The 55,751-nt window shown below is 69.0% G+C and carries 51 protein-coding genes, 1 other RNA gene, 2 pseudogenes and 1 riboswitch (1 of these 55 running past the window's edge); of the genes and pseudogenes, 14 read left to right on the forward strand and 40 right to left on the reverse strand.

The features are described from left to right. Positions 1-81 precede the first annotated feature (81 nt). Positions 82-420, reverse strand: coding sequence for a hypothetical protein (locus tag EAT51_RS02075; protein WP_130515509.1), 339 nt, complete (start codon positions 418-420; stop codon positions 82-84). 357 nt (positions 421-777) lie between these two features. Between EAT51_RS02075 and EAT51_RS02080 the strand changes: the two genes are divergently transcribed. Both EAT51_RS02080 and EAT51_RS02085 read left to right on the forward strand, forming a co-directional pair. Continuing rightward, positions 778-1,326, forward strand: a complete 549-nt coding sequence (locus EAT51_RS02080) for a hypothetical protein (RefSeq protein WP_165422675.1) — start codon at positions 778-780, stop codon at positions 1,324-1,326. 117 nt (positions 1,327-1,443) lie between these two features. Beyond that, entirely contained in the window at positions 1,444-2,028 is a 585-nt protein-coding gene (locus EAT51_RS02085) for a hypothetical protein (RefSeq protein ID WP_130561207.1), read from the forward strand. Here EAT51_RS02085 and EAT51_RS20730 read toward each other — a convergent pair. Beyond that, the gene (locus EAT51_RS20730) at positions 2,025-3,758 is read right to left on the reverse strand and encodes a type 4 pilus major pilin (protein WP_130561208.1); all 1,734 of its coding nucleotides are present in this window, start codon (positions 3,756-3,758) and stop codon (positions 2,025-2,027) included. The genes EAT51_RS02085 and EAT51_RS20730 overlap by 4 nt on opposite strands. Next, positions 3,755-4,105, reverse strand: a complete 351-nt coding sequence (locus EAT51_RS02095) for a conjugal transfer protein TraD (RefSeq protein WP_130561209.1) — start codon at positions 4,103-4,105, stop codon at positions 3,755-3,757. Before EAT51_RS02095 ends, EAT51_RS20730 begins: the two co-directional genes overlap by 4 nt. A 382-nt stretch (positions 4,106-4,487) precedes the next feature. On the opposite strand from EAT51_RS02095, the gene EAT51_RS02100 reads away from it, so the two are divergent. Then, positions 4,488-6,461 (forward strand): MobA/MobL family protein, encoded by a 1,974-nt coding sequence (locus EAT51_RS02100; protein WP_130561210.1) that lies wholly within the window; start codon positions 4,488-4,490, stop codon positions 6,459-6,461. A gap of 95 nt (positions 6,462-6,556) precedes the next feature. Further along, positions 6,557-7,372 carry a restriction endonuclease gene (locus EAT51_RS02105; protein ID WP_165422676.1) on the forward strand — a complete coding sequence of 272 codons (816 nt, stop codon included), beginning with the start codon at positions 6,557-6,559 and terminating at the stop codon, positions 7,370-7,372. Here the strand turns inward: EAT51_RS02105 and EAT51_RS02110 are convergent. After that, positions 7,361-8,245: a DNA-methyltransferase gene (locus tag EAT51_RS02110; RefSeq protein ID WP_228257783.1), complete on the reverse strand. Its 885-nt coding sequence runs from the start codon at positions 8,243-8,245 to the stop codon at positions 7,361-7,363. The genes EAT51_RS02105 and EAT51_RS02110 overlap by 12 nt on opposite strands. A gap of 962 nt (positions 8,246-9,207) precedes the next feature. On the opposite strand from EAT51_RS02110, the gene EAT51_RS02115 reads away from it, so the two are divergent. Both EAT51_RS02115 and EAT51_RS02120 read left to right on the forward strand, forming a co-directional pair. Continuing rightward, positions 9,208-9,396, forward strand: a complete 189-nt coding sequence (locus EAT51_RS02115) for a hypothetical protein (RefSeq protein ID WP_130561213.1) — start codon at positions 9,208-9,210, stop codon at positions 9,394-9,396. A 97-nt stretch (positions 9,397-9,493) separates the two neighbouring features. Next, on the forward strand, positions 9,494-9,700 hold the full coding sequence (locus EAT51_RS02120) for a hypothetical protein (protein ID WP_080581200.1): 207 nt from the start codon (positions 9,494-9,496) through the stop codon (positions 9,698-9,700). A 77-nt stretch (positions 9,701-9,777) separates the two neighbouring features. Here EAT51_RS02120 and EAT51_RS02125 read toward each other — a convergent pair whose 3' ends face one another. Next, complete coding sequence (locus tag EAT51_RS02125; RefSeq protein WP_197584024.1) at positions 9,778-11,169, reverse strand: site-specific integrase; 1,392 nt, start codon at positions 11,167-11,169, stop codon at positions 9,778-9,780. 304 nt (positions 11,170-11,473) lie between these two features. Here EAT51_RS02125 and EAT51_RS02130 point away from each other — a divergent pair, with 304 nt between their 5' ends. Then, a complete protein-coding gene (locus tag EAT51_RS02130) occupies positions 11,474-12,181 on the forward strand; it encodes a M23 family metallopeptidase (RefSeq protein ID WP_205965149.1) in 708 nt (235 codons plus the stop codon). Positions 12,182-12,220: 39 nt separating this feature from the next. On the opposite strand, the gene xerC is transcribed toward EAT51_RS02130, so the two are convergent. The 9 genes from xerC to EAT51_RS02175 form a co-directional block, all read right to left on the reverse strand. After that, a complete protein-coding gene (xerC, locus tag EAT51_RS02135) occupies positions 12,221-13,102 on the reverse strand; it encodes a tyrosine recombinase XerC (protein ID WP_130515505.1) in 882 nt (293 codons plus the stop codon). 9 nt (positions 13,103-13,111) lie between these two features. Beyond that, complete coding sequence (locus EAT51_RS02140) at positions 13,112-13,489, reverse strand: hypothetical protein (protein WP_130515503.1); 378 nt, start codon at positions 13,487-13,489, stop codon at positions 13,112-13,114. A 10-nt stretch (positions 13,490-13,499) separates the two neighbouring features. Continuing rightward, positions 13,500-14,177: a DUF484 family protein gene (locus EAT51_RS02145; RefSeq protein ID WP_130561215.1), complete on the reverse strand. Its 678-nt coding sequence runs from the start codon at positions 14,175-14,177 to the stop codon at positions 13,500-13,502. Beyond that, complete coding sequence (gene dapF / locus EAT51_RS02150) at positions 14,174-15,025, reverse strand: diaminopimelate epimerase (RefSeq protein WP_228257784.1); 852 nt, start codon at positions 15,023-15,025, stop codon at positions 14,174-14,176. The genes EAT51_RS02145 and dapF overlap by 4 nt, the downstream gene beginning before the upstream one ends. Continuing rightward, positions 15,012-15,260, reverse strand: coding sequence for an LPS translocon maturation chaperone LptM (lptM, locus tag EAT51_RS02155; RefSeq protein ID WP_130515497.1), 249 nt, complete (start codon positions 15,258-15,260; stop codon positions 15,012-15,014). Before lptM ends, dapF begins: the two co-directional genes overlap by 14 nt. Positions 15,261-15,324: 64 nt before the next feature. Further along, positions 15,325-15,750, reverse strand: coding sequence for a YbaN family protein (locus tag EAT51_RS02160; RefSeq protein ID WP_228257785.1), 426 nt, complete (start codon positions 15,748-15,750; stop codon positions 15,325-15,327). A 141-nt stretch (positions 15,751-15,891) separates the two neighbouring features. Beyond that, on the reverse strand, positions 15,892-18,021 hold the full coding sequence (locus tag EAT51_RS02165; RefSeq protein ID WP_130561216.1) for a S9 family peptidase: 2,130 nt from the start codon (positions 18,019-18,021) through the stop codon (positions 15,892-15,894). 87 nt (positions 18,022-18,108) lie between these two features. Beyond that, positions 18,109-20,229, reverse strand: a complete 2,121-nt coding sequence (locus EAT51_RS02170; protein WP_425599562.1) for a prolyl oligopeptidase family serine peptidase — start codon at positions 20,227-20,229, stop codon at positions 18,109-18,111. A gap of 53 nt (positions 20,230-20,282) precedes the next feature. Beyond that, on the reverse strand, positions 20,283-20,621 hold the full coding sequence (locus EAT51_RS02175; RefSeq protein ID WP_130561218.1) for a hypothetical protein: 339 nt from the start codon (positions 20,619-20,621) through the stop codon (positions 20,283-20,285). A gap of 115 nt (positions 20,622-20,736) precedes the next feature. Between EAT51_RS02175 and EAT51_RS02180 the strand changes: the two genes are divergently transcribed. After that, complete coding sequence (locus tag EAT51_RS02180; RefSeq protein ID WP_228257786.1) at positions 20,737-21,348, forward strand: lipocalin family protein; 612 nt, start codon at positions 20,737-20,739, stop codon at positions 21,346-21,348. Between the two features lie 213 nt (positions 21,349-21,561). Here the strand turns inward: EAT51_RS02180 and secA are convergent, their stop codons facing one another. Together secA and EAT51_RS02190 are read right to left on the reverse strand one after the other, a co-directional pair. Next, entirely contained in the window at positions 21,562-24,309 is a 2,748-nt protein-coding gene (gene secA / locus EAT51_RS02185; protein WP_130561219.1) for a preprotein translocase subunit SecA, read from the reverse strand. A 168-nt stretch (positions 24,310-24,477) separates the two neighbouring features. After that, a complete protein-coding gene (locus EAT51_RS02190; RefSeq protein WP_130515487.1) occupies positions 24,478-25,431 on the reverse strand; it encodes a M23 family metallopeptidase in 954 nt (317 codons plus the stop codon). Positions 25,432-25,440: 9 nt separating this feature from the next. On the opposite strand from EAT51_RS02190, the gene EAT51_RS02195 reads away from it, so the two are divergent. Then, positions 25,441-25,911 carry a DciA family protein gene (locus EAT51_RS02195; protein ID WP_130515485.1) on the forward strand — a complete coding sequence of 157 codons (471 nt, stop codon included), beginning with the start codon at positions 25,441-25,443 and terminating at the stop codon, positions 25,909-25,911. A 152-nt stretch (positions 25,912-26,063) separates the two neighbouring features. On the opposite strand, the gene lpxC is transcribed toward EAT51_RS02195, so the two are convergent. The 15 genes and pseudogenes from lpxC to mraZ form a co-directional block, all read right to left on the reverse strand. Continuing rightward, a complete protein-coding gene (gene lpxC, locus EAT51_RS02200; RefSeq protein WP_130515483.1) occupies positions 26,064-26,987 on the reverse strand; it encodes a UDP-3-O-acyl-N-acetylglucosamine deacetylase in 924 nt (307 codons plus the stop codon). A gap of 255 nt (positions 26,988-27,242) precedes the next feature. After that, positions 27,243-28,502, reverse strand: coding sequence for a cell division protein FtsZ (gene ftsZ, locus EAT51_RS02205; protein ID WP_130515481.1), 1,260 nt, complete (start codon positions 28,500-28,502; stop codon positions 27,243-27,245). 131 nt (positions 28,503-28,633) lie between these two features. Further along, positions 28,634-29,869: a cell division protein FtsA gene (gene ftsA / locus EAT51_RS02210; RefSeq protein ID WP_130515479.1), complete on the reverse strand. Its 1,236-nt coding sequence runs from the start codon at positions 29,867-29,869 to the stop codon at positions 28,634-28,636. Continuing rightward, on the reverse strand, positions 29,866-30,666 hold the full coding sequence (locus tag EAT51_RS02215) for a cell division protein FtsQ/DivIB (RefSeq protein WP_130515477.1): 801 nt from the start codon (positions 30,664-30,666) through the stop codon (positions 29,866-29,868). The genes ftsA and EAT51_RS02215 overlap by 4 nt, the downstream gene beginning before the upstream one ends. A 115-nt stretch (positions 30,667-30,781) precedes the next feature. Further along, positions 30,782-31,792 (reverse strand): D-alanine--D-alanine ligase, encoded by a 1,011-nt coding sequence (locus EAT51_RS02220; RefSeq protein WP_130515475.1) that lies wholly within the window; start codon positions 31,790-31,792, stop codon positions 30,782-30,784. After that, positions 31,789-33,240, reverse strand: a complete 1,452-nt coding sequence (murC, locus tag EAT51_RS02225) for a UDP-N-acetylmuramate--L-alanine ligase (RefSeq protein ID WP_130515473.1) — start codon at positions 33,238-33,240, stop codon at positions 31,789-31,791. The genes EAT51_RS02220 and murC overlap by 4 nt, the downstream gene beginning before the upstream one ends. Before the next feature lie 2 nt (positions 33,241-33,242). Next, a pseudogene (gene murG / locus EAT51_RS02230) lies at positions 33,243-34,307 on the reverse strand (undecaprenyldiphospho-muramoylpentapeptide beta-N-acetylglucosaminyltransferase); the annotation flags it as partial. Further along, positions 34,307-35,629 carry a putative lipid II flippase FtsW gene (gene ftsW / locus EAT51_RS02235; RefSeq protein ID WP_130515469.1) on the reverse strand — a complete coding sequence of 441 codons (1,323 nt, stop codon included), beginning with the start codon at positions 35,627-35,629 and terminating at the stop codon, positions 34,307-34,309. The pseudogene murG and the gene ftsW, both read right to left, overlap by 1 nt. Continuing rightward, positions 35,629-36,714, reverse strand: coding sequence for a phospho-N-acetylmuramoyl-pentapeptide-transferase (gene mraY / locus EAT51_RS02240; protein ID WP_130515468.1), 1,086 nt, complete (start codon positions 36,712-36,714; stop codon positions 35,629-35,631). Before mraY ends, ftsW begins: the two co-directional genes overlap by 1 nt. Beyond that, a complete protein-coding gene (locus EAT51_RS02245) occupies positions 36,704-38,116 on the reverse strand; it encodes a UDP-N-acetylmuramoyl-tripeptide--D-alanyl-D-alanine ligase (RefSeq protein ID WP_130515466.1) in 1,413 nt (470 codons plus the stop codon). The genes mraY and EAT51_RS02245 overlap by 11 nt, the downstream gene beginning before the upstream one ends. After that, entirely contained in the window at positions 38,113-39,633 is a 1,521-nt protein-coding gene (locus EAT51_RS02250) for a UDP-N-acetylmuramoyl-L-alanyl-D-glutamate--2,6-diaminopimelate ligase (RefSeq protein ID WP_130515464.1), read from the reverse strand. The genes EAT51_RS02245 and EAT51_RS02250 overlap by 4 nt, the downstream gene beginning before the upstream one ends. Continuing rightward, a complete protein-coding gene (locus EAT51_RS02255) occupies positions 39,630-41,516 on the reverse strand; it encodes a peptidoglycan D,D-transpeptidase FtsI family protein (protein ID WP_130515462.1) in 1,887 nt (628 codons plus the stop codon). Before EAT51_RS02255 ends, EAT51_RS02250 begins: the two co-directional genes overlap by 4 nt. Further along, on the reverse strand, positions 41,513-41,776 hold the full coding sequence (gene ftsL, locus EAT51_RS02260) for a cell division protein FtsL (RefSeq protein WP_130515460.1): 264 nt from the start codon (positions 41,774-41,776) through the stop codon (positions 41,513-41,515). The genes EAT51_RS02255 and ftsL overlap by 4 nt, the downstream gene beginning before the upstream one ends. Continuing rightward, positions 41,773-42,711, reverse strand: coding sequence for a 16S rRNA (cytosine(1402)-N(4))-methyltransferase RsmH (gene rsmH / locus EAT51_RS02265; protein WP_130515458.1), 939 nt, complete (start codon positions 42,709-42,711; stop codon positions 41,773-41,775). Before rsmH ends, ftsL begins: the two co-directional genes overlap by 4 nt. 14 nt (positions 42,712-42,725) lie before the next feature. Continuing rightward, entirely contained in the window at positions 42,726-43,172 is a 447-nt protein-coding gene (gene mraZ, locus EAT51_RS02270; RefSeq protein WP_130515456.1) for a division/cell wall cluster transcriptional repressor MraZ, read from the reverse strand. Between the two features lie 328 nt (positions 43,173-43,500). On the opposite strand from mraZ, the gene EAT51_RS02275 reads away from it, so the two are divergent. After that, complete coding sequence (locus EAT51_RS02275) at positions 43,501-44,262, forward strand: NRDE family protein (protein ID WP_130515453.1); 762 nt, start codon at positions 43,501-43,503, stop codon at positions 44,260-44,262. 585 nt (positions 44,263-44,847) lie between these two features. On the opposite strand, the gene rnpB is transcribed toward EAT51_RS02275, so the two are convergent. Further along, positions 44,848-45,212, reverse strand: an RNA gene (rnpB, locus tag EAT51_RS02290) — RNase P RNA component class A. A gap of 116 nt (positions 45,213-45,328) precedes the next feature. After that, a complete protein-coding gene (rsmI, locus tag EAT51_RS02295) occupies positions 45,329-46,147 on the reverse strand; it encodes a 16S rRNA (cytidine(1402)-2'-O)-methyltransferase (RefSeq protein WP_130561221.1) in 819 nt (272 codons plus the stop codon). A gap of 191 nt (positions 46,148-46,338) precedes the next feature. Between rsmI and EAT51_RS02300 the strand changes: the two are divergent. Both EAT51_RS02300 and EAT51_RS02305 read left to right on the forward strand, forming a co-directional pair. Continuing rightward, positions 46,339-47,601 (forward strand): annotated as a pseudogene (locus EAT51_RS02300) (penicillin-binding protein activator); the annotation flags it as partial. Positions 47,602-47,611: 10 nt separating this feature from the next. Further along, complete coding sequence (locus tag EAT51_RS02305) at positions 47,612-47,998, forward strand: YraN family protein (RefSeq protein ID WP_130561223.1); 387 nt, start codon at positions 47,612-47,614, stop codon at positions 47,996-47,998. A 4-nt stretch (positions 47,999-48,002) separates the two neighbouring features. On the opposite strand, the gene EAT51_RS02310 is transcribed toward EAT51_RS02305, so the two are convergent. The 7 genes from EAT51_RS02310 to EAT51_RS02340 form a co-directional block, all read right to left on the reverse strand. Beyond that, entirely contained in the window at positions 48,003-49,583 is a 1,581-nt protein-coding gene (locus EAT51_RS02310; RefSeq protein WP_130561224.1) for a CocE/NonD family hydrolase, read from the reverse strand. A 368-nt stretch (positions 49,584-49,951) separates the two neighbouring features. Continuing rightward, positions 49,952-50,914, reverse strand: a complete 963-nt coding sequence (thiL, locus tag EAT51_RS02315; RefSeq protein ID WP_130561225.1) for a thiamine-phosphate kinase — start codon at positions 50,912-50,914, stop codon at positions 49,952-49,954. After that, positions 50,911-51,324, reverse strand: a complete 414-nt coding sequence (locus EAT51_RS02320) for a DUF2251 domain-containing protein (protein WP_205965150.1) — start codon at positions 51,322-51,324, stop codon at positions 50,911-50,913. The genes thiL and EAT51_RS02320 overlap by 4 nt, the downstream gene beginning before the upstream one ends. A gap of 14 nt (positions 51,325-51,338) precedes the next feature. Beyond that, positions 51,339-51,812, reverse strand: coding sequence for a transcription antitermination factor NusB (nusB, locus tag EAT51_RS02325; RefSeq protein ID WP_130561226.1), 474 nt, complete (start codon positions 51,810-51,812; stop codon positions 51,339-51,341). Further along, complete coding sequence (gene ribH / locus EAT51_RS02330; protein ID WP_130561227.1) at positions 51,809-52,276, reverse strand: 6,7-dimethyl-8-ribityllumazine synthase; 468 nt, start codon at positions 52,274-52,276, stop codon at positions 51,809-51,811. Before ribH ends, nusB begins: the two co-directional genes overlap by 4 nt. 54 nt (positions 52,277-52,330) lie before the next feature. Continuing rightward, entirely contained in the window at positions 52,331-53,449 is a 1,119-nt protein-coding gene (gene ribB / locus EAT51_RS02335) for a 3,4-dihydroxy-2-butanone-4-phosphate synthase (protein WP_130515438.1), read from the reverse strand. Beyond that, positions 53,446-54,051, reverse strand: coding sequence for a riboflavin synthase (locus EAT51_RS02340; protein ID WP_130515436.1), 606 nt, complete (start codon positions 54,049-54,051; stop codon positions 53,446-53,448). The genes ribB and EAT51_RS02340 overlap by 4 nt, the downstream gene beginning before the upstream one ends. A gap of 133 nt (positions 54,052-54,184) precedes the next feature. Further along, positions 54,185-54,401: riboswitch (FMN riboswitch) on the reverse strand. Positions 54,402-54,550: 149 nt separating this feature from the next. Here EAT51_RS02340 and EAT51_RS02345 point away from each other — a divergent pair. Further along, on the forward strand, positions 54,551-55,318 hold the full coding sequence (locus EAT51_RS02345) for a helix-turn-helix transcriptional regulator (RefSeq protein WP_130515434.1): 768 nt from the start codon (positions 54,551-54,553) through the stop codon (positions 55,316-55,318). A gap of 84 nt (positions 55,319-55,402) precedes the next feature. Continuing rightward, positions 55,403-55,751 carry the 5' end (the start) of a S41 family peptidase gene (locus EAT51_RS02350; RefSeq protein ID WP_130561228.1) on the forward strand. It continues 1,133 nt past the right edge of the window, so only the first 349 of its 1,482 coding nucleotides appear in the window; the start codon lies at positions 55,403-55,405; its stop codon lies beyond the right edge, outside the window.

The following is a 55,751-nucleotide window of genomic DNA, read 5'->3' on the forward strand; positions in this document are numbered from 1 at the left end:
CAGAGCAGATGGGGCGCCCAGCGCGGGTCTTCAACCCGCCCGCCGCGCCTGGGCCCAACGCCCAGGCGCGGCGGATCGTGCTTACTTCTTCGCCGGACCCTGCTGCAGCGCCTTCAGGCGCTCGCACATCTGCTTGCCGCCATCGGGCGCGGACTTGATCCTGGCGATGCCCGCGTTGAAGCCGGCGTCGTACAAGGCATCGAAGCCGCTCGAATCGGCGCCCTTGCCGTAGATGGCCGCGCGCGACTGTTCCTTGCGCGTTTTGGCCTGTTCCGGGGTGATGTTGCCGCACTGCTGCGCCAGTCCGTTGAGCTGCGCACCGTTCTTGATGATCGCGTCGCGGGTGGCGGCCGCGTCCTGGGCCATGGCGGGCGCGGCGATGGCCAGCGACAGCGTCAACGCAGAAAGGAACTGCCTCATGCAACGACTCCTGGTCCTGTTGAAGGGAGTCGCATCCTTGCCCGTCCAAGCTGAACCTTGACCAGATTGTCAGCCAGCGCAATACGCGGGTGTCATGCTCCTGCCATGCCAGCGGATGCACGCCTTCGCGGATTCTGCCCATACCCCGGGACGACTTTGCCATCGCGGCTGATAAACACGCTCGTGATGTCATGGAACACGCCTTTGTCCGGCGTGCGTCGATACGGCTTGCAGGAGCGGGGCCCTTGCTGGGCCTTGCCAGCGCCCGACTCCGTTTCACCACCGGTCAGCCTGCGCAGGACGCGGAGACCTTGCTAAGGTGCGTGGCATGGCAGCGCTCACATGCCTTTGCCCCGGATGATCATGCCTGCCATCAGACCCTTGCGTTCGCCGACGCGTCGCGCCCCTGGCAAGGCCGGCTTCTGGCTCGTGCTGACGGCGCTGAACCTGCTCCTGCCCGCCGACGGCAATGCCGAGCGTGCCCTGGCGCCGGTCGAGGTGCGCACGCCATGCGCGCCGATACCGGTGGTGGGTGACGATGGCCGCACGCACCTGGCGTACGAGCTGCATGTGACCAACTATTACCGCGACACCGGCGTGTTGCGGCTGCAGCGCATCGAGGTCTTCGCCGGCGAGGAGACCACGCCGCTCACGAGCCTGACCGGCCGGGATCTGGTCCAGGCCGTGCAGCCCCGGACTGCCGACGAGGATGCCACCCAGGTTCTCGTCGCTGCGGGCATGCGTACGGTCGCGTTCCTGTGGCTGACCGTGCCCGATGGCCGGCAGACGCCACGCGTGCTGCGCCATCGGCTCGTCTTCGTCGACGACAAGGGCCGGACCTCGCTGGTCGATGGCGCGTCTGTGGAGGTGGGCGGATCGTCCCGGCACCCTTTCCTAAGCAGTTGAACTGCAAGGAGATGTTGCCGGAGCCGCTCCCTCAAAACGATACCTCAAACGATACCCAATCGTAGCATGCAGGCACGGTAAGGGGCTCGTAGGCGGCCGTTCTCGAAAGAGGACGGCATGCTGTGGAAACTCTTGGCGGTGGTGGCATTGGTGGTCGGCGGCCCGGCATGGGCACACGACGATGGGTCGGCAGGCACCACTGAATCGGAAGCTGTCCCTGGCGTGGGCCGAGTGGACTACCAGCGCCTTTTTGAAGCGGTGAGCGAGCCTGGCGAAAGCCTGGATGCGTTTGCGCAGCGGATTGGCCCGCGCCTTCGCGCTTACAGCGATGAGACGGGGTTTGAGGCGTGCGGCGTTCTGGCCAGCGACGGCGACCGGTTCGGCGTGGTGATTGGAACAAATCACTCTCACGTTGCCTGCGTGAACTTCGCCAGCAAAATCCCCGCAGGCTTCCAGCCGACGGTGGAGACGATTCACAGCCACGGCGGCGAAAAGACGTTTGCGGCCAGTTCCACGGACGTGCTGCTGCTGGGCAAGGACGCCTTCGGTTCACGCTCGCGCACGTCGCTCCGCGTAACAGGGCAAAACCTTCGCATGTTCAGCAAGACGGATTACCAAGGGGGAGCCGGTTACTTGGCTACCCCCGATGGCGTCATTCACCAGGCCGGGGCGAAGCACGTCCGAGTGCTGGGCGGGGATTAGTCCCCGCCTTTCCCGATGCCCCTCACGCGCCATTGGGCCGTGACAGTCTTTGTGAACTGCTGGCCCGTGGCCCTATGGGTCACGGTGACCGTTGCGGTCCTGTCGTGGGGTGAGTTGACCGAGACATTGACCGGCGCAGCGGTGCAAGCGGAAGCCGTCCCAACACAATCCCCAGACCATTGGATGGCGTAGGTGCCAGGGTCAATGGTGCTGCGCAGCCCGAACACGGCAGACACTGGCGACGTGCGCAGGTAAAAGCGTCCTGCTTGAACACAACCGCCGTTCCAGGTCTCCGGCGCCTCGTCGGTTTGAGCCCCTACGAAACCACAGCTCGCGTCGAGGTCCAGCGTGGGGGCTGGCGTGGCGCAGGTGTTGGACGTGGTGACCCAGCCGCTGGTGGCGGTGTAAGTGCCGCTCCAGCTTTCAGTGGTGCTCGACGTGGGGGACCCGGTGAGAGCCGGGCACGTCCAGGACGTGGTGCGAGTGCCATTCTCGACGCGGTTGCGCTGTTGCCAGTGCTCGCCCGTCTGACCAGCGGGGCAACCCACGTTCTGGCTTTCGGCCGGCGCAACGCGGGAGATGGCCACCGACGTGGGCGAGGGGGCCACACACGCCGGGGCGCAGGTGCTGTTAACCGTGGTCCAAGGTCCATAGATCCCCGTGGCCCAAGCTTCATACGGACCACCTACCTCTCCGCAGTAGCCCAAACGTTGCTGCGTCACAGTCCCAATCTGTCCTGCGGGGCAGTTCACGTTTTGCGTCTGCGTCGGCGGCACGGTGCAGACCGTCAATCCCGGAGGCGTGCCGGGGGGCAAAACCGTTGGCGTCGGCTGAGGAGCCGTCGGTGTCGCTGGCGCTGGTGGGGCCGGAGGAACGGCCGGCGGCTGTGTTGCCGGCGGCCCAGCCGGCACCACGCCAGGCGTCCCCGGCGTGGCATCGTCCACTTCGGGGGCCCCATCGACCGGGCCCACCGGAGTGCTGGGGTTGGCCGGGTCCACCGACGGCGGGGCCGCAGGCAATCCGATGGACGACACCGCGACCGAGGACCCGGACGCTAATCCCGAGAAATACACAAACCCCAGACGGTCCCCGCCGTCGCGCTCACAAGCGACCGCCGCCGTAGCGGGGTCGTATTTTTTGTTCACATAGACGCTCTCGCCATTGACCTGCGCATCGGCCACGGCCGGGTCGCCGGCCATGGCCGCGACCAGTCGGGCGCATGCTGCCTTGGGCACGTCGCGCGTTTCGACTAAAAACGAGTCGTTGCCGCGCTTCACCGTGTTCGGCCAGAACGACACAGAGCCGCCCCAGGCATTGCGGAGGCCATCGCTCTGCCTCAGCCGCTGCGCGGCCAGGCCATCGGTTTGCACGAGCGACGTGGACAAGCCCGAGTAGCCGCCCACGATGCCTAATGAACGGTCAATCGCGGTGGCCGTTTCGCTGAAATCCAACTGCGTCTGCTTTACCTCAGCTGCCACGCTCGTCGGACCAAACAGCAGCCATCCGGCGGCCGCCATCGCTGAAGACACGCCCAGCACCAACAGCACCTCAACCAGCGTATAGCCGCCCGGTTGCGGGCCGCGTGGCGCACTTGGCGGGGGCGTCGGGCATTCCGCCTTACGTTTGCGGCGGGCGTCCAGCAGGTCGCTCAGCGAGCCAAGGAAGTGGGCGCGCAAGCCTTCCATCTGTTTTTCAAGCAGCGGGTCCGTGGGTTTCTTGTGCTCGCTCATGACCGGCCCGCCTTACGCGCGGCTTCGCGTGCTTCCAGATGGCGAATGCCTCGCTCCTTTACTTGTTCCCGGAAATCGGGGTGCGAGGCAAAGCGGTCAGTGATGGCCAATAAGGCGCCCACAATCTCCGCCTCATTCCACCCATCGGCGTTGGCGGCAATGACAAGCCCGCCCAAACCAATCTTGCGGTGCGCATCCTGGCGGCGTGCCTCTTCGCGTTCTTTGAGTTCGGCACGTCGCTGCTTGCGCTGCACCTCGCGTTCCGCCAACAACAACTTTGCTTGCTCGCGCGCCAGCGCCTCAACCATCCGGTCCAGTTTTAGTTTTTGCTTCTCAACATTTGCCACGACACGCCCACAACAGCCTTAGATAATCTATGCAACCAGAAAATAGGCCGAAGGCAAGGGGGCAACGCCCATTTTCTGGCGCGAGCGAGCAGCGAGCGCCGTTTTTGTTTTTTGGCATCGTTTGGCTAAAAAGTTGACAGTTCCGTTGTGCATGTAACTCTGATTTAGGGGGCCAGCGAGCGCAGCGAGCAGCCCCGGTTCTATGGCAGTTCGATGGGGTGCGAAGCGCCCCGAAAGAACAGCAATAGCGCACTTATGGTTTTGCTTCGCAAAACCGTGCGGTCAGGGCTTCGCCCCGACACCCGAACGCCACGCTCCGCGTGACGCCTCCCCCCAGTCCTCGCCCCCCAGGGGGCTGCGGTGTATTGGAGATTGTTGGGTCGTGGCGATTTATAGCGTTCAAGTCAAAAGCCTTTCACGGGGCAAGGGCGACTCCGCGACAGCGGCGGCGGCCTACCGTGCTGGGCTGGACTTGGACGACCCCAGCGGAACGCGTCACAACTACAGCCGCAAAACCGGTGTGCTGTCCGTGGACATGCTGGCACCGACTGACGCACCAGCGTGGGCGCTGGACCCGCACCAAGTCTGGGCCAAGGTGGAAGAGCACGAGACCCGGAAGAACGCCCGCGTGGCGCGTGAAGTGCTGATTGCATTGCCGCACGAACTCACACCCGAGCAGCGGCGGGACCTGGCCCGGGACGTCGGCCAGCTGCTGGTGGACCGATACGGTGTCGCGGCCCAGGTGGCGCTGCACGCGCCGGACAAGGGCGGGGACAATCGGAACTACCACGCCCACATCCTCCTGACTCCCCGCGTCGTTGGCGCCGATGGGTTTGGGGACAGCGCGGCGCGAGTGCTGGACGAATACGTTGCGGGCGCTAATGAACTAAAAGCCATTCGCGCCGCCATCGGTGAGCGCATGAACAAGGCGCTTGCTTCGGCGGGCGTGGACGCGCGCGTTGACCATCGCAGCTTGCACAAGCAAAAGATGGCGGCTGTAGAAAAGGGCGACTTCAAAGCGGCGGTTGCGTTGGACCGCCCAGCGACCCGTCACGAGGGCAAAGAAGTTACCCAGGCGCGGCGGCGCGGGACGCGCTTGCAGAAAGCCGAGCGGAACGACCGCGTGCGCGACGCGTCGGCCAGCCGAGTGACGGCCCACGCCGAACGCTTCGAAGCACTCAAGGCCCAGGTCGCTGCGGAGGGCCGTTTGGCTCACGTGGACGAGCAGGCGCTGCACGCGCAAGCCCTTCTGGAACGTCGCAAAGAATCGGCGGCGCGCCTGCGCGCTGCTGCCCAGCCAACCCCCACAGAGGCCCCAAGCCATGACCCAGTCAGCCCCAGCCGCCAGCCCAGCCGCAAGCGCCGCCCCCGTGCCCCCGCTCTCACGCGAAATAGCATCGATGCTCTTGGAATCCGAAACCCAGGAGCTGGCCACGAGCGCGTGCCTGCGCTGCAACCAGTCAACGGTGTTAACCCTGGCTTGGCCACGGGGGGGAGACGAGCTCCAGAGGCCGGCGGATATAGTCGTGTATTGCGCAGCGATGAACCGAGACATTACCGCGCCGGTCCTGCGGTGCTCCAGCTTCCAGTCCACACCGTAAAGGCCAACGCAGGGGCCGCCGTCCAGGCGCGTGCACCGCGCCCCGCGGCGCACAAAGCCGGGGCATCCATGCCCCGGCCAGCCCCCGTTGGGGGCGGTCAGCAGGGCAAGGGGGCGGCAGCGGTTGAGCGCGCTTCACGCAAATACACTCAGAACCGGCAGGCGGAAATCATGGCAGGCGACCAGGCGGTCAAAAATCTGGAAGAGATGATTGAACAGATGTTCAAGGTGGCACGCCGGGCGCTTATGTCCAGCAACGCCATCCCGGAGCAGCGTTCTGCCTCTCGCATGCTCCTCAGGTGCCACACAGACGTAGAGGAGTGCAAAGCAGCCTACGCTCAGGCGAAGAAGGACCGGGAGCAAGCGCGGTTGGCCCGCCGTAGGGCCGTGGCAGACGCCAATACGTTCCCGGTGCCCACGGATTTCCTTTCCACGGCGCTGCGCAAGGTGGGACGACCTACCGCCCAAGACCGGGCCGCCCGGGCGGCGCAGGAACAGAAGCAGCAGGCCAGGCTACAAGAACAACAAGCCCGTGCGTTGCGCGAGCAGACCAGGGAGGCCAAGAACAAAGCCGGGGTGGCGTTCGAGTTGGCCAAAGAAAACTTCCTTACGCAGTTCCCGAAGCAGTTCCCGACGACGCCTTCAGCTTCTCCGCTGGCGACGTCTCCAATCCTTGGCCCCGAGCCTTCCTCACTGAGTCAGCCTAGTCTCGATAGCGGCTTGAGCTCACCCAGGAAGCCCGCGCCGCGGCCATGACACTCGAAACCGAGCAAGAGACCCATTTCCGCAGGGTCTTTGCAGGCTGAACTGGGCTTGATACCGTTGTCCGTTGCAGACAACTCGTGACGCTAATGCACCAGCCCGCACTCGCCAGGCTCCAACCGCTTCTAGACCAACTTACCGAAGGCCAACTGTCGCTTGTGGGCGACGTTGCTAGGTTGTTTACAACTGACCATACGTTTACATGCTCGCCATTCCTTATCGGGAGCGGCGTCCAGTTAATGACTCAGGAAATCGTCGATGACCTTGGCGATATCATCCGCGTTCATCACGCTTTTTCACGTGAAGCCTTCTCAAAAGATAAGTTCGAATACGCGCTGGAACGTGTCCAGAAGGCCCACGGTCGGGATGCAGAGTTGGCACCGCGCGGTAACAAGGGATATGACCTAAAGATAGGCGACGAGCGATTCTCTTTGAAGACAGAAGCCTCGCAGTCCATCAAGGTCGATTCGATTCACATTTCCAAGTTTATGGAGCTGGGCGGCGGCAAATGGACAACTGACCCTGCTGACTTGGAAGGCCTGCGCCAGCAGTTTATCCAACATCTCAACGGCTACGAGCACGTGTTGACGCTGCGTCGCTTACCGGCCAAGGCGGAGGGCTGGCACAAGTATGAGCTCGTAGCCATCCCCAAAGAACTTCTTTTGCTGGCAGCAGGCGGTGCCTTGGAGATGCGAGCGGACAGCAAGCAAAACCCAAGACCTGGCTATTGCTACGTGGGAAATGCCGGCTGGGCTTATCTTGCTGGAACTCGACCTAGCCCTAAAGACTTGCAGTTTTCGCTCTACTTTGACGGCGGTGGCGAGAGAAAACTGCAAATCAAGCACATGAAAAAGAGTCTGTGCAAAGTCATCGCGACTTGGGAGTTCGAAAGCTTACCGGTGTGACTTGCGGACTTGCTTGGGAGCGGCCAGCCTTTCCCGAGCCAGTTGCGCGTATTCCTCTGACAACTCAATCCCTACGAATCGTCGGCCGTTATCGCGAGCGACCTGTCCAACTGTTCCCGAGCCGAAGAATGGGTCCAAAACCAGGCCATCGTCCTGCGTGCTTCCCGCCATGCAAAGCCGCACGAGCTCGCTGGGAAACACGGCGAAATGGTTGCCGCCGTAAGGCTCCGTGTTGATAGCCCAGACCGAACGGCGGTTTTTTGCTCCCTTCCCGTCCGCAGTTTTTTCCTTCATTGCGCCGATGTCGTAGTAGTAGCGTTCCGACTTCGAGAGCAGGAAAACGTATTCGTGCGACCGCGTAGGACGGTCCTTGACCGATTCGGGCTGACAGTTCGGCTTGTGCCAAATGATATCGGAACGAAGGAACCAACCATCAGCCTGCAAGGCCAATGCAAGCCTCCATGGAACGCCCATAAGATCTTTTGGCTTTAGGCCTTCCGGGGTGGGGGCGCGGTATTCCATGGCCCGCCCTTTGTTCTTCTTGTCAGGCGCGCGCCAAGTGCGGCCCCCGCTTGTGAAGCCATCCCCAATGTTCAGCCAGAGCGTGCCATCGGCTCGCAAGGTTCGACGCACCTCTCTAAACAGCAAAACCAGGTCAGTGATGTAGGCGTCGAGCGTGGGTTCTGCACCGATTTGGCCAGCGACTCCATAGTCGCGCAGCCCCCAATAGGGGGGGGATGTGATGCAAGCATTGAAGGTGTCGCTTGGGAAGCTCGCCAAGACACGCCGCGCATCACCCACAATCAGCCTTCCTCTGGACTCCGGCTCATCGGTGGCTGGCAACGCAGAGGGGTCCAAGGCTGTCTCGTTCACAATCTGAAGCATAGATGGGTCACTGTTCGACTACTGCGTAAGGGTCCCGTGCATGCCCCCCTTCGGTCAAGCACTGCTCGCATCTAGCGGGCCGACCAAATAGGCATCGCCCCGGCCTCTTGACAAGCGACCGGGGCGAGCTAGTTTGGATTCACGGCCCCCGAGTTTGACCGACTCGGAGGCGAGCAAAGTAGGAATCAGCTACCCGCCCAGGCAAGGCCCCTTGAGGCCACTCTAACAAGCCTGGACGGACCCGCAAGCCCCCCTCCTTTCTCTCCTCCCTGTCTGCCCAGCCCGAAGGCCGTTGGTAGCCGTAACTCGTTGTCGGTGGAAAGACCGGCTGCGCACAAGGATATCTGGGAGCCCGCAAGGGCTTGGGTTGACCGCCACCAGGGTGCGCAGGCTTTGAAGCAGGGGGACAGGGTGCTGTATGGCCTGCAACCTGCGCCAACCAGGTAGTTCAAGCGTCGCAGAGGCGTGGGGAGTGCTCAATCTGGCCCCACTCGTGTGCCCTGTCGCGGTCCGACTATCAACGGTTTGTGGCCCAAGGATGGCAGCTAGGATGATATTTCCCAGCGACGGCTGGGGAGCGGGCAAGCCCACAGGAGAGACGCCACATAGTGGTGACGGGACCCTGAGCCGGCGCGGTTGGACCGTGTGAATCCGTCGTAGCGGTGTAGTCCTTCTATCACCGCGCCCGACTGTCGGGCCGTCCTTCGGGGCGGTAACCAACGGGGGCCAAGTCACCCCTGCCGCTTCGCGCGGAGGTCCTAGGGGAGACTTTGCCCTTCATCGTCGGGGGGAGCCGGAGGCGACCCCCAAGATGAAGGGCAAAGCAGGGGAGCTTAGCTAAGCTTTAAGGGGAAGAAGGGCAGGCCCGTGCAAGCTTTTCCTGTTTCAGGAAAGCATATCGGCGCGCGCCGCCCCCTTGCGCATCGAGCCAAACGCGCTAAAAACTGGGGATGGACAGTGCCACTCGCCGAGCCGCCGCCAAGGCGGCAGACAAACTTCTGAAAGCCGCCGGTTACGATACGCGGGGCAAGAATCTGCGCAAAACCATGAAGAAGAAACGCAAAGCGGCCCACGTCGCCCGGCAAGGAAAAAAGACCGGGAAAATGCGTGGTGCATTGGCCCGCAAGTCCCTGGCTTGACGCCTTTCTCAAGTGCATGCCGTCGCTGGGACGGTATCCCTGGCAGTTTGACTGGCGGCGGGGTATTGTTCGCCCACACCCTGCTAGGAGGCATACCGTGGGCGAATGGTCGGACTATTTTGAGGACTTTCCGGAGGAGAACCCAGCGAACTGGGTTAACGGGCGTTTTGACCCTGCGGGAGCTCGGCGCGAGCATCAGAAGGCCGAAGCACTTGCGCAGTCGCAAGCAGACTTGAACAGCACCGTGCGTAGGATGATTGACGAAGGCAATCGACGCGCCCGCGAAAAGCAAGCCAAATCGTAGTCAGCGACCAAGCGCCCCGAGGGCTTGGAGACATTTCAGTTTTCTCCCCTTGGCCAGCCGACACCCAAAGCCCTCGCTCACGCGGGGGTTTTGCTTTTCTTGGCTTGGCGCGTCTTGGCAGCGTTCTCTCTGCGGCGCTCGATGTGGGCCACCTGCTTGAAGGCCCGGTCAAACTGACCTGGCACGTAGGCCGGCAACGGCACGGGTGGGCCATATTCGTTCAACGCCGCAAAACGCTTGGGGATGGTGCCGGGGTTCACGTAGTGCTTGAGGCCACTGGGCAAGGTCAAGTCGTGCCCGGTGATTTCCTGGGTCACCTGGATGGCCGTCCCGAGTTCGTTGACCAACGTGTTGGCCACGTTGTGGCGGAAACAATGGAACGACTTCAGGCGGCCGGTGAGGCCGCGCTTGATGGCATAGGCGCGGAACTGGTCCCCCAGGGTGTCGCCATAGCCCCCGGCTTCGGAGTGTTGGAGGTGGGGGAACAGGCGGTCGAACCCGGCGCGCTTCACGTCCTCGACGAACGCCAGGAACCCCGCCTGCAGCACGGTGTCGGACAAGGGGACGAAACGCGAGGAATGCGCGTTCTTCAAGCGCTGGTCCGGGCGCTGTGCACGGATATGGATGCCCCAGTGGCCGCCCACTTCTGCAACGTCGTCCACGTAGAGCTGGGCCACCTCGTTGACGCGCGCGCCCGTGGCCACGCCCAGGATGGAGCCGAACCAGCGGTGCGGGTATTTGCCGGCCCACTCTGGGAACGTCTCGGCATCGAAGAGCGCGGCCAGTTCTTCCGGCGTGAAGGGTTCGCGGGTCGGGGCATCGGTCTTGGACTTGGAGCGGTTCATGATGGCCTTGTGCGGGGCTTTGGGAATAAGGGCCTCGTCGGCCTGGGCGTTGAAGAAAGCGGCCAGGTGGTCCCGACGCTTTTCCTGGGTGCGTTCCAGCAAGGTCGGGTGGCCGCCTCTTTTGGCCTTCGCCAGCACTTCCTTGGGCGTCAGGCCACGAAACACGGCTTTCTTGCTGGCGTTGGCCGGGTAGACCGCCAGCGCATCCAGAAACGCCCGCACGTCCGTGGCCGTGACTTCTTCAATCGGCTTGTCATCGCCCAGGGCGAGAAACAGCCGCAGCGTGTATTCGGTGTCCATCACATTGCGCACGGCGCGCTGGGCCCGCCGCATGTCGCTGAGGTAGACGTCAATGCGCTCGGACAGGAGCGGGCCGGCGGGAGGCGCAGGCGGGGCGGGTGGCCTTGGAGGCTCCCAACCGTGCATGCCCGCCATGAGCGGGTCTTTTGCTGCCAGGGCGTTCAAGTCCTGAACGGTCTGCCGGAACAGGCGGCGGTCCTCGGCCGTGTTGATTTCCACGCCGCCGAGCGTCAGCCCGTTGGGCAGGCGCACCTGTTGGATGGTCAGGTCCTGATGCCCGTTCTCGCGCACCCGGCGCAAGATGTCCTTGATGTCGTCGTTCACCATCGTCCCTGTGCGTAGCGCCTTGAAGGACTCTGATAGTGCCATCGCCATGCGTGCCGCGACCAGTCGGGCGGCGTCGCCTCGACCGGGCAGGGCGCGGACGAGGAAGCGGCACCCCAGCAGCGAGCGCAGGTCAGCGGGCACAAGAAAGCGGGCATAGAGCCCGCTGGCGCGCTTCAACAAGAAGGGTTTGGGCAAAACGATACCTCAAACGATACCTTGAAGGGGTATCGTTTGAGGCTCGTAAATCACCAATAAACCTTGCAAAATCAAGCTACTTACGCTAGATTTGCAGGTGAGAATGGTGGAGGTGGGCACGACCTCACCGCTCGTGCTGGGCCCGCCGCTGCCACCGGGACTGTGGCTGGCCAGCGAAGGGCCGGGCAACGCGCAATCGCATCACTGGGGCAGCCTGGTCGCGGTCAATGGCCAGCTCACCATTCCACAACGCTATGCCGTCGATGTGTTCGGCCTCGACGCGAACGGCCGCGCCCTGCGCGGCGGTGCGGTCGACTTCAGCAGGAGCCGGCGCGAGGACTGGATCGGCTACGGCGCGCAGGTCCTGGCCGTGGCCGACGGCGTGGTGCGCGATGTCCATGACGGCGCCCCGGAGCATGCGCCCCTGGAAGCGCAGGCCGAGCCCGATTCGCTGACTGCGCAGGGCCTGTACGGCAACTACGTGGTGCTTCAGATCGCGCCGAAGGTGTTCGTCCACTACGCCCATCTGCAGCGCGGCAGCGTGGCGGTCACCGTGGGACAGCGGCTGCATCGCGGCCAGGTGCTCGGGCGCTTGGGTCAGTCGGGTAATTCCAACGGGCCCCACCTGCACTTCCACGTCTCCGACGCGGCGACGTTCGAAGGCTCGGAAGGCTTGCCGTTCGTGTTCGACAGCAATCGGTCTCCGGGCCACTGGTCGCTCACCCAGGCGATCGACCCGGAGGCAAAGTTCAGCCCGGATCGCATCCCCCATTCCAGACAGATGCCACTGGATGGCGAAGTGCTCGGGTTCTAGGCCGCGCAGCGCGTGCCGAAGTCGGCCGGGCGCGCCGGATCAGACCTTGCGCTTGGCGCGCGGATGCGCGCCGTCGTAGACCTTGGCCAGGTGCTGGAAGTCCAGGTGCGTATAGATCTGCGTGGTGGCGATGTCGGCATGGCCGAGCAGTTCCTGCACGCCGCGCAGGTCGCCGGAGGATTCGAGGATATGGCTGGCGAAGCTGTGCCGCAGCATGTGCGGATGCACGTGCTTGAACAGCCCCTGGCGCTGCGCCAGCTGCTGGATGCGCAGCTGCACGGCGCGCTGGGAGATCGTGCCGCCGCCGCGGCCGGGGAACACCGGCGCGGCGTCCTCGGCCGGCTTCTCCTCGCGCCAGGCCGCCAGCGCGGCGCGCGCGTGCGAGCCCACCGGCACGATGCGCTGCTTGCGGCCCTTGCCCAGCACGGTGACCACGCCGGAGGCCAGGTCCAGGTCGGACCAGCGCAGCGCGCACAGTTCGCTCAGGCGCAGCCCGGAGGAATAGAACAGTTCCAGCAACGCGCGATCGCGCAGGCCCAGCGGCGCATCGGTCGGCACCTCGACCAGGCGCACGGCCTCGTCGGCGTCGAGCACCTTGGGCAGCTTGCGCGGCGCCTTGGGCGCGCGCAGTCCGGCCACGGGACTGGCGGCGATGCGCCCGTGCTTGAGCAGCCATAGATAGAAGCTGCGGCAGGCCGACAGCCGGCGCTGCAGACTGGTCGGCGCCAGCCCCTGGCGATGGCCGGCGGCGATGAAGGCCCGCAGCTGATCGGCCTGCAGCGCCTCGACCGGCGTGCCGTCCTGCGTCTGCGCGGCCCACTGGGTCAGCGCCGTCAGGTCCCGGCGATAGGCGTCCAGCGTATGCGCCGAGACCTGGCGCTCGACGCGCAGGTGATCCAGGAAGGCCTCAACGGCGGACATGCCGCGGCCTCACTGCTGCATCCGATGACGCAGCATGCGCTGCACCAGCCACAGGTAGCGCGCCGGCGCCTGCGGCAGCAGCGCCATCGCCACCGACAGCAGCAGCACCGCGGTGACCACCGCGGGCACCAGCAGCGCATCCACGTACAACCAGCCGGTGCTCATCGCGGCGCCGATCGCGAACAGGCCACGCGTGTGCGAGAGGTGTTCGCTGGAACAGCGCATGGCCGAGACCTGCGCGATCACCAGCAGCACGCAGGTCGCCGCGAGCGCGACGCCCCAGGTGCCCTGCGACACCGGATGGCGCCGCGCGTACACGCCGGTGGCCAACAGCGGCCATAGCCGGAAGATCGCCATGGACAGCATGACCCAGGCGCGGAAGAACATCGCCCTCGCCCTAGGCGTCGAAGCGCTTCAACGCGGTGGTCAGCGCCTCGCCCATCATGCGCAGGAACAGCGTGCCCATGCCGGGGTAGAAGCGGTTGCCATCGCGGCTGCCGACGGCCACCAGGCCCACGCCGGGCAGCGGCAGCAGCGCCGAGGAACCGATCTCCTCGGCCTGGGCGGCGTAGAGCAGCGTGTTCTTCTGCGGCTGCAGGCGCCCGCACAGCGGCTCGCCATCGGCCAGGCAGTCGCGGAACGGGACCAGGTGCGAGCTGCCCTCGGCGATCGACTGCAGCCAGGGCGCGTCGGCCAGCGACTCCGGCAGCGGCGCGAAGATCACGATCCGCACCAGGTCGCCCTGGAAATCCTCCTCCAGCGAGGCCGCCATCGCCGCCAGCGTGTCGGCGACGCTGGACTGGCGCATCAGCGCCAGGGTCAGCTGGTGCACGCGCACGGCCAGGCGCTCGTTCTCCAGCGCGTTGGCCGACAGTTCGCCCAGGCGGCGCGAGAGCTCGCGGTTCTTGTCGCGCAGCACCTCCAGCTGGTAGCTGGCCAGCGAGGCGGCCGGGCCCTTCTCGCGCGGCACCACCAGGGTCTGGGCCAGGTCCGGAAACTGCTGCAGGAAGCCCGGGTGCCGGCGCAGCCAGGCGGCCACCTCGTGGCTGCCGAGTTTCTCGTTGGTCTCGCTCATTGCGTCCATTCCCCTTCGAACACGAATGTCGCCGGCCCGGACATCACCACCTCGGCGGCATCGTCGGGCCAGTCGATCTGCAGGTCGCCGCCGGGCAGCGACACGGTGACGCTGCGCTCGACCAGGCCGGCGCGCATCAGCACCACCGCCGCCGCGCAGGCGCCGCTGCCGCAGGCCAGGGTTTCGCCGACGCCGCGCTCGAGCACGCGCAGTCCGATGCGCTGGCGGCTGATCACCTGGGCAAAGCCGACGTTGACCGATTCGGGAAACGTCGCGCTGGCCTGCAGCGCCGGGCCCAGCTCGGCCACCGGGGCGCTGGCCACATCGGCCACCTGCACCACCGCATGCGGATTGCCCATCGACACCGCGCCGAACACCACCGGCGCGCCGTCGATCCGCACCGAATAGCTCGGCTGCTCGCTGTCGAACCCGGCCAGCGGCACCTGCGCCGGCTGCCAGCGCGGCACGCCCATGGCCACGGCGAAGCCGGCCTCGGTGCGCTGCACGCGATGGGTACCGGCGGGACTGTCCATCTGGAAGGGCGCCTCGGCCCGGGCCAGGCCGGCACGCACCAGCCAGGCGGCGATGCAGCGCGCGCCGTTGCCGCACTGGCCCGAGAGCGAGCCATCGGCGTTCCAGATCCGGTACGAGGCGACCGAGCCTTCGGCCCGCGGCGCCTCGATGGTCAGCAGCTGGTCGCAGCCCACGCCGCGATGGCGGTCGGCCAGGTGCGCGGCCAGGGCCGCGTCCGGCGCGGGGCGTCCGCCGCGCAGGTCGAGCACGACGAAGTCGTTGCCCGCCCCATGCATCTTGGAAAACCGCAGCGGTGCGGTGTCAGGGCTTGCCATTGCCACTGCCCTGGTCGATGGCCTGGGTGGCGGCATCGTCCTGCGGGCTCGGTGCGGAGGTGGGTTCCTGCGGCTTGACCTGCACCGGCGGCGCGCCGGTCTGGGTCTTGGGCGCCGGGGCGGGCTGCTGCACCGGCGTGGGCCGCTCCGGCAGCACCAGCGGACCCTTGTTGCCACAGGCCGACAGCGCCAGCAGCACGGCGCTTACGAGCGCGATTCGCGATACGGTCTTCATGGCTTGAGTATAGCGATTGCCGGCGCACAACCGCCGGCGCGGGCCGCGCGCGATCAGCGCCGCGTCACGGCGCGGGCGGCGGCTCGGGCCGCTGCCACATCCAAAGCACCACCGCCGACAGGCAGGCCACCGGAATGGCCGACAGCCACCAGTGCGCCGGCGTCAGCCAGGCCATCGCGGTCACGGTGAACGCGGCGCTGGCCAGCATGGTCCAGCTCGCCAGCCACTTGGCCCGGCGCGGGATCGCCCCGTGCGCCTGCCAGTCGTGGATCAGCGGGCCGAAGTGCCGATGCGACAGCAGGGCACGGTGCAGGCGCTCGGACCCGCGCGAGGCGGCGAAGGCCGCGATCAGGATGAACACCGTGGTCGGCATCACCGGCAGGAACAGCCCGATCAGGCCCAGCAGCAGGCTGGTCCAGGCCAGCAGCCACCAGGCCCAGCGAAAGCGGCTGGGGGGCGGCGTCAGTTCCGGCGGCAGGGGCGTGTCCACCTGCGTATTGTCGCCCGCCGCGCGTGTAGGCGGCATCGCGAAAGGCGCACGCTGCGTTGCAGGCCCCGCCGATGTCCCCATGGGCGGGAACATCGGTGCGCCGGGTCGGCCGGGGCGGGTCAACCCCGGGTCGGGGGGCGCTCAGTGCTGCTGGGTGACGCCCAGCTGGTCGAGCATGAAGGCGTAGTACTCGGACATTTCCTGGTAGCGGCGGAAACGGCCGGACTTGCCGCCGTGGCCGGCTTCCATGTTGGTGCGGAACACCACCGGCTGCTTGCCGGTGTCCAGATCGCGCAGGCGCGCCACGTACTTGGCCGGTTCCCAGTACTGCACCTGCGAGTCCCACAGCCCGGTGCCGACGAACATCGCCGGGTAGGCCCGCTTCTTCAGATTGTCGTAGGGTGAGTAGGTGACGATGTAGTCGTAGAACTCGCGCTTCTCCGGGTTGCCCCACTCGTCGTATTCGTTGGTGGTCAGCGGGATGCTCGGGTCGAGCATGGTGGTGACCACGTCCACGAACGGCACCTGCGAGATGATCACGCGGTAGTCGTCCGGCGCCATGTTGGTGATCGCGCCCATCAGCAGGCCGCCGGCGCTGCCGCCCATGGCCGCGACGCGGTCCTTGGCTACGTAACCCTGCTTGACCAGCGCCTCGGTGACGTCGATGAAGTCGGTGAAGGTGTTCTTCTTCTTGAGCAGCTTGCCGTTGTCGTACCAGGCCCGGCCCATCTCCTCGCCGCCGCGGATGTGGGCGATGGCGTAGACCATGCCGCGATCGAGCAGGCTCACCACCGGGCCGGAGAAGCCAGGATCCATCGACATCCCGTAGCTGCCGTAGCCGTACTGCAGCAGCGCGGCGGTGCCGTCCTTCTTGAAGCCCTTCTTGTAGACCAGCGACACCGGCACCTTGGTGCCGTCGCGCGCGGTCACCCACAGCCGCTCGGTGGTGTACTTGGCCGGGTCGTAGCCCAGCACCGGCTGCTGCTTGAGCAGGCGGCGCTCGCCGGTGACGGTATTGAGCTCGTAGGTCGTGGCCGGCGTGGTCAGCGAGGTATAGCTGTAGCGCAGCCACGGCGTGTCGTGCTCGGGGTTGGCGTCCAAGCCCATCGAATAGGCCGGCTCATCGGCCTGGACATAGGAGGACTTGCCGTCCTTGCCCAGCAGCCGGATGCGCTCCAGCCCTTCCGAGCGCTCGCCGATCGCGGTGAAGCCGTCAAACAGCTCGAAGCCGTCGATGTAGACGCTGTCGCTGTGCGCGATCCAGTCCTTCCAGTCCTTGCGCGCGGTGGCGCCGTCGGCGGCGGTCACGATCTTGAAGTTGGTCGCGCCGTCGGCATTGGTGCGGATCACCCAGCGGCCGTTGAAATGGTCGGCGTCGTATTCCACATCGCGCGCACGCGGCGCCAGCACGGTGAAGGCCTGCGGATCGGCCGCCGGCGCGTAGCGCTCCTCGCTGGAGACCGTGCTGTGCACGCCGATGGTGATGTACTTGTCGTCGCGGGTGCGGCCCAGGCCCATGTAGAAGCTGTCGTCGTGCTCCTCGTAGACCAGCGTGTCCTGCGCCACGGGGGTGCCCAGCACGTGCTTCTTCACGCGCACGGTCAGCAGCGTCTCCGGGTCGTTCTCGACGTAGAACAGGGTCTTGTTGTCGTCGGCCCAGACCACGTCGGGCGACACGCCCGGGATCTGGTCCGGCAGCACCTGGCCGGTGCTCAGGTCCTTGAAGCGGATCGTGTACTGGCGCCGGCCGACCGCGTCGTCGGCATAGGCCAGCAGACGGTTGTCCTGGCTGACCTCCCAGGTGCCGACGCTGTAATAGCCCTTGCCGTCGGCCAGCGCGTTGACGTCCAGCATCACCTCTTCCGGCGCCTCCATGCTGCCCTTGCGGCGGGCGTGCACGGGATAGTCCTTGCCGGTCTCGAAACGCGTGTAGTACCAGTAGCCGCGCTCGCGGTACGGCACCGAGGCGTCGTCCTGCTTGATGCGCGCGACGATCTCCTTGTACAGCGTGTCCTGCAGCGGCTTGAGCGGCGCCAGCACCGCATCGGCGTAGGCGTTCTCGGCCTTGAGGTAGTCGAGCATCTGCGGGTTGGTGCGCGTATCGTCGCGCAGCCAGTAGTACTCGTCCTGACGCTGCGCGCCGAACGGCGCGGTGACCACGTGCGGCTTCTTGGCCACGTCCGGCGGCGTGGCCTGGGTGGCGGCGAGGGTCGAGGGAATGGAAGTGCTCATCAGCAGGGTCGCGGCCAGCAGGGCGGGAAGGGGCTTCATGGATAGGTCCGTCTGGATCGGGTTGCAAGGGCCGGACGCGGGCGCCGCGCATCCTGCGGCGCCCGCGCCCTGCGTCGGCGGCTCACGTCACTGGCTCAGCTGTTCCCACAGGAAGGTGTAGGCCAGCGCGTTCATGTGCGCGGACTGGGCGTTGTTGGCCGCGCCGCCGTGGCCGCCCTCGATGTTCTCGTAGTAGCGCACGTTCTTACCGGCGTCGAGCATCTTGGCCGCCATCTTGCGCGCGTGACCGGGATGGACGCGGTCGTCGCGGGTGGAGGTCAGGAACAGCGTCGGCGGGTAGTCCTTGCCCGCATCGAACAGGTGATACGGCGAGAAGGTCTTGATGTAGTCCCAGTCGGCCGTGTCCGGGTTGCCGTACTCGGCCATCCACGAGGCGCCGGCCAGCAGGTGGCTGTAGCGCTTCATGTCCAGCAGCGGCACCTGCACCACGATCGCGCCGAACAGCTGCGGATACTGGGTCAGCATGTTGCCCATCAGCAGGCCGCCGTTGCTGCCGCCCATCGCGCCCAGGTGGGCGGGCGAGGTGATCTTGCGCGCGGCCAGGTCCTGGGCCACCGCGGCGAAATCCTCATAGGCCTTGTGCCGGTTGGCCTTGAGCGCGGCCTGGTGCCAGCGCGGGCCGTATTCGCCGCCGCCGCGGATGTTGGCCACCGCGTACACGCCGCCCTTCTCCAGCCAGCCCTTGCCGATGCCGCCGGAATAGCCGGGCGTCATCGAGATCTCGAAGCCGCCATAGCCGTACAGCAGGGTCGGCGCGCGGCCGTCGTACTTCAGGTCCTTGGGCCGCACCAGGAAGTACGGCACGCGCGTGCCGTCCTTGGAGGTGGCGAAGTGCTGCTCGATCACATCGCGCGAGGCGTCGAAGAACGTCGGCATCGTCTTCAGCGGCGCCAGCGCGGCCGTCGGCGCGTTGGCGTCGGCCAGCATCAGCGTGGTCGGCGTCAGGTAGTCGGTGACGGTCAGCCACAGCGCGTCGGAGTCGTCGCCGTCCACGGCGCTGGCGCCGATCGCGCCGAAGGCCGAGTCGCCCACCTTCAGCGGCGTGGACACCCACTTGCCCTCGGCGTGGGTCAGCACGCTGAGGCGGTTCTTGACGTCCTGCATGACGTTGAGGACGACGTGGTGCCGGGTGAAGGTGACCCCGGCCAGCGAGGTCGTGTCGGTCGGCTCGAACAGCACCTCGAAGTCGCGCTTGCCGGCCATGAAGTCGTCGAAGCGCGCGACCAGCAGCGAGCCGGCCTTGTAGGTCTTGCCGCCGACGGTCCAGGGCTCGCGCAGTTCCAGCGCCAGCCATTCGCGCTGCACGGTCTTCTGCGCCGAGTTGGGCGCATCGATCTTGGTCAGTGCGTCATCCTTGCCGCGCAGATAGAGCTCGTCGTTGTAGAAGGCGATGGTGCGGGTGACGAAGTCGCGCTCGAAGCCCGGCGTCGCGTCATGCGCGGCCGCGATGTACATGTCCTCCGGCTTGCCCTCGTAGACGAGCTTGGCCGAAGCCAGCGGCGTGCCGCGCTTCCATTCCTTGACGACGCGCGGATAGCCCGAAGTGGTCAGGCTGCCGTCGCCGAAATCGGTGTAGACATAGACGGTGTCGGCATCGATCCAGCCCAGGCCGCCCTTGGCCGCCGGCCGGTAGAAGCCGTCCTTGACCCAGGTCTTGGTGGTCAGGTCGAACTCGCGGGTCACGTCGGCATCCGAGCCGCCGCGCGAGAGCGCGATCAGGCAGCGGGTGTAGTCGGGCTTGCGACATTCGGCGCCGTGCCAGACCCAGGTCTCGTGCTCGGCGGCGTTGAGCGCGTCGAGGTCCAGCACGGTCTCCCAGGTGGGATTGGGCTTGCGGTACTCGGCCAGCGTGGTGCGGCGCCAGACGCCGCGCGCGTGGTCCTTGTCCTTCCACAGGTTGTAGTAGTAGTCGCCGATCTTGCTGACGTAGGGGATCTTGGCGTCCGAGTCCAGGATCGCGCGGATCTGCCCTTCCAGCTGCTTGAACTGCGGCGTGCCGGCAAGCTGCGCCTCGGTGACCGCGTTGTGCTCCTTGACCCAGGCCAGCGGCCGGGCGCCTTCGACCTCTTCCATCCACTGGTAGGGGTCGTTGTCCACGGGGGTCTCCTGGGCATGGGCGCTGGCGGCGGCGAGGCCTGCGACCAGGGCAAGGGCGAATCGGTTCAAGGCGGGCTCCGTACGAGGCATTGCAGCCGCCGCACGCTAGCACAGCCCTCGCGGTGCCCTGCCCGTGCCGAAGGTCAGGCCACGCGGGCGGGCGAGCGGCTGCGTGACCCGATGGTCATCGAGCGGCGGCGGCGGGCCTGCTGACCGCCGCGCCGCCGCCGCGGCACCGCATCGATGGCCGGAGGCGCCGGCGCGGGCCAGGACGGCAGGCGGAAGCGGTGCAGCGACCACCACGCCACCAGCGGCAGGCCGGCCAGCCACAGCGGGGTCCAGCCCAGGGCCTCGGTCGATCCGCGCGCGGCCGGCAGCAGGACCACCAGGGCCAGGCCGGTCAGCGCGATCGTGCTCAGGGTCAGCTCCAGGCGGGGATCGGCGTGGGAAGCGGTGCGGGCAGCGTGCGAAACGTGGGCCATGGCGGTGCGTCCGGTCGGAGGTGGAAGCGCAGGCTGCCCGCGCCCCTTCTCACCGGTTGCGACCGCGGCGCGGGCGAACGCGGCCTTGACGCCGGCCGGCCTAGCCTGCTCGCCGATGCCCGCCCTGCCGACCATCGCCTCGCCCCGGAAGCGCCGCCACCTGCTGGCCCTGGCGCTGCTGCCCCTGATCGCCGCCTGCGGGACCGTGCCCATGCCGACCACAAGTACCGACGCCGCCCCGCCGATCGACCTGCCGCGCTTCATGGGCGCCTGGCATGTGATCGCCCATGTGCCCTACTTCGGCGAGCGCGGCCATGTCGCCAGCCGCGACGAGTACCGGCTCAAGCCCGGCGGCGGCATCGCGGTGCATTACGTCTATCAGGAAGGCTTCGGCGAGCCGGTCAAGACCCTGGACTCGCGCGCCACGGTCAAGGCCGGCACCGGCAACCGGCGCTGGACGACCTGGTTCTTCGGCGTGATCCCGACCAAGTACCGCATCCTGGAGACCGCGCCGGACTACTCCTGGGCGCTGGTCGACTATCCGGGCCGCGACCTGGCCTGGATCTTCTCGCGCACCGCCGACCTGCCCGATGCGCAGTACGCCGACCTGGTGGCCCGAATGCGCACCCACGGCGTGGACACGGGCAAGCTGATCCGCGTGCCGCAGCTGGCCGAGCAGGAAGGCAAGCCGGGCTTCGCGCCGGCGAAGAAGCCGCAGGCGCGCTAGCACGCGCTCCGGTCTCGCAGTGCCGCCGCTGTTCTGTAGAGCGGAGCTTGCTCCGCTGTGGCTCTCCCGATGATCCGAACGAAGAGCAGCGGAGCAAGCTCCGCTCTACAGGGTGCGTGGTCCGGATCATGCGAGTGCCGCGGTGCCCGGAACGAGAAAAGCCCGGATGGCGACATCCGGGCTTCTTCGTTTTCACCAGGTGCTGGGCCTGGATCAGCTCAGCTGGCCGTGGCAGTGCTTGTACTTCTTGCCGCTGCCGCAGGGGCAGGGATCGTTGCGGCCCACCTTGGGCTCGTCGCGGAACACCGTGGCCGGGGCGGCGGCCGCGGCGGCCTGCGCGGCCTGCACCTGCGCGGCTTCCTCGTCGGCACCGTAACCACCGGTGGGCGCGTGCTGGAACTGCATGGCGCGCTGCTGGGCCTCGGCCACGCGGCGCTCCTGGGCCTCCAGTTCGGCCACCTCCTCCTCGCTGCGGATGCGCAGGCGCGCCAGGATGGTGATCACCTCGCGCTTGACGCCTTCCAGCATCTCGGAGAACAGCTCGAAGGCTTCCTTCTTGTACTCCTGCTTGGGCTGCTTCTGCGCATAGCCGCGCAGATGGATGCCCTGGCGCAGATAGTCCATGCGCGCCAGATGCTCCTTCCAGCCCTTGTCGAGCACGGTCAGCATCACGTGCTTCTCCAGCGCGCGCATGGTCTCGGCGCCGATCTGCTCTTCCTTCTGCGCGAAGTGGGTGTCCATCGCCTCCTGCACCAGCGCCTCGATGCGCTCGGCGTCCAGTTCCTCGAACTGGGTCGGCCACTGGGTCACCGGCAGGTCCAGGCCCGCCTCGGCGGCCAGCTCGGCCTGCAGGCCGGGCAGGTCCCACTGCTCGTCGACCGAATTGGCCGGCACATGACGCGCGACCAGGTCGGCGACCACGTCGCCGCGGATGCCCTCGATGTTCTCCTTCACCGACTCGGCGTCCAGCAGCTCGTCGCGCTGGGCGTAGATGACCTTGCGCTGGTCGTTGTTGACGTCGTCGAAGTCCAGCAGGTTCTTGCGGATGTCGAAGTTGTGCGCCTCGACCTTGCGCTGGGCCTTCTCGATCTGGCGGCTGACGAGGCGATCCTCGATCACGTCGTCCTCCTTCATGCCGATCAGCTTCATCGCCTTCTGCACCCAGTCGCTGGCGAAGATGCGCATCAGGTTGTCTTCGAGCGACAGGTAGAAGCGCGAGGAACCCGGGTCGCCCTGGCGGCCGGAACGGCCGCGCAGCTGGTTGTCGATGCGGCGGCTCTCGTGGCGCTCGGTGCCCACGATGTGCAGGCCGCCGGCTTCCTTGACCTGCTCGTGGCGGGTCTTCCACTCCGAACGCACGCGGGCGATGTCCAGCTCCGCGGCGTCCTCGCCCAGCGCGGCCAGTTCGGCCTCCAGCGAACCGCCCAGCACGATGTCGGTGCCGCGGCCGGCCATGTTGGTGGCGATGGTCACCGCGCCCGGACGGCCGGCGTTGGCGACGATCGAGGCCTCGCGCTCGTGCTGCTTGGCGTTGAGCACCTCGTGCGGGACCTTGTTCTTGCGCAGGTGCTCGGAGAGCATCTCCGAGGTCTCGATCGAGGTGGTGCCCACCAGCACCGGCTGACCGCGCTTGTAGCAGTCCTGGATGTCGGCCAGCACCGCGTTGAACTTGCCCTTGCGGTTGAGGAACACCTGGTCCGGCGAATCCTTGCGGATGGTCGGCCGGTGGGTCGGGATCACGATCACTTCCAGGCCGTAGATGCTCTGGAACTCGTAGGCCTCGGTGTCCGCCGTACCGGTCATGCCGGCCAGCTTGTTGTACATGCGGAACAGGTTCTGGAAGGTGATCGAGGCCAGCGTCTGGTTCTCGCGCTGCACCTGCACCCCTTCCTTGGCCTCGACCGCCTGGTGCAGGCCGTCGGACCAGCGCCGGCCCACCAGCGTGCGGCCGGTGAACTCGTCGACGATCACCACCTCGCCGTCGCGCACGATGTAGTCCACGTCGCGCTGGTAGATGGCATGGGCGCGCAGGGCGGCGTTGAGGTGATGGACCACGCCCAGGTTCTGCGGCGAGTACAGGCCATCGTCCTCGTCGTCCTTCAGGATGCCGGCCTGGCGCAGCAGGTCCTCGGCGTGGGTCTGGCCGGCCTCGGACAGATGCACCTGCTTGGACTTCTCATCGACCCAGTAGTCGCCCTCGCCTTCCTCGCTCTCCTGCTTGATCAGCGCCGGCACGATGCGGTTGACGCGCACGTACAGCTCGGGCGAATCGTCGGCCGGGCCGGAGATGATCAGCGGCGTGCGCGCCTCGTCGATCAGGATCGAGTCGACCTCGTCGACGATGGCGAAGTTGAGCTGGCGCTGGTAGCGGTCCTCGCGCGCCATGGCCATGTTGTCGCGCAGGTAGTCGAAGCCGAACTCGTTGTTGGTGCCGTAGGTGATGTCGCTGGCGTAGGCCGCGCGCTTGTCGCCGTGCGGCATGCCCGGGTAGACCACGCCCACGCTCAGGCCCAGCCAGTTGTACAGCTTGCCCATCTGCGCCGCGTCGCGGCGGGCCAGGTAGTCGTTGACCGTGACCACGTGCACGCCCTTGCCTTCCAGCGCGTTGAGGTACACGGCCAGGGTCGCGACCAGGGTCTTGCCCTCGCCGGTGCGCATCTCGGCGATCTTGCCCAGGTGCAGCACCATGCCGCCGACCAGCTGCACGTCGTAGTGGCGCAGGCCCAGCACGCGGCGCGAGGCCTCGCGGCACACGGCGAAGGCCTCGGGCAGGATCTTGTCCAGCGCCTCGCCCTCGGCGACGCGCTTCTGGAATTCGGGGGTCTTGGCCTTCAGTTCCTCGTCGCTGAGCTTCTGCAGCTCCGGTTCCAGCGCATTGATGCGCACCACCAGGCGGTCGAGCTGTTTGAGCAGACGTTCGTTACGGCTGCCGAAGACGCGGGTGAGCAAGCTGTTGATCATGAAGAAGAACCGGAATGGGAAGGAGCGTCGGCACCACCGCTGGCCTCTTTGCTTCCCCAAGGCCGGATGCCGAAAAACGCAACGCGGGCGCAAGGCGCCCCGTCACGAGAACACGACATTGTAGCTTGGGGCGCCGCTGATCGAATCAAGGCGCCCCGCGGAGGCGCCTCAGCCGCGGCCGCGCACGCCCACCGGGGTGGGGCCCTGGCCCAGGAACTTGCTCGGGTTCACCACCTGGCCGTCCTGCCAGACCTCGAAATGCACGTGGGCGCCGGTCGAACGCCCGGTGGAACCGGCCTTGGCCACTTCCTGCCCGGCGCGCACCAGGTCGCCCGGCTTCACCACCACGCGCGAGTTGTGCGCGTAGCGGGTCACATAGCCATTGCCGTGGTCGATGTCGACCACGTTGCCGTAGCCGCTCTTGACCCCGGCGAAGCTGACCACGCCGTCGGCCACGGCCATGACCGGATCGCCGACGTTGGCCTTGAAGTCGATGCCCTTGTGCCGCTCGCCGCCGCCGCCGAACGGATCGGCGCGACCGCCGAAGCCGGAGGTGATGTAGGTATTGGCCAGCGGCATGCGCGAGGGCGTCGCGTTGCGGTCCAGCTGGCGGTTGAACAGCAGCGACTCGAGCACCGAGAGCTGCTGGCCGGAGGCGTCGAACTTGGCCCCCAGCGCGTCCAGGCCCTGCGCCAGCTCGCGCGGCGGCATGTCGCTGACCGCGCCTTCCGGGCCGCCCACGCCGACCGGCTCGTTGAAGTCGAATTCGCCGTCGTCCAGCTTGCCCATTTGGGTCAGCCGCTCGCCCAGCGCGTTGAGGCGGTTGGCCTGGGCCTGCAGCTCGCCCAGGCGCGCGGACATGGCGTTGATCTCCTGCTGCGCGCCGCGCTTGACCTGCTCAAGCTCGGCCTGCTGCCTGGCGGTCTTGGCCTGCAGGTAGGACACCTGCGCCAGGCCGAAGGCGCTGCGCGTGGCCAGGCCGGCCAGCAGGCCGGCGGCGAGCAGGATGCCGGCACTGGCCAGCGGGCGGGCGTGGCTGAAGCGGCGCGCCTGCACCGCCCGCAGGGCCAGGTGATGGCGTGCCCAGGAGCGCGTATTGTGAAGAACGTTGTTGAAGCTCATGGAATATCGATGTCTCAAGCCAAGTCCCAGTCGCGTCGGCCGGCGGCGCCGGTGCCGGCCCTGGAGGCCGCGCTGGCGTCGGCGGCGGCCGATCCGCTGCGTCATGCCATCCGGCTCGACGCGCTGGAACAGCAACTGCGCCCCTGTCTGCCCCCGGCGCTGGCCGCGCACTGCCGCCTGGCCAATGTGACGGGGGACCGTCTGGTCTTCGTGGTGGATTCGCCGGTCTGGAACGCCAAGCTCCGCCTGGCCTCCGCACACCTAGTCGAAGTCGCCCGCTCCCTCGGTCTTGGGATCAACTCCGTGATCGCCCGGACTTCGCTGCAACCCCTCTTCCAGGCCGAGACCGCCGGCCAGAACTCCGGCACGGGCTCCCCGGTCGCGCGTGCCGCCCTGCGCGAGGCGATGGAGATGCTGGAGGCGTCTCCCGCGCCAGGCGCGGGTGGAACAGCAGGGCCGCGTCCCAGGTCCAAACGTTAAGACCGGGTAGAAGGCCGGCAGGCATCGTACCGACCCGGGCTGGGCCAGTCGTTAGCTCAAAGTTAGAAAACGGTTAAGCCGCGCCTGTTCAGGCGATCGGATTCACGCTTCATAGACGCGCTCGACCCGCGCGCCTCGGCGCGGGCAGGCGTTCAGTGCGCCAGCGCGGGGATGGCCGCGTAGTGGATCGGCGGCGGCGGCTCGGTGGCCTCCGGGCCGAAGGACACCTCTTCCCAGGCGTCGGTCTGGGCGATCAGCGAGCGCACCAGGGTGTTGTTGAGCGCGTGACCGGACTTGTAGCCCTCGTACTTGCCCAGGATCGCGTGGCCGGCCAGGTAGAGGTCGCCGATGGCGTCCAGGATCTTGTGGCGCACGAACTCGTCGGCGTAGCGCAGGCCGTCGTCGTTGAGCACGCGGAACTCGTCCAGCACGATCGCGTTGTCCATCGAGCCGCCCAGGCCCAGGTTGCGCTCGCGCATGTACTCCAGATCGCGCATGAAGCCGAAGGTGCGCGCCCGCGCGACCTCGCGGATGTAGCCGCCGGTGGAAAAGTCCACCTCGGCGCGCGACTGCGAGGCCGGGATCATCGGGTGGTCGAACTTGACCGTGAAGCCGAGCTTGAAGCCGTCGTAGGGCTCGAACCGCGCGATCTTGTCGCCGTCGCGCACTTCCACCGGCTTGGTCACGCGGATGAAGCGCTTGGGCACGTTCTGCTCGACGATGCCGGCGGACTGCAGCAGGAACACGAACGGGCTGGCCGAACCGTCCATGATCGGCAGTTCGGCCGCGGACAGTTCGACATAGATGTTGTCGATGCCCAGGCCGGCCAGGGCCGACATCAGGTGTTCGACGGTCTGGACCTTGGCCGGGCCGCAGCTCAGGCCCGTGCACAGCGTGGTCTCGGTGACCAGCGAGGCATCGCCGGGGATCTCCACGACCGGATCAAGATCGACGCGACGGAACACCACGCCGGTGTTCGGGGCCGCCGGGCGCAGGGTCATGAAGACCTTGTTACCGCTGTGCAGGCCCACGCCGGTGGCGCGGATCACGTTCTTGAGAGTGCGCTGGGGGATCATCGGGGAGCTCGCACGCGAAATGTCAACAATTCGTGATGATACCACCCGGGTCTGAACCTGAATGGAAGCGTGTCACGGCACGCGCACCTGCCCCACGGGCGCGGCGCGCGTCCTGGCGGTGAAAAGCCCGCCGGACCGGGCACGCCGGCCCGGCGGGAAATCACTTGGACACGTCACGGTGTGTACTGCGCCGGTGTCGGCGCGCGGCCGGCAGCAGGCTGCCGGTTCGCGCGCGTGACCGGGTGGAACGGTGGATCAGTCGGCCTGGCGGCGCAGAAACGCCGGGATGTCCAGGTAGTTGTCCGGCAGCTCGGCCGCGCCGGCGGGGCCGCCGACGCTGGGCTCGGTGCCGGCGTTGCGACGCAGGCCCAGGCCCTGGGTGGCGCCCATCACCGGGTCGATCTTGCCGGTGGCGGTGGTGTTGGGCAGCGGCACGGCGTCGACCGGCAGGCCGGTGGTGGCATCGCGCACCAGCTTGATCGGCGCACGCACCGTCTCGCGCGGCTGGTAGCCACCGCCCAGGTCGGTGCCACGCACCGGCTGGCGGGCGACGGCGCGGTTCAGGCCGGTGGCGACCACGGTCACGCGGACTTCGTCCTGCATGTTCGGGTCGAGCACGGTGCCCACCACCACGGTGGCGTCCTCCGAGGCGAAGCCTTCCACGGTGCGGCCGACCTCGTCGAACTCGGCCATGGTGAAGTCCGGACCGGCGGTGATGTTGACCAGGATGCCGTTGGCGCCGGACAGGTTGACGTCGTCCAGCAGCGGGTTCTGGATCGCGGCCTCGGCGGCGGCCTGGGCGCGGTCGTCGCCGCGGGCGGCGCCGGTGCCCATCATGGCCAGGCCCATCTCGCTCATCACGGTGCGCACGTCGGCGAAGTCGACGTTGATCAGGCCCGGACGCACGATCAGGTCGGCGATGCCCTGCACGGCGCCCAGCAGCACGTCGTTGGCGGCGCGGAAGGCCTGGATCATCGTGGCGTTGCGGCCCAGCACGGTGATCAGCTTCTCGTTGGGGATGGTGATCAGCGAGTCGCAGTGGGTGGACAGCTCCTCGATGCCCTTCAGCGCGACCTGCATGCGGCGACGGCCTTCGAAGGGGAACGGCTTGGTGACCACGGCCACCGTCAGGATGCCCATCTCCTTGGCCAGCTGCGCCACGACCGGCGCGGCGCCGGTGCCGGTGCCGCCGCCCATGCCGGCGGTGATGAACACCATGTCCGCGCCGGTCAGCGCCTCGATGATGCGGTCGCGGTCTTCCAGCGCGGCCTGGCGGCCGACTTCCGGGTTGGCGCCTGCGCCCAGGCCCTTGGTGACGTTGCCGCCGAGCTGCAGCTGCTGCTTGGCGCCGCAGTTCTTGATCGCCTGCGAGTCGGTGTTGGCGGTGATGAACTCCACGCCGTCCACGCTGCTGGCCACCATGTGCGCCACGGCGTTGCCGCCGCCGCCGCCCACGCCGATGACCTTGATCACCGCGTTGGGAGCCATCGTTTCAACCAGTTCGAAATGTGCCATGTCCGTTGTCCTCATCTTTGTGTGGGTATGTCTTTTGAATACAGCTGGGTGACGCTCAAATCCCGTTGTCCCTGCCCTCGCCTCACGCCGGCGCGCCCTCGCGTCGGCGTCGTGCCTCTTGCCGCGTCGAATCAGAATTCGCCGCGGTACCAGTTCTGCAGTTTCTTGAACAAGCTGCCGGCCTTGCCCGTGGGCAGCGACGGCCGGCGCGGATGCTCGATCTGGCTGCCCATCAGCAGCAGGCCCACGCCGGTGGCGTGGACCGGGTTGCCGACCACCTCGCCCAGGCCAGTGACGTGCTGGGGAATGCCGATGCGCACCGGCATCTGCAGCATCTCCTCGGCCAGCTCGACCACGCCTTCCATCTTCGAGGCGCCGCCGGTGAGCACCATGCCGGCGCGCACCAGTTCCTCGAAGCCGGAGCGGCGCAGCTCGGCCTGGACCATCTCGAAGATCTCCTCGTAGCGACCCTGCACGGCCTGCGCCAGCGAATGGCGCGGCATGCGCCGCGGCGGGCGATCGCCCACCGACGGCACCTGGATCGATTCCTCGGCGGTGGCCAGCTGGGCCAGCGCGCAGGCGTAGCGCACCTTGATCTGCTCGGCCTCCGGGGTGGGCGTGCGCAGCATGTGCGCGATGTCGTTGGTGACGTGGTCGCCGGCGATCGGCAGCGAGGCGGTGTGGCAGATCGCGCCGTGCACGAACACCGCCAGGTCGGTGGTGCCGGCGCCCATGTCGACCAGGACCACGCCCAGCTCGCGCTCGTCGGCGGTCAGCACCGCCACCGAGGAGCCCAGCGAGGACAGGATCAGATCGTCGATCTGCAGGCCGCAGCGCTGCACGCACTTGGAGATGTTGGCCGCGGCCGACTGCGCGCAGACCACCAGGTGCGCGTCCACTTCCAGGCGTACGCCGGTCATGCCGACCGGATTGCGGATGCCTTCCTGCGAGTTGTCCAGCTTGTACTCGCGCGGGATGGCGTGGAGGATCTTCTGGTCGGCCGGGATGGCCACGGCCTTGGCCGCGTCCAGCACGCGGTCCAGGTCGGCCCAGGTCACCTCGCCGTCGCGGATCGGCACGATGCCGGGCGAGTTCTTGCACTGCACGTGGGCGCCGGAGATCGAGGCGTAGACGCTGCGAATCTCGCAGCCGGCCATCAGTTCGGCCTCCTCCACCGCGCGCTGGATCGACTGCACGGTCGATTCGATATCGACCACCACGCCGCGCTTGAGCCCACGCGACTCATGGCTGCCGATGCCGATCACCTCGATCGGGTTGCCGGGGGAATATTCGCCGACCAGCGCGGTCACCTTGGAGGTGCCGATGTCCAGTCCGACGATCAGGGATTTGTCGCCCTTGCGGTTCATGCGTGGAATGCCTGCTGCGATGCGTGTGCGGTCAGCGCGGCCATCGGGGCCGGTGCGCTGACGGGAGGAGGAGTCGTGGCGGCGCCATCGTTGGCGGCCGGCCTGGCGTTGCCCCAGGTCAGGGCGAAGCCGTTGGTGTAGCGCAGGTCCACGCTGGCCAGCTGGCGCGGATCGCCAAGCAGGCGCGGCAGCAGGCGCACGAAACGCTGCAGGCGCGGACGGGCGTCGGCGCGGCCGATCACCACGTTCAGGCCGTTGCCCAGGGTCAGCGACCAGCTGCCGCGCGCATCCATCGCCAGCGCGTCCACCTTCAGCCCCAGCGGCGCGAACAGCTGGGTCGATTCGTTGTACAGGGCCACCACCTCGGCCACCTGGCTCTCCGGGCCGCCGAGCTGCGGCAGCGCGCTGGCGTCGACGTTCTTGGGCAGCGGGAACAGCGCCCCGTCCACCGACAGCAGCTTGTCGCTGCCCCAGCGCGCGAAGGGCTTGTGCTCGATCACGGTCACTTCCAGCACGTCGGGCCAGCGCTTGCGCACCTGCGCGCGCTCGACCCAGGGCAGGCGCTCGACCGCGCGCTGCGCATCGCTCAGCTGCACGGCGAAGTAGCCGCGCGCCGCATACGGCAGTACCACCGCGCGCAGCTGCGCCGGATCGACGCGGTGCAGCTCGCCGCCGACGCGCAGCCGCTTCAGCGGCCAGCGTTCGGCGCCGATCCAGCCGTTGAACACGGCCACGACCGGCAGGGCGACCAGCGCCAGCGCCAGGATCCAGGTCAGCACGCGCAGGGCATTGCTCATCGGCGCGCTCCGCGCGCGGGATTGGGGATTCGGGATTGGGGATGGGAAACGGCCGCGGCGACGCAGGCGGCGCCGCTGTCGACCCATCCCCAATCCCGAATCCCGAATCCCGGCTTCATACCGTCTGCTCCAGGATGCGCCAGCACAGATCCTCGAACCCCAGCCCGGCCTGGCGCGCGGCCTTGGGCACCAGCGAGTGGCTGGTCATGCCCGGCGCGGTGTTGACCTCGAGCAGGAAGAACGCGCCGCTGGCGGCGTCGCGCATCACGTCCACGCGACCCCAGCCGCCGCAGCCGGCGGCGTTGAAGGCGGCCAGCGCGATGCGCCGGATCTCTTCCTCGGCCTCTCCCTCCAGGCCGGGGCACAGGTACTGGGTGTCCTCTGCGATGTACTTGGCGTTGTAGTCGTACCAGGCGCCCTTTGGCACAATGCGGATCGAGGGCAGCGCGGTCTGGCCGAGGATGCCGACGGTCAGCTCGTCGCCGACCACCAGTTGCTCCATCAGCAGCTCGCCGTCATAGCGCGCGGCCAGCGCCACCGCCTCGTCCAGCTGCGCGTCCTCGAACACGCGGGTGACGCCGACGCTGGAGCCTTCGTTGGCGGGCTTGACGATCACCGGCAGGCCCAACTCGGCGGCCGCGGCGTGCACGGCCGCTTTCGGCATCCTGCCTTCAGCGGCATTCGCACGATCGTGCGCATCGGCGGCCGCATCGGCCGTCGCCGCCAGGCGCACGTAGCGCGGGGTCGGCAGGCCCAACGACAGCCAGACCTGCTTGGTGCGCACCTTGTCCATGCTCAGCGCCGAGCCGAGCACGTTCGAGCCGGTATAAGGCACGCCGAAGGCCGTCATCAGGCCCTGGACCACGCCGTCCTCACCGCCACCGTTGTGACCGTGCAGCACGTTGAACACGCGATCGCAGCCGCCCTGCGCCAGCAGCGTGGCCAGCGCGGGGATGCCATCGACCGCGAAGGCGTCCACGCCGCGCGCGGTCAGCGCCTCGAGCACGTTGGCGCCGGAGTTCAGGGACACCTCGCGCTCGCTGGAGGTGCCGCCCATCAGCACGGCGACGCGGCCGAACGCGGCCGCATCGGCGATGCGCGAGGACGGAAGCGACAGCACGCTCATGCCTGGCCTCCCGGGGCGAAGCCCTGCGCGGCGATCTGCTGGGCGACCGCGCCGATGTCGCCGGCGCCCATCATCAGCAGCAGGTCGCCATCGGCCAGCACGTCGGGCAGCACGGTGGACAGGTCGGCCACGCTGCTGACCACGACCGGCTCGTTGCGGCCGCGCGCGCGGATGGCGCGCGCCAGCGACTTGGCGTCGGCCCCGGCGATCGGCGCCTCGCCGGCCGGATAGACCTCGCTCAGCACCAGCGCGTCGACCTCGCTCAGCACCGCGGCGAAGGCGTCGAACTGATCGCGCGTGCGGCTGTAGCGATGCGGCTGGAACGCCACCACCAGGCGCTTGTCCGGCCAGCCGCCGCGCGCGGCGGCGAACACCGCGGCCAGCTCCTTGGGATGGTGACCGTAGTCGTCGATCAGCTGCACGGTCGCACCGCGCCCGGTGTCGATGGCGCCCAGGTCGTTGAAGCGCCGGCCGATGCCGGAGAAGTTGGCCAGGGCGCGCGCGATCGTGCCCGGCTGCACGCCCAGCTGCCAGCCCACCGCGGCGGCGGCCAGCGCGTTGAGCACGTTGTGCTTGCCCGGCAGCGCCAGGGTCACGGCGACCGACACGTCCTCGGGCAGGCACAGGGTGAAGCGCATGCGCCCGGCCTCCTGCACCACGTTCTCGGCGCGGATGTCGGCGCCGTCGGACAGGCCGTAGGTCATCACGTGGCGCGGCGTCTCGGCGGCCAGCGCGGCCACTTCCGGATCGTCGATGCACAGCACGGCCAGGCCATAGAACGGCAGGCGCTGCAGGAACTCGGCGAAGGCCGCCTGCACGCGGGCGAAGTCGTTGCCGTAGTTCTCCAGGTGATCGGCATCGATGTTGGTGATGACCGCGATCAGCGGATTCAGGCGCAGGAAGCTGCCGTCGCTCTCGTCGGCCTCGGCCACCAGCCACTGACCGTCGCCGAGCTTGGCGTTGGCGCCGGCCGAGAGCAGCTGGCCGCCGATGACATAGGTCGGGTCCAGGCCGCCCTCGCTGAGCACCGCGGCGGTCAGCGAGGTGGTGGTGGTCTTGCCGTGCGTGCCGGCCACGGCGATGCCGCGGCGGAAGCGCATCAGCTCGGCCAGCATCATCGCGCGCGGCACGATCGGGATGCGCTGGCTGCGCGCTTCCATCAGCTCGGGGTTGTCGGCCTTGATCGCGCTGGAGACGACCACGCAGTCGGTGCCCAGCACATTGGAGGCGTTGTGGCCGCGCATCACGCGCGCGCCGAGCGAGGCCAGGCGCCGGGTCGCCGCGTTCTCCGACGCGTCCGAGCCGGAGACCTCGTAGCCCAGCGTGCACAGCACCTCGGCGATGCCGCTCATGCCCGAGCCGCCGATGCCGACGAAGTGCACACGGCGAAAGGCCTGCGCCAGGTTGCCGGTGTTCTGCAGCCGGCGTTCACGCGCCGCGGAAATCATGCGGCTTCCTCCAGAATGATGTCTGCGATGCGTTCGGCCGCATCGATGCGGGCCAGCTCGCGCGCGGCGATGGCCATGTCCAGCCGGCGCTGCGGGTCGGCCGAGAGCACGGCCAGCACGCGCTGCAGGTGCACGTTCAAGCTGTCGTCCTGCTTGAGCAGCACCGCGGCGCCGTGTTCGACCAGGTACTGCGCGTTGCGGGTCTGGTGGTCGTCCACCGCCGCGGCGAAGGGCACCAGCACGCTGCCGATGCCGGCGGCGCACAGCTCGGCCAGGGTCGAGGCGCCGGCGCGGCACACGACCAGGTCGGCCCAGGCATAGGCCTGCGCCATGTCGGCGATGAAGCTCTCCACGCTGGCGGGCACGCCGGCCTGGGCGTAGGCCGCGTCGGCCTCGGCGCGCAGCTTCTCGCCGCACTGGTGGCGCACCTGCGCGTCCAGCTTCAGCGCGGCCAGCGCCTGCGGCACGGCGGTGTTGAGCGCGCGCGCGCCCTGGCTGCCGCCCAGCACCAGCAGGCGCAGTGGGCCTTCGCGACCGGCCAGGCGCTCGCACGGCGGGGCGATGGCGGCGATCTCCTCGCGCACCGGGTTGCCGACGGCTTCCTCGCGCGTGGCGAAGCTGCCCGGGAAGCCGGTCAGCACGCGGCGCGCGACACGGGACAGCAGCTTGTTGGTCATGCCCGGCGCGCGGTTCTGCTCGTGCACCAGCAGCGGCCGGCCCTGCAGCCGGGCGGCCACGCCGCCCGGGCCGGCCGCATAGCCGCCGAAGCTGATCACCGCACGCGGCGCACGCCGGCGCAGCACACCGGCGGCGGCCATGACCGCCGCGGCGATGCGCAGGGGCGCGCCGAACAGCGCCGCGGCGCCTTTGCCGCGCAGGCCCTTGACCGCGATGGTGTCCAGCGCGATGTCGTGCTGCGGCACAAGGCGCGTTTCCATCTGTCCGTCGGCGCCCAGCCAGGTCACCGGCACGCCGCGCGCGCGCAGCACCTTGGCCACGGCCAGCGCGGGGAAGATGTGGCCGCCGGTGCCGCCGGCCAGGATCATCACGGGCGCGTTGCCTGCCATCAACCAATCCGCTCGAAAGTGGGTTCGATGCGCTGCGGGCGCGCGTTGCCGCGCACGGCGGCCTTGGCCGGTGCCGGCTGCGGGGCGGGCTCGCCGGCGCGCGCGGGCGTGGCGACTTGAGCAACCTGCGGGGAGGAGCCCTCGTCGCGCTGATCGCGCGACTCGATGCCGCGGGTCAGCGCGATGTGCTTCTCGGCACGGCTGAGTTCGTAGGACACGCGCAGCAGCAGGCCCATCGCCGCGCAGGTCATCAGCACCGACGAGCCGCCGGAGGAAATCAGCGGCAGGGTCAGGCCCTTGGTCGGCAGCAGGCCCAGGTTGACGCCGATCGAGACGAAGGCCTGCATGCCGATCCACAGCGCGATGCCGAAGGCGATGTAGCCGGCGAAGTGACGGTTGCGGCCGATGCAGCGGTAGCCGACATACAGCGCGCGGCCGACCAGCAGCGCGTACAGGCCGATGATGGCGCACACGCCCAGGAAGCCGAGCTCCTCGCCGATCACCGAGAAGATGAAGTCGGTGTGCGCCTCGGGCAGGTAGTTGAGCTTCTGCACCGAGCTGCCCAGGCCCACGCCGGTCCATTCGCCGCGGCCGATGGCCATCAGCGCGTTGGACAGCTGGTAGCCCGAACCCAGCTGGTCCTTCCACGGATCCAGGAAGGAGGTGACGCGGCGCATGCGGTAGGGCTCGAATACCACCAGCGCCACCAGCGCCGGCAGCAGCGCCAGCACCGGCATGGTCATGCGCGGCAGGTTGGCGCCGCCCAGGATCAGCATGCCGGCGGTGATGCCCAGCAGCAGCGTGGACGAGCCGAAGTCCGGCTGCAGCAGCAGCAGCGCGATCAGCACCAGCACCACGCCGATGGCCTTGATCAGCGCGCCCCAGGTCGCGTTGACCTCGTCGCGGAAGCGCACCAGGTAGCTGGCCAGCCAGACGATGTAGAGCACCTTGACCGCCTCGACCGTCTGGAAGCGGGTGAAGCCCAGATTGATCCAGCGCCGCGCGCCGTTGACCGTGCTGCCCAGCCCCGGCACGAACACCACCACCAGCAGCGCGAAGCAGCCCAGCAGCAGCAGCTGGTTGTACTTCTCGATGGACTTGAGCTCCATGCGCATGGCCGTGATCGCCAGGCCCACGCCCAGCGCCAGGAACACCACGTGGCGGCTCAGGTAGTAGTACGGCGTGGAGGCCATGGCGATCGAGGCCGAGGCCACCATCACCACGCCGATCGCCGCCAGCGCCCCGGCGGCGGCCACCAGCCAGAAGTCGTACTGCCCACCGATCGATTCCAGGCGCATGGCCTGCTTGCGGAAGTCGTTCATCAGCGCACCTTCAACGTGGCCAGACCGACAAGGACCAGGATCACCGAAATGATCCAGAACCGGACGATCACGCGCGGTTCGGGCCAGCCCTTGAGTTCGAAGTGGTGATGGATGGGCGCCATGCGGAACACGCGCTTGCCGGTGAGCTTGAAGCTGGCCACCTGGATCATCACCGAGAGCGTCTCGACGACGAAGATGCCGCCCATCACCACCAGCACCAGTTCCTGACGCACGATCACCGCGATGGTGCCGAGCACCGCACCGAGCGCCAGCGCGCCGATGTCGCCCATGAACACCATCGCCGGATAGGTGTTGAACCACAGAAAGCCCAGGCCCGCGCCGGCGATGGCCGCGCAGATGATGACCAGCTCGCCCGCGCCCGGGACCTGCGGGATCTGCAGATAGTTGGAGAACACCACGTTGCCCGAGGCGTAGGCGAACACCGCCAGCGCGCAGGCCACCAGCACGGTCGGCATGATCGCCAGCCCGTCCAGGCCGTCGGTGAGGTTGACCGCGTTGGAGAAGCCCACGATCCAGAAGTAGGCGATGGTGACGAAGCCCACCCCGGCCAGCGGCAGCGCCACGGCCTTGAACAGCGGGATGTAGAACGTGGTCGCCGCCGCCACATCCGCGGTGTGCCACAGGAAGATGCCCGCGGCCAGGCCGAAGATCGACTGCAGCAGGTACTTCCAGCGCGACTTCAGGCCGTTGGGATCGCGGCGCACGATCTTGATCCAGTCGTCGTACCAGCCGATCGCGCCGAAGGCCACCATCACCGCCAGCACCAGCCACACGTAGCGGTTGCGCAGGTCGCCCCACAGCAGCGTGGCCAGCGCCACGGTCATCAGGATCAGCGCGCCGCCCATGGTCGGCGTGCCGGCCTTGGAGAAATGCGTCTGCGGGCCGTCGCTGCGGATCGGCTGGCCGCCCTTGAACTGCGCCAGCCGGCGGATTACCGCCGGGCCCATCCACAGCGACAGGAACAGCGCGGTCAGCGCCGCCAGGATCGCGCGCAGGGTCAGGTAGTTGAAGATCGCGAAGACCGAGTCCAGTTGCCTCAGCCAGCGGGCCAGTTCAAGCAGCATGCGCGGTGCCTCCCGTGGATTGCGCGGGCGCGGCGGGAAGCAGCGCGGTGACGATGCGGTCCATCGCGCTGCCGCGGGACCCCTTGACCAGAATCACGGGACGCGAGGCCGGCGAAGCGGAACCGGACGCGGACGCGTCCAGCTCCGAGGCCAGCGCCTGGGCCAGCGCGGCGTGCGTGTCGAACACGCGCGCGCCGTCGCCGAAGGCCGCGGCCGCGTGGGCGCTCAGTTCGCCCAGCGCGTACAGGCGGGCGATCCCGGCCTGCCTGGCCTGGGCGCCGGCGGCGGCGTGCAGCGCCGCGCCTTCCGGGCCGAGCTCGCGCATGTCGCCCAGCACCAGCCAGCCGTGCCGGGTGGTGGCGGCCAGCGTGTCGATCGCGGCGGCCAGCGAACCGGGGTTGGCGTTGTAGCTGTCGTCGATGAGCACCGCGCCGGAGGGCAGCGTGTGCGAGACCTGGCGGCCGGCGACCGGGCGCGCGGCCTGCAGGCCTTCGACAATGGTGGCCAGCGCCACGCCGCAGCCCAGCGCCAGGCCGGTGGCGGCCAGCGCGTTGCGTACGTTGTGCTGGCCCGGCAGCGGCAGACGCACCTGCGCCTCGCCTTGCGGGGTGAGCAGGGTGAAGTGCGAGCCTTCCGCGTCGGTGACGATGTCGCGCGCGCGGATGTCGGCGCTGCCTTCCAGGCCGAAGCGCAGCACGCGCCGGCCCGCGGCCAGCCCGGCGAAGTATTCGACGAAGGCATCGTCGGCGTTGATCACTGCCACGCCCGTCTCGGGCAGCGCGCTGTAGATCGCGCCCTTGGTCTGGGCCACGCCGAGCAGGCTGCCCATGCGTTCCAGATGCGCAGGCGCGATGTTGTTGACCAGCGATACGTCGGGGCGGGCGATGTCGGTCAGGTAGGCGATGTCGCCCGGCTTGCCGGCGCCCATCTCGTAGACGGCGTACTCGGCCGCGTCCGGGGCCTCGATCACCGCCAGCGGCAGGCCGATCTCGTTGTTGCGGTTGCCCGGCGTCGACCAGGTCTGGCCGGCGCGCTCGAGGATGGACAGCACCAGCGCCTTGACGCTGGTCTTGCCGTTGCTGCCGGTGATGGCCACCACCTTGCCCGCGCGATCGCGCTGCAGGCCGGCGGCCAGGCGCGCCAGCGCCTGTTGCGTGTCGGCCACCACCACCTGCGGCAGCGCGCTGTCCACGGCGTGATCGACCAGCAGCGCGCCGGCGCCCTGCGCGGCGGCCTGGGCGATGAAGTCGTGGCCATCGAAGCGCTCACCGCGCAGGGCCACGTACAGGCTGCCCGGGCGCAGCGCGCGGGTGTCGTTGGACACCGCCGCCACGGTGACGTCCTCGCCATGCAGCTCGCCGCCGGCCAGGTGCGCGATCAGCGACAAAGGCAGACGGTTCATCTCCGCGCCTCCAGGTCCCGGTCCAGCGTCGCGCGCGCCTCGAGGGCCGCCCGCGCCTGCACGGTGTCGTCGAAGGCATGCCTGACACCGTGGACTTCCTGATAGGGCTCATGCCCCTTGCCGGCGATCAGCACGATGTCGCCGGCGTGCGCCTGGCTCACCGCGTGGGCGATGGCGCGCGCGCGGTCGCGCTGGACCTCGAAGCGCGCGCCGTGCGCGTCGAATCCGGCCACGATGTCGGCGACGATGGCATCGCCGTCCTCGCTGCGCGGATTGTCGTCGGTGACGATCACCGCGTCGGCGTGTTGCTGTGCGATCCGCGCCATCTGCGGACGCTTGCCGCGATCGCGGTCGCCGCCGCAGCCGAACACGCAGATCAGGCGCCCCTCGAGGTGGCCGCGCAGGCTGGTCAAGGCCTGCTGCAGCGCGTCGGGGGTATGCGCGTAATCGATCACCACCAGCGGCTGACCGTCGACGCCGCCGAGGCGGTTCATGCGGCCGTGGATCGGCCGCAGCTGGCCAAGCACCTGGGCGATGCGCGTCGGCGCGATGCCGGTGGCGTGCAGCACGCCGGCCACGGCCAGCAGGTTGTCCACGTTGAAGCGTCCCAGCAGCGGCGAGCGCACCGGATGCACGGCATCGCCCAGCGCCAGCGAGAAGCCGATGCCCGACGCATCCAGCACGACATCGCGCGCCTGCACGGCGGCCTGCGCCGCGCCGAGCGCGCTGACGCCGACCAGCTGCACTCCGTCGGCCAGCTTGCCCGGCAGGGTCGCGCCGAAGGCATCGTCCAGGTTGACCACCGCGGCCCGCAGGCCGGCGCGCTGGAACAGCCGCGCCTTGGCCGCGCCGTAGCCTTCCATGGTGCCGTGGTAGTCCAGATGATCGCGGGTGAGGTTGGTGAACACCGCCACGTCGAAGGAGACCGCGTCCACGCGGGTCTGCACCAGCGCGTGCGAGCTGACTTCCATCGCCACCGCCTGCGCGCCGGCCTCGTGCAGCTGCGCCAGCAGCGCATGGGTCTGCAGCACCAGCGGCGTGGTGAAGCCGGTCGGCTGCACCTGCCCGTACAGGCCGGCGCCGAGCGTGCCGATGCTGCCGCCGGTCACGCCGAGCAGATGCCAGGCCTGGCCGAGCAGCTGCACGAAGGAGGTCTTGCCGTTGGTGCCGGTCACCCCGACCACGGTCATCTGCCCCGAGGGGTGGCCGTAGAAGGTGTCGGCCATCGTGCCCAGCCGATGACGCAGGCCGGGCACGGCGATCGCATCGGCCGGGGCCGGCAGCGTGTCGGGCGCCGGCGGTTCGAACAGGATCGCCGCCGCGCCCGCCGCGCGCGCCTGCTCGACGAAGCCCAGCCCGTGCCAGGTCGAGGGACTGTTGTCGACCGGCCCGATGGCCACGAAGGCATCGCCCGGCCGCACGCTGCGGCTGTCCTGGGTCAGCCCGTGCACGATCAGGCCCGCCGGGACGGCGGGCACGTCGGGCAGCAGCGTGGACAGGGCCATGGCGCGGCTCATTCCAGGCTCCTGGGCAGCGCCGGCTCGGCCTTGGCCTGGATCGGCGCGGGCAACGGCTTGGGCAGCGCGGCGACGGTCGGCGGACGCTTGGGCGCCTGCGCGGCGCGCTTGGCCTCGTCCTTGGCCTGCGCGGCCAGCCAGCTGTCGATGTCGTCCGGCGGCACGTCCATCAGGCGCAGCGCGTCTTCCATCACGTTGTGGAACACCGGCGCGGACACCAGGCCGCCGTAGTACTTGCCGGCCTGCGGGTCGCGGATCACGGTGACCATGACGAAGCGCGGATTGGTCGCCGGCACCAGCCCGGCGAACAGCGCGGTGTAGTGGCCCGAAGCGTAGCTGCCGCCCGAGGCGATGCGCGCGGTACCGGTCTTGCCGGCCACGTGATAGCCCGGCACGGCCGCATCCTTGGCGCCGCCCTGGGTGACCACGGTCTCCATCATGGCGATGACCTGCTTGGTCACTTCGCGGGGCACGACCTGCACGCTGTTCTCGCTGCGCATGCCCTTGATGAAGGTCGGGGTGACCAGCACGCCGCCGTTGCCGATGGTCGCGTAGGCGCGGGCGATCTGCAGCGGCGACACCGCCAGGCCGTAGCCGTAGGACATCGTGGTCTTGGACGTGCCGCTCCAGCGCGCGGGCGAAGGGAACAGACCCGAGGCTTCACCCGGGAATCCGCTATGCGGCGCGCTGCCGTAACCGAAGGCCTTGACCGTGTTGTAGAAGGTCTGGTCCTGGATCTTGTCGGCGATCTTGGCCGCGCCTATGTTGGAGCTGTGCGTGATCACCCCGCCCACGGTCAGCACGCCGTTGTTGCGCGGCACGTCGCGGATGGTGAAGCCGCCCTTGAGGGCCATGTAGCCCGGGTTGGTATCGATCAGCGTGCTCGGCGTGACCACGCCCGCCGCCAGCGCGGTGGAGATGGTGATGGGCTTCATCGTCGAGCCCGGCTCGACCAGGTCGGTGACCGCGCGGTTGCGATGCACGTCCGGCTTGCCCAGGTCCTGCGCGTTGGGGTTGAACGTGGGCAGGTTGGCCATGGCCAGCACCTCGCCGGTGGCCACGTCCAGGATCACCACCGAGCCGCCTGCGGCCTGGTTGTCGTCGATCGCGCGGCGCAGCTCGCGCGCGGCGATGTACTGGATGCGGCGGTCCACGCTCAGGGTCAGGTCGTTGCCCGGCTGCGCCGGGCGCACCAGGTCGATGTTCTCCACGATGTGGCCGGCCTGGTCGCGGATGACCTTCTTCAGACCCGGCTTGCCGCGCAGCCAGTCGTCGAAGGCCAGCTCCAGGCCTTCCTGGCCGCGGTCGTCGATGTTGGTGAAGCCCAGGATGTGGGCCATCACCTCGCCCTGCGGGTAGAAGCGCTTGTACTCGCGCTGCGAATACACGCCGGGCACGCCGTGGGCCAGGATCGCCTTGGCCGCATCGGGATTGATGCGGCGCTTGAGATACATGAACTCCTTGTCCGCCTTCTGGCTGACGCGGCGGGTCAGGCTCTCCAGCGGCTCGCCCAGCGCCTGGGCCAGCTCGGGCAGGCGGTCGGGCGACTTGAGCAGCTCGCGCGGATCGCACCACACCGATTCCACCGGCGAGGACACGGCCAGCGGCTCGCCGTTGCGGTCGGTGATCATGCCGCGCGAGGTCGGGATGGCCAGCTCGCGGGTGAACCGCGCGTCGCCTTCCTTCTGATAGAAGTCGCTGTTGATCAGCTGCACGTAGGCGGCGCGGCCGACCAGGCTTACCGAGCACAGCACCAGCGCGCCACCGACCAGCAGCAGGCGGTTGCGCAGGTCGTAGCGCGCGCGGTTGCGGTTGCGCGGCAGCGCGCCCTTGCGCTCGCCGTTGCGCTTGATCACCCGCTCGATGGCATCGCGCAGGCTCATGGGCGGATCACCACGACGTCGGCCGATTCGGGCGACTTCATGCCCAGACGCTCGCGTGCGATGCGCTCGACGCGATTGCTCTCGCCCACGGTGGCCTGCTCCAGCTGCAGCCGGCCGAATTCGATGTTCAGCTCATCGCGCGCCTTGTCCAGCTGGTTGAGCTGGACGAACAGCACGCGGTGCTGGTGACGTGCGTACACCACCGCGATGGCGGTGGCGATGTTGGCCACGATCACGACGATGAGCAGCAGGCGGGTCATGCGGCCTGCCCCAGCTTCTCGGCCACGCGCAGCACTGCGCTGCGGGCGCGCGGGTTGGCGGCGGTTTCCTCGGCGTCGGCGCGGGCCGCGTCCTGGATGATCTTCAGCGTGGGCGTGAAGTCCTGCGCCACCGGCAGGCGGCGGTTGCCGGCCGGCGCCTTGGCGTGGCCGGCGATGAAGCGCTTGACGATGCGGTCTTCCAGCGAATGGAAGCTGATCACCGCCAGCCGGCCGCCGACCTTCAGCCGCGACAGCGCCGCGTCCAGGCCCAGCTCCAGATCGGCCAGCTCGCGGTTGATGTGGATGCGGATGGCCTGGAAGCTGCGCGTGGCCGGATGAATCTTGTCCTTGCCGCGCGGCATCACGCTGGCGATCAGCTCGGCCAGCTGCGCGGTGCGGGTCAGCGGGGTCTCGCCGCGGCGCGCGACGATGGCGCGGGCGATGCGCCGGCTCATGCGCTCTTCGCCGTACTGCCACAGCACGTCGGCGATCTCGGTCTCTTCGGCGCGCGCCAGCCACTGCGCGGCGCTCTCGCCTGCGTCAGGATCCATGCGCATGTCCAGCGGGCCGTCCTTGCCGAAGGAGAAGCCGCGCTCGGCCACGTCCAGCTGCGGCGAGGACACGCCCAGGTCCAGCAGCACGCCGTCCAGGCCGTCGGCCGTGGCGTCCCACTGCGCCAGCTCGGCGAAGCTGCCGCGATACACCGACACGCGTGCATCGCCGTCGAACACGGCGTGCGCATGGGCGATCGCGTCGGGATCCTTGTCCATCAGCAGCAGTCGGCCTCCCGGGCCGAGTCGTTGCAGCACGCCGCGCGCATGGCCGCCGCGGCCGAGCGTGCCGTCCAGATACGTTCCGTCCACCTTCACCTGCAGCCCGTCCATGCACTGGGCGAACATCACCGGAAGGTGGCCGGGCTGCGCGTCGGGGCGCATCCGGGCACCTGCCGTCACAGCCTGAGCTCGAGCAGCTCCTCGCCCAGATCCTCGTCAGACAACGTCTGCTGGATCTGCGCGCGGTGCGCCTGCTCGCTCCATAGTTCGAACTTGTCGCCCATGCCCAACAGCACGGCCTTCTTCTCGATGCCGACCGCGGCGCGATGGCTCGGCGGCACGGTCACCCGGCCGTTGCCATCCAGCTCCAGGAACGCGGCCGAGCCCACCAGCTTCTGCTGCAGGGTGCGCACGGTGCGCTTGGTGTTGGGCATGGCCATCACCTCGTCGCGCACGCGCTCCCAGGCCGTGGCGTCGTACAGCCACAGGCAGCCGGCCTCGAAGGGGTTGTAGGTCAGCACCAGGCGGTTGCCGCACGCGCGCGCGACCTGGTCACGGTAAGCGGTGGGGACCGCCAACCTGCCCTTGTCGTCCACTGTGATGGCGGTTTCGCCCTGGAACACGTCCCCTCTACCTCGACTTCAGCACTGCGGCGATCATTGAACCACGAAAAACCACAGAAACCCCGGATTTCCCGCTCGTGCCCACCTTAGCACTGGGCAAAGGGTTGTCAACAACTCGCACACGGGAAAATCACTTTCCGGATCAATGGCTTGCAACGAACTTCAGAGACTTGTTCAATCCTTATCCACAAGTTGCTGTTTCGTCTCAAATTTTGAGATTGGACGGAGATTCAGGGCTGTGCAGGGGATGTGAAGTGACCGCTGTCACGGCCGCGCCCGGGCGGCGGCCGGGCGCGCGCACTGCGCAGACTCGGCCGACAATGGGCGCATGTGCCTGGTCGCGATCGCCTGGAAAACCCACCCCCGCTGGCGCCTGGTCCTGGCCGGCAACCGCGACGAATTCCACGCCCGTCCCACCGCCGCGCTGGCGCCCTGGGCCGACCGGCCCGGCGTGGTTGCGGGGCGCGACCTGCGGTCCGGCGGCAGCTGGGCTGGCGTGGGGCCCCAGGGGCGGATGGCCGTGGTGACCAATGTCCGCGACCCGCGCCTGGCCGCCCCGCCCGGCGCCCCGTCGCGCGGCGCGCTAGTGGCCGACTTCCTGGCCGGGCCGGCGTCCGCGACGGAGGCGGCCGACACCCTGCACGCCCGCGCCGCGGCCTTCGCCCCCTTCAACCTGCTGCTGGCCGACGCGGTCGACTGCCGCTACGTGGGCAACTGGCCCGGCCCGCAGACACGCACCGTGCCGCCGGGCGTGCACGGCGTGTCCAACGGCCCCTTCGACGCCCCCTGGCCCAAGACCCGGCGCCTGTGCGCGGCCCTGGCCGGCTGGCTGGACGGCCCGGCCGAGGACCCGGCCGCGCTGTGGGCCGCCCTGGCCGACCGCAGCCTCGCCCCGGACGACCAGTTACCCGACACCGGCATCGACCCGGACCTGGAGCGCCGCCTGTCCGCCGCCTTCATCGCCGACCCACGCTACGGCACCCGCGCCAGCACCCTGATCGCCCTCGACCACGCCGGCCGCGGCTGGATCGCTGAGCGGCGGTTTGGTCCTGATGGTGTTTCTGTGGGGGAGAGCAGGCTGGAGATCTGAGGGATTCGGGATTCGGGATTCGGGATTGGGGATTGGGGATTGGGGATTGGGGATTGGGGATTGGGGATTGGGGATTGGGGATTGGGGATTGGGGATTGGGATTGGGACTGGGATTGGCGTTGGCGTTGGCAGCGTCGTGTCAGACCGCTTGATTGGCCCCCTCCCTTGCGCGCAGCGCAGGGGAGGGCTGGGGAGGGGTCGCTTTTCGCGGGGAACTTGAGAGGCCAAGAGCCAACGGCAACAGCAACAGCAACAGCAACAGCTAACCCCTCCCCGACCCTCCCCTGCGCTACGCGCAAGGGAGGGGGCCTGAAATTCGACGTTCCTGCGCCTGCGAGAAGGCGAGAAGGCGAGAAGGCGAGAAGGCGAGAAGGCGAGAAGGCGAGAAGGCGAGAAGGCGAGAAGGCGAGAAGGCGAGAAGGCGAGAAAAGACGCCAGGCCCTGTTGGGGAACTCAAGCCCCCTGAGTCAGGGGGCGCGCCGACAGGCGCGGGGTGTGGAGGGCAAAGCGCCGGGGCCCGAAACGTCGCGCCGCGTGCAGCGGCGCGAGGTTTTGGGGGCTCCATCTCGCTGCGCGAGATGGAGGTGGCGGAGCCGGCCTGTAAGCCGGGTTCTGTCGTGGACAGTCATTCCTCTAGGCGCATCGTCACCGATACGCTCAAGCAACCTACCCGGACCCGACGCGGGCCGCGTCATGAGGTCCCTATTCGGTCTTGCTCCCGGTGGGGTTTACCGTGCCGGTCCGTTGCCGGACTCGCGGTGCGCTCTTACCGCACCATTTCACCCTTACCTGATCCCTTGCGGGCCATCGGCGGTTTGCTTTCTGTTGCACTGGCCGTCGGCTCGCGCCGCCCAGGCGTTACCTGGCACCGTGCCCTGTGGAGCCCGGACTTTCCTCGGCGCCCGCTTCCATCGAAATGGAGCGGACGACGCGACTGTCCGGCCGGCTCCGCCGTCGCGGATTGTCGCATGCCGGCAGGAGCCAGGGGAAAAAACCAAGAATCCGTCAGCGCGAACAGCATCTACGCCTTCCACGCTTCCCCGTTCCGCCGCGCCCGTTCCTCGCCTCAAGCCCCGTACAACGCCTTGCGCGGCGCGCCGGTGATCTCGGCGGCGAGCTTGGCGGCGGTCGAGGGCGGCAGGTGGGCCTTGAGCAGGGCGTGGACGCGGTGGCCTTCGGCCAGCTGGGCGTCGGCATCGTCGCCGGCGCCCTGCACCATCACCACGAACTCGCCCTTGCGCTGGTTGTCGTCGGCCTGCACCTGCGCCAGCAGCGTGCCGAGGCTGCCGTCGAGCACGGTCTCGAACAGCTTGGTCAGCTCGCGCGCCATGGCGGCGGGACGTTCCGCGCCGAAGGCCTGCGCCAAGTCGGCCAGCGACTCGGCGATGCGGTGCGAGGACTCGTAGAACACCAGCGTGCGCGGCTCGCCGGCCAGCGCGCGCAGCGCATCGCGCCGGGCGCTGGCCTTGGCCGGCAGGAAGCCTTCGAACACGAAGCGATCGCTCGGCAGGCCGGCCACGCTCAGCGCGGCGATCGCCGCGCAGGCGCCCGGCACCGGGCTGACCCGCACGCCGGCCGCGCGCGCGGCGCGCACCAGCCGGTAGCCGGGATCGGACACCAGCGGCGTGCCGGCGTCGGAGACCAGCGCCAGCGACTGGCCTTCCAGCAGGCGCGCGACGATGCGCGCGGCGATCGCCTCCTCGTTGTGTTCGTGCAGGGCCAGCAGCGGCGTGGACACGCCGAAATGCGCCAGCAGCTGGCCGGTGCGGCGGGTGTCCTCGGCGCAGATGGCATCGACGCCGCGCAGGGTCTCCAGCGCGCGCGGCGAGAGATCGGCGAGGTTGCCGATCGGCGTGGCGACGACATGGAGGGTGGGCTGGGCCATGGAGAGGCGCTCATCTGGCAAAGGGTAGAATCCTAGCCCGTTCCTCCAGACCCGGCCCCGCACTGCCCATGCATACGCGCACTGCCCTGCTGTTCGCCCCGGCCCTGCTCGGCCTGCTCCTGGTCGGCTGCGCCACCACGCAGGTGGCCCCGAGCGCGGGCACCGCCACGCGCGCCGAACAGAACGCGGCCTTCATCCAGGCCCAGCAGCTGGCCGCCCAGCGTCCCGGCCTCAGCGGCCAGGCCCTGAGCGACAACACCCGGCGCATCCAGGCGCTGCTGGCCGAGCTGGACAACGCCACGCTGACCCGCGAGACCACCGCGCTGCCGCCGGGCGATCCGCTCTATCCGCTGGCCGGCAATGCGCTGCTCGAGCGCAAGCTGCCGCTGCCGCATCCGTTCGACCACGGCAGCAAGTGGAACTTCGACGCCAACGGCCGCCCGCCGGCCGAGCGCGACGGCTACCGCCCGCCGCAGAAGCTGGCCGTGCTGCTGCCGCTGTCCGGCCCGCTGAGCGCCGCCGCCGCGCCGGTGCGCGACGGCCTGCTGGCCGGCTACTACGGCGAACACCGCCGCCGTCCGGAGATCCGCTTCTACGACACCGCCAGCAGCCCGGCCGATGCCACCAGCGCCTATGCGCGCGCGGTCGCCGACGGCGCCGAGCTGGTGGTCGGCCCGCTGGGGCGCGAACAGGTCGATGCGCTGTTCCGCCAGGGCAACCTGAGCGTGCCGGTGCTGGCGCTCAATCGCGGCGAACTGGACCCGCCGCAGGGCGCGGCCAGCTTCTCGCTGGCGCCGGAGGCCGAGGGCGTGAGCGTGGCCGATTACCTGCTCAAGCTCGAGCGCAAGCGCGTACTGATCATCGGCGGCAGCGACGAGAGCAGCCGGCGCGCGGCCGATGCCTTCGGCAAGCGCTTCAGCGAAGGCGGCGGCGTGGTCGCCGACGTGATGACCGTGGGCGACGCCCCGGCCGACCTCTCCGCGCCGCTGGCGGCGGCCGCGGGCAAGAACATCGATGCGATCTTCCTGGCGGTGCGCGGCTCGACCGCGCGCGTGCTGACCCCGCAGCTGGCCCTGGCCGGGCTGGGCGGCAAGGCCCGGGTGGGCACCTCGCTGCTGGTGCAGGGCACCGGCAAGCCGGAGGAAGACAATGTGCTCGATGGGGTGATCTACCCGACCGAGACCTGGTCGGCCAACGGCGTCACCGGCCTGCCCTCGGCCGCGACCGTGGCGGCCACGCTGCCGACCGCGCGCGGCGGAGCGGCGCGCCTGTTCGCCTTCGGCTACGACGCCTGGCAGCTGGCGGCCTACCTGCCGCGCCTGGTCGGCAGCGCCAACGCCGACGTGCGCGGCGCGACCGGCACGCTGACCCTGGACGGCTTCGGCACCGTGCTGCGCGCGCCGGCCTGGGCGACCTTCAGCGGCGGCGTGCCGGTGCCGATCGCCGGCGGCTGAGCCAGCGCCCATGGCCGAGCGTCAGGCGCGCGGGGCGGCGGCGGAAGCCGCGGCCCGCGCGCTGCTGGAACGCGACGGCCTGCGCCTGATCGCCGCCAACGTCCGCTTCCGCGGCGGCGAACTGGATCTGGTGATGCACGACGCGGCCGCGCGCGGCGGCGCCTGTCTGGTGTTCGTGGAGGTGCGCTACCGCGGCGCAAGCGCCTTCGGCGGCGGCGCGGCCTCGGTCGATGCGGCCAAGCGCCGCAAGCTGGTCCACGCGGCCCAGCTGTATCTGGCCCAGCATCCGCGCTGGGCCAGCCTGCCGTGTCGCTTCGATGTGGTCGAAGCGCATGGCGATCCCGCCAACCCCCAGCTGACCTGGCTGCGCGACGCCTTCCGCGCCGACGAAGCCTAGGGCCTCAGCGCAGCGGCACGCTCAGGCGCGACGGCGCCGCAGTGGGCGACCCGAAGGCCACGCTGCCGCCGACATCGGTGGCGTCGGTGTAGCGCGGGTCGAGCGTGTCCACGGCCAGGACCAGGCGGCTGCCGGCCGGGATTTCGGCGGCGGCCGCTTCCAGGCCGATCTCCAGCGTGCGCGCCTGGCCCGGCACCGCATCGCGCAGGCTGTAGGGCTTGTAGCTGAGCAGCGTGCCGGTGCCCAGGGCATCCATGCTGTAGAGGTAGGCCACCAGGGTCACGTGCGACTGGCTGGGCGTGACCGTCACGCGCAGGCTCGGCGCCCCGGCCAGCACGCGATTGCGCTCGAGCACCGGCCCGGACCACACCGCGCCGCCGACGCGGCTGACCAGCGGGATCGAGGTCTTCATCGGCTGGCCGAACGCCTGCAGCAGGCCGCTGAGCATGACCACACCCGAATCGGCCAGGGTCGGGATGCCGGTCAGGATGGAGGCGCTCCAGCCGGTGGCATCGCCGCTGGACAGCGTGCCGGTCGGCCGCAGCAGGCCGGTGGGCCGGCCCAGGCCGTAGACCACCGGATCGGCCTGCACCTGCGCCCAGCTGCCGTAGTCCAGGTTGCGCCCGCCGATGCTGGTCAGCCGCACCGAGCCGCGCCCGTCCACGCCGTTGGCCTGGCCCTTGAGGAAGTGGTCGAACCACGCCACCGCCTCGTCGTAGACCGCGTTGGGCAGGCCCAGCGCGCCCGGCAGTTCGGCCGTGGCGTGGTCGCCCTGGCTGAAGATCAGGCGCCGCGGGCCGGTCAGCTGGTTGTAGAAGGCCACGTACTGGCTGGGCGGGAACAGGCCGTCGTTGAAGGCATTGGCCAGCAGCACCGCGGTGCCGTTGCGGTTGATCTGCGCCACCTCATGCACCGCGCCGCGGCTGGCGGCCTGCGGCAGGAAGCCGTTCACCGCGCCGTCGAAGTCGCCCAGGGCCACCTTCGCGGTGATCGTCTGCAGGTCAGGACCGGGCCGGCCGGTCAGGCTGCCGGTGGCGGCCAGCATCAGCACCGCCTGCTGGCTGACGGTCTGGTTGGCGTAGAGCGAGGCCTCCAGATCGGCCCAGCCGCTGAGCGCGGCCACCGCCTTGATGCGCGGATCGCGCGCGGCCGCCAGCAGGCTGGTGCCGGCGCCGTAGGAGATGCCCGAGACGCCGATGCGCGCTGGGTCGGCGGCGGTATGCGCCAGCGCCCAGTCGATCACCGAACTCACGTCCTCTACCGTGGCCGGCCCGGCCACGTCGATCTGCCCGGTCGAGTCCCAGAAGCCGCGCGAGGTGTAGCTCACCACCACATAGCCTTGGCTCGCCATCTGGGTGGCGCGGCCGACGTATTCCAGGTTGGGCAGCGACCAGCTGGCCGGCATCACCACCAGTGGGAACGGCCCGCTGCCCTGCCCGGTCGGCATCAGCACCATCGCGCCCAGTTCGGTGCCGTCGAAACTGGCGATGCGTTCGTAGGTCTTGTTGAAGCCGCCTGCCCACGCCGTCACCGAACAAAGACACAGCACCAGCAACAGCCCAACCCGCCGCGTGAATCCGTGCATGGAACGCCCTCCCAGGCAAGGGCCGGTCGCCGCGAGCGCAGGCCGGCCGTAGTGTTCGAATGCCGCCCGCCGCGGGCGGCCAGGACACCGTACTTGCGCGTATGGAGGCAGCCAAGCTGCAGCGCAGCAAGGGGCCAGTGTGGGAGCCGGCAAGGTGGGAGCCGGCCCGGTGGGAGCGACTGTCTCCTCAAATCTCGCAACGGCCTGCCTGTAGAGCGGAGCTTGTGGCAATCCCCTTTTGGGGACTCCGCTGCTCTTCATTCGGTTCATGGGGAAGGCCCCAGCGGAGCGAGCTCCGCTCTACAGGGGGGAGCCGCCATGGCGGCTCCGACCGAGCGAGAAAACGTGCGCCCGGCCGCCCCCGGGCTTCAACCGAAGTGGTCGTATCCCACGCGCGGCGCCTGCCAGGGCGCGCCGGCGGCGTCGAGGGCCTGCACGCCTTGCCCTGCGACGATGCGGCCGATGCGCGCACCGGGCACGCCGGCGAAATCCAGCGCGGCCTGCACCTCGTCGGCGCGCGTCGGCGCGGCAGTGAAGCACAGCTCGTAATCGTCGCCGCCGCCGGCCTGCCAGGCCCAGCGCAGCTGCGGGCGGAAGGCCGCCAGCGCGCGCGAGACCGGCAGCTGTTCCAGCTGCACCTGCGCGCCGACCCCGCTGCGCTGGCACAGATGACCCAGGTCGGCCAGCAGTCCGTCGGAGATGTCGACGCAGGCGCTGGCCAGGCCCAGCAACCCGCGTCCGGCCTCCACGCGCGGCGTGGGCCGGTCCAGGCGCGCGCGCAGGCCCCGGTCGACCGCCGCGCCGGACAGCAGCGACTGCAGCGCCGCCGCCGCATCGCCGGGCGTGCCGGTCACCCAGATCTCGTCACCCACGCGCGCGCCGTCGCGGCGCAGCGCATGGCCGGCCTCGACATGGCCCATCGCCGTGATCGACACCGACAGCGGCCCACGCGTGGTGTCGCCGCCGACCAGGACGATGCCGTGGCGCGCGGCCAGGTCGCAGAAACCATCGAGGAAGCCATCGATCCAGGCCGGGTCGGCCTGCGGCAGGGACAGCGACAGCGTGCACCACGCGGGGCTGGCGCCCATCGCGGCGAGGTCGGAGAGATTCACCGCCAGCGCCTTCCAGCCCAGGTCGGCGGGCGCCACGTCGGGGAAAAAATGCACGCCGGCATTGAGCGTATCGGCCGTGACCACCAGCTCCATGCCCGGCGGCATCGCCAGCAGCGCGGCATCGTCGCCGATCCCCAGCACCACGTCGTCGCGCGTGCCGGCGCGCGCACGGATGCGCGCGATCAGGTCGAACTCGGATCCGGCCGGCGAGGCGGTCAAGCGAACAACCCCTCGACCTCGTCGCTCCAGGCCGGGCGCCTCCACCCGGACTCGCGCGCAGGTGCCGGGAATTCGCTACGGCAATAGCCGCACTTCCCCGGGAAATCGAATGCGGCCTGCGCTTGGTCGTTGATGAACAGCACCGCCTTGGCGTCGTCGCGCGACCAGCCGATCTTCACTTCCGCGGGGACCTGGCGATCCATCACGTCCTCGACGTTGTAGACATGCAGCGCATCGACGATCTCCCACAACGCCAGCGCGGTGTTCCAGCGGTGCGCGTAGAAATACCCGGTTTCGCCGTCGTCCTCGAACACCACCGAGAAGGGCTGCTCCACCGCCGCATCGGACAGGAAGACGCCGCCACCGACGTTGACCGTTTCCCTGGCCTCCACGAACACGTTGAATGCCACGGAACGGGCCCGGCTTACTTGCTCGCGCGCGGATGCTTGGCCTCGGCCGGGCGCCACTCGAGCGCGGCGCGGTCCAGCACGCCGTTGACGTAGGTGTGGCCGTGTTCGGAGCCGAAGCGCTTGGCCGTCTCGATGGCTTCGTTGATCACCACCCGGTACGGCACGTCGATGCGGTGGCGGAGCTCGTAGGCGGCGATGCGCAGCACCGCGCGCTCGATCTGGTCGACCTCGGCCACGTTGCGGTCCAGGTGCGGCAGCAGGGCCTGGTCGAGTTCGGCATGGTGGGCCATGACGCCGCGCACCAGGTCCTCGAAGTACTCCAGGTCGGCCACTTCGTGGGCCTGTTCGTGGGCGAACTGGGCGATCACCGCCTGCGTGGTGCCGCCGGCCAGCTGCCAGGCGTAGATCGCCTGCAGCGCACGCCGGCGCGCACGCGCGCGCAGGACCGGATCGATCCCATCGCCGCGACGCGGACCGGGACGGCTCATGCCAGCTTCTCCAGCAGATTGACCATTTCCACCGCGGCCAGGGCCACTTCCTCGCCCTTGTTGCCGTGGCTGCCACCGGCGCGCGCCTCGGCGTCCTCGGCCACCTCGACCGCCAGCACGCCGTTGAGCACCGGCAGGCGGTAGTCCAGCTGCACGCGCATCAGGCCTTCGGCGCAGCCGTCGGCCACGTGTTCGTAGTGGCGGGTGTCGCCGCGGATCACGCAGCCCAGCGCCATGATCGCCGCATGCCCGCCGCCGGCCGCCAGGCGCGCGGCCACCACCGGGATCTCCCACGCGCCCGGCACGCGGATCACATCGATCGCGTCGTCGGCAACGCCGTTGCCGGCCAGCTCCTTGCGCGCGCCGGCCACCAGCGCATCGGTGATGCGCGCATTCCAGCGGCTGGCGATGATCGCGTAACGCGCACCGCCGACCGTGCGCAGGTCGCCTTCGTAGTGGGTCATGGGAATCGTGCGGATCGAGGGTCGGACAGTTTATCAGGCGCGGGCAGGCCGGCCTCAGCCACGGGCGGGCGGCGGGACTTCCACCGTCTCCACGATCTCCAGCCCATACCCCGCCAGGCCGACCTGGCGGCGCGGGGTGCCGAGCACGCGCAGCTTGCCCAGCCCCAGATCGGCCAGGATCTGGGCGCCGGCGCCGTTGCGCCGCCACTGGCCGACGTCCTTGTCCTTGCCCGGCGCGCGCGGCGCGGGCTGCTGCAGCAGGCGCGCCAGCAGGGCGTCGGAATCGCGCGGGGCCGACAGCACCACCATCACGCCCTGCCCTTCGGCGGCGATGGCGCGCAGCGCGTCGGTGGCGGCCACGCCGAAGTCCTCGCGCCGCCAGTGCAGCAGGTCGGCCAGCGGGTTCTCCACCTGCACGCGCACCAGCGTCGGCACCTCGGCCCGCGGCGCGCCCTTGACCAGGGCGAAGTGCAGCTCGCGGGCGATGCGGTCGCGGTAGGTGACCAGGCGGAACGGGCCGAACTCGGTGTCGATGTCGCGTTCGTCCACGCGCTCGACGGTGTGCTCGGTCGCCAGTCGGTAGGCGATCAGGTCGGCGATCGAGCCCATCTTCAGGCCGTGCTCGCGCGCGAACACCTCCAGCTGCGGGCGGCGCGCCATGCTGCCGTCGGCATTGAGGATCTCCACCAGCACGCCGGCCGGCTCCAGCCCGGCCAGCATGGCCAGGTCCACGCCGGCCTCGGTATGGCCGGCGCGCGTGAGCACGCCGCCGGGCTGGGCGATCAGCGGGAAGATGTGGCCCGGCTGGTGCAGGTCGGCCGGCTTGGCATCGGGCTTGACCGCGGTGCGGATGGTGTGAGCGCGGTCGTAGGCCGAGATGCCGGTGGTGACGCCCTCGGCGGCCTCGATGCTGACGGTGAAGTTGGTCTGGAACTGGGCGGTGTTGGCCTGGACCATCGGCGCCAGGCCCAGCTGCGCGGCGCGCTCGCGGGTCAGCGGCAGGCACACCAGGCCGCGGCCGTGGGTGACCATGAAGTTGATGTCCGCGGGCTTGACCAACTCGGCGGCCATGATCAGGTCGCCTTCGTTCTCGCGGTCTTCGTCATCGACGATGACCACCATGCGGCCCTGGCGGATGTCTTCCAGGATCTCCGGGATGGGCGCGAAGTTCACAGCGCGGCTCCGCGCTCGCCCAGCAGGCGTTCGACGTAGCGGGCGACCAGGTCGATCTCCAGATTCACCGCATCGCCCACGCCGGTCTGCGCGAAACGCGTATGCGCCACGGTGTGCGGGATCAGCGCCACTTCGAAGCCCTCGTCATCGACCTCGTTGACGGTCAGGCTGACGCCATCGACGCAGATCGAGCCCTTCCTGGCGATGTACTTGAGCAGCGCGGCCGGCGCCGCAAAGCGCCAGCGCTGCGCGCGCGCGTCCTCGTGCACCGACAGCATCCGGCCCAGGCCATCGACGTGGCCGCTGACCAGATGGCCGCCGAGGCGATCGGTCGGGCGCATCGCGCGCTCCAGGTTCAGGGCCGCGCCGACCGGGAGCTGGCCGAGCGTGGTCAGCGACAGCGTCTCGGTCGAGGCGTCGGCCTGGAAGCTGGTCGCGTCGAAGGCGATCACGGTCAGGCAGACGCCGTTGACGGCGATGCTCTCGCCCAGCTGCACCGCGTCGAACGGCAGCGTGCCGACCTCGAAGCTGAAGCGGGTATCGCCGCCGATGGGGGTGGCCGCGGCGAGACGGCCGACGCCCTCGATGATGCCGGTGAACATCAGCGCACCTCCTGCGGCAGGAGGGTGGGAATGCACGCACTACTCTGATTCATGATCAACGTTTCTCGCAAAGTGGAAAGCGAAAAACGCCACAAGGCCATGACCCGCGCGCAGCCACAAGGGCCGCGATGCGGGTCGTCTTCTTTCATCCGGACTCTATGGCGCGGCAAGGCTGCGCCAACCGTCGGCTCCGGCATCGGACCGGATCTGCTGACCTGTGGCAGGCGTGAAGTCCGCAAGCGGAGAGACGCGCTCTCGAGAGGGACCCACCAACCCCAGCGCTCGCGGGCTCATGCGCCGATGGCGCATCTACCGCCGGTGGGGAATCTCACCCCGCCCTGAAGACGTTCTTAAGGATGCCGGCGAACCGGCGCGCGCAGTATAGCGCCGCGGCCGTCCACCCCGGCGGCACGCAGCGTGCCGATCACGCGGTGTACAGTGCGGCTGTGCCGGCGCATGACCGGCGTCTTGCGACTCGCCGAACCGCGCCTGCCTGCCGATGCCGCCTTCTTCCTGGTTCTCGCAGATGCGCCTGATGCGTTACGCCCCCAACGGCGCGATGCAGGCGCACCATCATGATCGCCCCTCGCTCTGCCTGGTCGTCGACGGCGGCTACCAGGAGCGCATCCGCGGCCGCGCCGACTGGCACCGACCCGGCGAGATGATGTTCTGCCCGGCCGACGAGCCGCACGCGCAGACCTTCGCCGACACCGGCGCCGTGAAGATCCTGCTCGATCCGCGTGCGGGCACCCTGGACTATCTGCGCGGGCACCTGCCGCTCACCGAGGCGCCGTTCACCGGCTCGGTCCAGCTGGCGGCGATCGCGCGCCGCCTGCGCGCGGAACTGTGCGCCGACCCGGCGGACAGCGCTGCGCGGCTGGCCGCCGAGGGGCTGGCGATGGAGGCGCTGGCCGAGTTCGCCCGCCACGCCGCGGCGCCCGTGCGCGTCGAGCCTTGGCTGCAGCGCGCACGCGAGTACGTGCATGCGCACGCCTGCTCCGGCTTCGCGCTGGAGGACATGGCGCAGGCGCTGCAGCACCACCCGGTGCATGTCGCGCGCAGCTTCCGCGCGGCGTTCGGCCGCAGCGTGGGCGACATGGTGCGGCAACTGCGTATGGCCGAAGCGGCGCGGCTGCTGCGCGAGACCAGCCGCCCGCTGGCCACGATCGCGGCCGACTGCGGTTTCGCCGACCAGGCGCATTTCAGCCGCAGTTTCCGCGCCGCCTATGGCGTGCCACCGTCGCGCTTCCGCCGCGAGCGGCGCTAAGCGCAGACAAAAACGCTTCGCCGCTGCAAGACAGGCACGGCGGCAGGCGCCAGGATCGCCGCATCCTTTCGGGAATTGCCGACCATGTTCCGTGTCCGCCGCGTCCTGCCTGCGCTCCTGTTCGCCGCCGTCCCGCTGTACGCGCTGGCCGCCCCCGACTTCGACCGCGACGCCTGGCGGGCCGACTACGCCACCCTGAAACAGGCGCTGGAGCGCGACTACGCCAATCTGGCCTGGATCGGCTCGACCCAAAGCGGCGTCGACCTGCCCGCACTGGACCGCCAGACCCAGCGCGCGCTGGACAGCGCGGAGAACGACGCGCAGGCCGAACAGGCGATCCGCGATTTCGTCGCGGGTTTCCACGATGGGCATTTCTCGTTTCTGACCACGTTGCAGGCCGGGGCCGCAGCGGCCGAACCGCCCAGCGTGGACC

Source organism: Pseudoxanthomonas winnipegensis (genome assembly GCF_004283755.1).
GTDB lineage: Bacteria > Pseudomonadota > Gammaproteobacteria > Xanthomonadales > Xanthomonadaceae > Pseudoxanthomonas_A > Pseudoxanthomonas_A winnipegensis.

What these genes read in the sequence shown, in the direction of transcription:
- EAT51_RS02075 (WP_130515509.1), bottom strand. Translation starts at nt 420, where the DNA reads ATGAGGCAGTTCCTTTCTGCGTTGACGCTGTCGCTGGCCATCGCCGCG.
- EAT51_RS02080 (WP_165422675.1), top strand. Translation starts at nt 778, where the DNA reads ATGATCATGCCTGCCATCAGACCCTTGCGTTCGCCGACGCGTCGCGCC.
- EAT51_RS02085 (WP_130561207.1), top strand. Translation starts at nt 1,444, where the DNA reads ATGCTGTGGAAACTCTTGGCGGTGGTGGCATTGGTGGTCGGCGGCCCG.
- EAT51_RS20730 (WP_130561208.1), bottom strand. Translation starts at nt 3,758, where the DNA reads ATGAGCGAGCACAAGAAACCCACGGACCCGCTGCTTGAAAAACAGATG.
- EAT51_RS02105 (WP_165422676.1), top strand. Translation starts at nt 6,557, where the DNA reads ATGCACCAGCCCGCACTCGCCAGGCTCCAACCGCTTCTAGACCAACTT.
- EAT51_RS02115 (WP_130561213.1), top strand. Translation starts at nt 9,208, where the DNA reads ATGGACAGTGCCACTCGCCGAGCCGCCGCCAAGGCGGCAGACAAACTT.
- xerC (WP_130515505.1), bottom strand. Translation starts at nt 13,102, where the DNA reads ATGTCCGCCGTTGAGGCCTTCCTGGATCACCTGCGCGTCGAGCGCCAG.
- EAT51_RS02140 (WP_130515503.1), bottom strand. Translation starts at nt 13,489, where the DNA reads ATGTTCTTCCGCGCCTGGGTCATGCTGTCCATGGCGATCTTCCGGCTA.
- EAT51_RS02145 (WP_130561215.1), bottom strand. Translation starts at nt 14,177, where the DNA reads ATGAGCGAGACCAACGAGAAACTCGGCAGCCACGAGGTGGCCGCCTGG.
- dapF (WP_228257784.1), bottom strand. Translation starts at nt 15,025, where the DNA reads ATGGCAAGCCCTGACACCGCACCGCTGCGGTTTTCCAAGATGCATGGG.
- lptM (WP_130515497.1), bottom strand. Translation starts at nt 15,260, where the DNA reads ATGAAGACCGTATCGCGAATCGCGCTCGTAAGCGCCGTGCTGCTGGCG.
- EAT51_RS02165 (WP_130561216.1), bottom strand. Translation starts at nt 18,021, where the DNA reads ATGAAGCCCCTTCCCGCCCTGCTGGCCGCGACCCTGCTGATGAGCACT.
- EAT51_RS02170 (WP_425599562.1), bottom strand. Translation starts at nt 20,229, where the DNA reads ATGCCTCGTACGGAGCCCGCCTTGAACCGATTCGCCCTTGCCCTGGTC.
- EAT51_RS02175 (WP_130561218.1), bottom strand. Translation starts at nt 20,621, where the DNA reads ATGGCCCACGTTTCGCACGCTGCCCGCACCGCTTCCCACGCCGATCCC.
- EAT51_RS02180 (WP_228257786.1), top strand. Translation starts at nt 20,737, where the DNA reads ATGCCCGCCCTGCCGACCATCGCCTCGCCCCGGAAGCGCCGCCACCTG.
- secA (WP_130561219.1), bottom strand. Translation starts at nt 24,309, where the DNA reads ATGATCAACAGCTTGCTCACCCGCGTCTTCGGCAGCCGTAACGAACGT.
- EAT51_RS02190 (WP_130515487.1), bottom strand. Translation starts at nt 25,431, where the DNA reads ATGAGCTTCAACAACGTTCTTCACAATACGCGCTCCTGGGCACGCCAT.
- EAT51_RS02195 (WP_130515485.1), top strand. Translation starts at nt 25,441, where the DNA reads ATGTCTCAAGCCAAGTCCCAGTCGCGTCGGCCGGCGGCGCCGGTGCCG.
- lpxC (WP_130515483.1), bottom strand. Translation starts at nt 26,987, where the DNA reads ATGATCCCCCAGCGCACTCTCAAGAACGTGATCCGCGCCACCGGCGTG.
- ftsZ (WP_130515481.1), bottom strand. Translation starts at nt 28,502, where the DNA reads ATGGCACATTTCGAACTGGTTGAAACGATGGCTCCCAACGCGGTGATC.
- ftsA (WP_130515479.1), bottom strand. Translation starts at nt 29,869, where the DNA reads ATGAACCGCAAGGGCGACAAATCCCTGATCGTCGGACTGGACATCGGC.
- EAT51_RS02215 (WP_130515477.1), bottom strand. Translation starts at nt 30,666, where the DNA reads ATGAGCAATGCCCTGCGCGTGCTGACCTGGATCCTGGCGCTGGCGCTG.
- EAT51_RS02220 (WP_130515475.1), bottom strand. Translation starts at nt 31,792, where the DNA reads ATGAGCGTGCTGTCGCTTCCGTCCTCGCGCATCGCCGATGCGGCCGCG.
- murC (WP_130515473.1), bottom strand. Translation starts at nt 33,240, where the DNA reads ATGATTTCCGCGGCGCGTGAACGCCGGCTGCAGAACACCGGCAACCTG.
- ftsW (WP_130515469.1), bottom strand. Translation starts at nt 35,629, where the DNA reads ATGAACGACTTCCGCAAGCAGGCCATGCGCCTGGAATCGATCGGTGGG.
- mraY (WP_130515468.1), bottom strand. Translation starts at nt 36,714, where the DNA reads ATGCTGCTTGAACTGGCCCGCTGGCTGAGGCAACTGGACTCGGTCTTC.
- EAT51_RS02245 (WP_130515466.1), bottom strand. Translation starts at nt 38,116, where the DNA reads ATGAACCGTCTGCCTTTGTCGCTGATCGCGCACCTGGCCGGCGGCGAG.
- EAT51_RS02250 (WP_130515464.1), bottom strand. Translation starts at nt 39,633, where the DNA reads ATGAGCCGCGCCATGGCCCTGTCCACGCTGCTGCCCGACGTGCCCGCC.
- EAT51_RS02255 (WP_130515462.1), bottom strand. Translation starts at nt 41,516, where the DNA reads ATGAGCCTGCGCGATGCCATCGAGCGGGTGATCAAGCGCAACGGCGAG.
- ftsL (WP_130515460.1), bottom strand. Translation starts at nt 41,776, where the DNA reads ATGACCCGCCTGCTGCTCATCGTCGTGATCGTGGCCAACATCGCCACC.
- rsmH (WP_130515458.1), bottom strand. Translation starts at nt 42,711, where the DNA reads ATGCGCCCCGACGCGCAGCCCGGCCACCTTCCGGTGATGTTCGCCCAG.
- EAT51_RS02275 (WP_130515453.1), top strand. Translation starts at nt 43,501, where the DNA reads ATGTGCCTGGTCGCGATCGCCTGGAAAACCCACCCCCGCTGGCGCCTG.
- rsmI (WP_130561221.1), bottom strand. Translation starts at nt 46,147, where the DNA reads ATGGCCCAGCCCACCCTCCATGTCGTCGCCACGCCGATCGGCAACCTC.
- EAT51_RS02305 (WP_130561223.1), top strand. Translation starts at nt 47,612, where the DNA reads ATGGCCGAGCGTCAGGCGCGCGGGGCGGCGGCGGAAGCCGCGGCCCGC.
- EAT51_RS02310 (WP_130561224.1), bottom strand. Translation starts at nt 49,583, where the DNA reads ATGCACGGATTCACGCGGCGGGTTGGGCTGTTGCTGGTGCTGTGTCTT.
- nusB (WP_130561226.1), bottom strand. Translation starts at nt 51,812, where the DNA reads ATGAGCCGTCCCGGTCCGCGTCGCGGCGATGGGATCGATCCGGTCCTG.
- ribH (WP_130561227.1), bottom strand. Translation starts at nt 52,276, where the DNA reads ATGACCCACTACGAAGGCGACCTGCGCACGGTCGGCGGTGCGCGTTAC.
- EAT51_RS02340 (WP_130515436.1), bottom strand. Translation starts at nt 54,051, where the DNA reads ATGTTCACCGGCATCATCGAGGGCGTCGGCCGTCTCGCCGCGGCCACC.
- EAT51_RS02345 (WP_130515434.1), top strand. Translation starts at nt 54,551, where the DNA reads ATGCCGCCTTCTTCCTGGTTCTCGCAGATGCGCCTGATGCGTTACGCC.